56 protein-coding genes (2 of these 56 cut by a window edge) are annotated in these 55081 nt (G+C 63.1%); 31 read left to right on the forward strand and 25 right to left on the reverse strand.

Annotated features, from left to right (window positions below; all coding sequences use genetic code 11):
* Positions 1-910, forward strand: partial view of a histone deacetylase family protein gene (locus JQ575_RS19810; RefSeq protein ID WP_212034889.1) — the 3' portion only. It extends 125 nt beyond the left edge of the window; 910 of the gene's 1035 nt are visible here — the last part of the coding sequence; its start codon lies off the left edge, out of view; the stop codon is at positions 908-910.
* A gap of 131 nt (positions 911-1041) precedes the next feature.
* On the forward strand, positions 1042-2448 hold the full coding sequence (locus JQ575_RS19815; protein ID WP_212034890.1) for an aspartate aminotransferase family protein: 1407 nt from the start codon (positions 1042-1044) through the stop codon (positions 2446-2448).
* Positions 2449-2458: 10 nt separating this feature from the next.
* On the opposite strand, the gene JQ575_RS19820 is transcribed toward JQ575_RS19815, so the two are convergent.
* A complete protein-coding gene (locus JQ575_RS19820; protein WP_212034891.1) occupies positions 2459-3736 on the reverse strand; it encodes a polysaccharide deacetylase family protein in 1278 nt (425 codons plus the stop codon).
* A gap of 130 nt (positions 3737-3866) precedes the next feature.
* Positions 3867-4712 carry a polysaccharide deacetylase family protein gene (locus JQ575_RS19825; RefSeq protein ID WP_212034892.1) on the reverse strand — a complete coding sequence of 282 codons (846 nt, stop codon included), beginning with the start codon at positions 4710-4712 and terminating at the stop codon, positions 3867-3869.
* Between the two features lie 101 nt (positions 4713-4813).
* Between JQ575_RS19825 and mgtE the strand changes: the two genes are divergently transcribed.
* Both mgtE and JQ575_RS19835 read left to right on the forward strand, forming a co-directional pair.
* Positions 4814-6247, forward strand: a complete 1434-nt coding sequence (gene mgtE / locus JQ575_RS19830) for a magnesium transporter (protein ID WP_212034893.1) — start codon at positions 4814-4816, stop codon at positions 6245-6247.
* Positions 6248-6375: 128 nt separating this feature from the next.
* Positions 6376-6717 carry a DNA-binding transcriptional regulator gene (locus tag JQ575_RS19835; RefSeq protein ID WP_212034894.1) on the forward strand — a complete coding sequence of 114 codons (342 nt, stop codon included), beginning with the start codon at positions 6376-6378 and terminating at the stop codon, positions 6715-6717.
* A gap of 117 nt (positions 6718-6834) precedes the next feature.
* Here JQ575_RS19835 and JQ575_RS19840 read toward each other — a convergent pair whose 3' ends face one another.
* Positions 6835-7128, reverse strand: coding sequence for a DUF1127 domain-containing protein (locus tag JQ575_RS19840; RefSeq protein WP_212034895.1), 294 nt, complete (start codon positions 7126-7128; stop codon positions 6835-6837).
* 318 nt (positions 7129-7446) lie between these two features.
* Here JQ575_RS19840 and JQ575_RS19845 point away from each other — a divergent pair, with 318 nt between their 5' ends.
* From JQ575_RS19845 to JQ575_RS19860, 4 genes are all read left to right on the forward strand, one after another.
* Complete coding sequence (locus tag JQ575_RS19845) at positions 7447-8265, forward strand: aldo/keto reductase (RefSeq protein ID WP_212034896.1); 819 nt, start codon at positions 7447-7449, stop codon at positions 8263-8265.
* Between the two features lie 56 nt (positions 8266-8321).
* Positions 8322-9164 (forward strand): hypothetical protein, encoded by an 843-nt coding sequence (locus JQ575_RS19850; protein WP_212034897.1) that lies wholly within the window; start codon positions 8322-8324, stop codon positions 9162-9164.
* Positions 9165-9262: 98 nt separating this feature from the next.
* Entirely contained in the window at positions 9263-10084 is an 822-nt protein-coding gene (locus tag JQ575_RS19855; protein WP_212034898.1) for a universal stress protein, read from the forward strand.
* A 187-nt stretch (positions 10085-10271) separates the two neighbouring features.
* Positions 10272-10949, forward strand: a complete 678-nt coding sequence (locus tag JQ575_RS19860) for a nitroreductase (RefSeq protein ID WP_212034985.1) — start codon at positions 10272-10274, stop codon at positions 10947-10949.
* Between the two features lie 72 nt (positions 10950-11021).
* On the opposite strand, the gene JQ575_RS19865 is transcribed toward JQ575_RS19860, so the two are convergent.
* From JQ575_RS19865 to JQ575_RS19875, 3 genes are all read right to left on the reverse strand, one after another.
* Entirely contained in the window at positions 11022-11165 is a 144-nt protein-coding gene (locus JQ575_RS19865; RefSeq protein WP_212034899.1) for a hypothetical protein, read from the reverse strand.
* 403 nt (positions 11166-11568) lie between these two features.
* Positions 11569-12237: a hypothetical protein gene (locus JQ575_RS19870; RefSeq protein ID WP_212034900.1), complete on the reverse strand. Its 669-nt coding sequence runs from the start codon at positions 12235-12237 to the stop codon at positions 11569-11571.
* A gap of 901 nt (positions 12238-13138) precedes the next feature.
* Positions 13139-13816 carry a DUF599 domain-containing protein gene (locus JQ575_RS19875; protein WP_192733744.1) on the reverse strand — a complete coding sequence of 226 codons (678 nt, stop codon included), beginning with the start codon at positions 13814-13816 and terminating at the stop codon, positions 13139-13141.
* Between the two features lie 101 nt (positions 13817-13917).
* On the opposite strand from JQ575_RS19875, the gene JQ575_RS19880 reads away from it, so the two are divergent.
* The 4 genes from JQ575_RS19880 to JQ575_RS19895 all read left to right on the forward strand — a co-directional run bounded on the left by JQ575_RS19880 (position 13918) and on the right by JQ575_RS19895 (position 16718).
* The gene (locus tag JQ575_RS19880) at positions 13918-14574 is read left to right on the forward strand and encodes a glutathione S-transferase family protein (protein ID WP_212034901.1); all 657 of its coding nucleotides are present in this window, start codon (positions 13918-13920) and stop codon (positions 14572-14574) included.
* 277 nt (positions 14575-14851) lie between these two features.
* Positions 14852-15055 carry a hypothetical protein gene (locus JQ575_RS19885; protein ID WP_192733742.1) on the forward strand — a complete coding sequence of 68 codons (204 nt, stop codon included), beginning with the start codon at positions 14852-14854 and terminating at the stop codon, positions 15053-15055.
* A gap of 163 nt (positions 15056-15218) precedes the next feature.
* Positions 15219-16241 carry a hypothetical protein gene (locus tag JQ575_RS19890; protein WP_212034902.1) on the forward strand — a complete coding sequence of 341 codons (1023 nt, stop codon included), beginning with the start codon at positions 15219-15221 and terminating at the stop codon, positions 16239-16241.
* A gap of 39 nt (positions 16242-16280) precedes the next feature.
* Positions 16281-16718 carry a DUF1489 family protein gene (locus tag JQ575_RS19895; protein WP_212034903.1) on the forward strand — a complete coding sequence of 146 codons (438 nt, stop codon included), beginning with the start codon at positions 16281-16283 and terminating at the stop codon, positions 16716-16718.
* Between the two features lie 39 nt (positions 16719-16757).
* Here JQ575_RS19895 and JQ575_RS19900 read toward each other — a convergent pair whose 3' ends face one another.
* Together JQ575_RS19900 and panC are read right to left on the reverse strand one after the other, a co-directional pair.
* Positions 16758-17531, reverse strand: a complete 774-nt coding sequence (locus tag JQ575_RS19900; protein ID WP_212034904.1) for a hypothetical protein — start codon at positions 17529-17531, stop codon at positions 16758-16760.
* A 79-nt stretch (positions 17532-17610) separates the two neighbouring features.
* Complete coding sequence (gene panC, locus JQ575_RS19905) at positions 17611-18462, reverse strand: pantoate--beta-alanine ligase (RefSeq protein ID WP_212034905.1); 852 nt, start codon at positions 18460-18462, stop codon at positions 17611-17613.
* A gap of 333 nt (positions 18463-18795) precedes the next feature.
* Between panC and JQ575_RS19910 the strand changes: the two genes are divergently transcribed.
* The gene (locus JQ575_RS19910; protein WP_212034906.1) at positions 18796-19719 is read left to right on the forward strand and encodes a division plane positioning ATPase MipZ; all 924 of its coding nucleotides are present in this window, start codon (positions 18796-18798) and stop codon (positions 19717-19719) included.
* Between the two features lie 38 nt (positions 19720-19757).
* Here the strand turns inward: JQ575_RS19910 and JQ575_RS19915 are convergent, their stop codons facing one another.
* Complete coding sequence (locus JQ575_RS19915) at positions 19758-20849, reverse strand: zinc-binding alcohol dehydrogenase family protein (protein ID WP_212034907.1); 1092 nt, start codon at positions 20847-20849, stop codon at positions 19758-19760.
* A 112-nt stretch (positions 20850-20961) separates the two neighbouring features.
* On the opposite strand from JQ575_RS19915, the gene JQ575_RS19920 reads away from it, so the two are divergent.
* From JQ575_RS19920 to JQ575_RS19935, 4 genes are all read left to right on the forward strand, one after another.
* Positions 20962-21732: a helix-turn-helix transcriptional regulator gene (locus tag JQ575_RS19920; protein WP_312015974.1), complete on the forward strand. Its 771-nt coding sequence runs from the start codon at positions 20962-20964 to the stop codon at positions 21730-21732.
* Positions 21733-22049: 317 nt separating this feature from the next.
* Positions 22050-22934: an alpha/beta fold hydrolase gene (locus tag JQ575_RS19925; protein ID WP_212034908.1), complete on the forward strand. Its 885-nt coding sequence runs from the start codon at positions 22050-22052 to the stop codon at positions 22932-22934.
* 109 nt (positions 22935-23043) lie between these two features.
* Positions 23044-23808 (forward strand): VWA domain-containing protein, encoded by a 765-nt coding sequence (locus tag JQ575_RS19930; RefSeq protein WP_212034909.1) that lies wholly within the window; start codon positions 23044-23046, stop codon positions 23806-23808.
* A 67-nt stretch (positions 23809-23875) separates the two neighbouring features.
* On the forward strand, positions 23876-24604 hold the full coding sequence (locus JQ575_RS19935) for a DnaJ domain-containing protein (RefSeq protein WP_212034910.1): 729 nt from the start codon (positions 23876-23878) through the stop codon (positions 24602-24604).
* A gap of 251 nt (positions 24605-24855) precedes the next feature.
* On the opposite strand, the gene JQ575_RS19940 is transcribed toward JQ575_RS19935, so the two are convergent.
* On the reverse strand, positions 24856-26703 hold the full coding sequence (locus tag JQ575_RS19940; protein WP_212034911.1) for a D-alanyl-D-alanine carboxypeptidase: 1848 nt from the start codon (positions 26701-26703) through the stop codon (positions 24856-24858).
* Positions 26704-27103: 400 nt separating this feature from the next.
* Here JQ575_RS19940 and JQ575_RS19945 point away from each other — a divergent pair, with 400 nt between their 5' ends.
* The gene (locus JQ575_RS19945) at positions 27104-27442 is read left to right on the forward strand and encodes a phasin family protein (protein WP_212034912.1); all 339 of its coding nucleotides are present in this window, start codon (positions 27104-27106) and stop codon (positions 27440-27442) included.
* 191 nt (positions 27443-27633) lie between these two features.
* Here the strand turns inward: JQ575_RS19945 and JQ575_RS19950 are convergent, their stop codons facing one another.
* Entirely contained in the window at positions 27634-28992 is a 1359-nt protein-coding gene (locus JQ575_RS19950) for a pilus assembly protein (protein ID WP_212034913.1), read from the reverse strand.
* 498 nt (positions 28993-29490) lie between these two features.
* On the opposite strand from JQ575_RS19950, the gene clpS reads away from it, so the two are divergent.
* Together clpS and clpA are read left to right on the forward strand one after the other, a co-directional pair.
* A complete protein-coding gene (clpS, locus tag JQ575_RS19955; RefSeq protein ID WP_192733729.1) occupies positions 29491-29823 on the forward strand; it encodes an ATP-dependent Clp protease adapter ClpS in 333 nt (110 codons plus the stop codon).
* Positions 29824-30094: 271 nt separating this feature from the next.
* Positions 30095-32509, forward strand: coding sequence for an ATP-dependent Clp protease ATP-binding subunit ClpA (clpA, locus tag JQ575_RS19960; RefSeq protein ID WP_212034914.1), 2415 nt, complete (start codon positions 30095-30097; stop codon positions 32507-32509).
* 78 nt (positions 32510-32587) lie between these two features.
* Here the strand turns inward: clpA and JQ575_RS19965 are convergent, their stop codons facing one another.
* Complete coding sequence (locus JQ575_RS19965) at positions 32588-32962, reverse strand: PilZ domain-containing protein (RefSeq protein ID WP_212034915.1); 375 nt, start codon at positions 32960-32962, stop codon at positions 32588-32590.
* Between the two features lie 207 nt (positions 32963-33169).
* On the opposite strand from JQ575_RS19965, the gene JQ575_RS19970 reads away from it, so the two are divergent.
* The 7 genes from JQ575_RS19970 to tsaA all read left to right on the forward strand — a co-directional run bounded on the left by JQ575_RS19970 (position 33170) and on the right by tsaA (position 38446).
* A complete protein-coding gene (locus JQ575_RS19970; protein ID WP_212034916.1) occupies positions 33170-34183 on the forward strand; it encodes a lytic transglycosylase domain-containing protein in 1014 nt (337 codons plus the stop codon).
* Positions 34180-35187 carry a phosphotransferase gene (locus JQ575_RS19975; protein ID WP_212034917.1) on the forward strand — a complete coding sequence of 336 codons (1008 nt, stop codon included), beginning with the start codon at positions 34180-34182 and terminating at the stop codon, positions 35185-35187. Before JQ575_RS19970 ends, JQ575_RS19975 begins: the two co-directional genes overlap by 4 nt.
* A 103-nt stretch (positions 35188-35290) precedes the next feature.
* Positions 35291-35722, forward strand: coding sequence for a nuclear transport factor 2 family protein (locus JQ575_RS19980; protein ID WP_212034918.1), 432 nt, complete (start codon positions 35291-35293; stop codon positions 35720-35722).
* A 106-nt stretch (positions 35723-35828) separates the two neighbouring features.
* Positions 35829-36566, forward strand: a complete 738-nt coding sequence (locus JQ575_RS19985; protein WP_212034919.1) for an AzlC family ABC transporter permease — start codon at positions 35829-35831, stop codon at positions 36564-36566.
* A complete protein-coding gene (locus JQ575_RS19990) occupies positions 36563-36919 on the forward strand; it encodes an AzlD domain-containing protein (RefSeq protein WP_212034920.1) in 357 nt (118 codons plus the stop codon). The genes JQ575_RS19985 and JQ575_RS19990 overlap by 4 nt, the downstream gene beginning before the upstream one ends.
* A 60-nt stretch (positions 36920-36979) precedes the next feature.
* Positions 36980-37951, forward strand: a complete 972-nt coding sequence (locus tag JQ575_RS19995; protein ID WP_212034921.1) for a tripartite tricarboxylate transporter substrate binding protein — start codon at positions 36980-36982, stop codon at positions 37949-37951.
* A gap of 3 nt (positions 37952-37954) precedes the next feature.
* Entirely contained in the window at positions 37955-38446 is a 492-nt protein-coding gene (tsaA, locus tag JQ575_RS20000) for a tRNA (N6-threonylcarbamoyladenosine(37)-N6)-methyltransferase TrmO (protein ID WP_212034922.1), read from the forward strand.
* A gap of 141 nt (positions 38447-38587) precedes the next feature.
* Here tsaA and JQ575_RS20005 read toward each other — a convergent pair whose 3' ends face one another.
* From JQ575_RS20005 to JQ575_RS20020, 4 genes are all read right to left on the reverse strand, one after another.
* Positions 38588-39016, reverse strand: coding sequence for an HIT family protein (locus tag JQ575_RS20005; protein WP_212034923.1), 429 nt, complete (start codon positions 39014-39016; stop codon positions 38588-38590).
* 47 nt (positions 39017-39063) lie between these two features.
* The gene (locus JQ575_RS20010; protein WP_212034924.1) at positions 39064-40311 is read right to left on the reverse strand and encodes a GNAT family N-acetyltransferase; all 1248 of its coding nucleotides are present in this window, start codon (positions 40309-40311) and stop codon (positions 39064-39066) included.
* Positions 40312-40451: 140 nt separating this feature from the next.
* On the reverse strand, positions 40452-41198 hold the full coding sequence (locus tag JQ575_RS20015) for a glycerophosphodiester phosphodiesterase (RefSeq protein WP_212034925.1): 747 nt from the start codon (positions 41196-41198) through the stop codon (positions 40452-40454).
* Between the two features lie 13 nt (positions 41199-41211).
* A complete protein-coding gene (locus JQ575_RS20020; RefSeq protein WP_209844031.1) occupies positions 41212-41679 on the reverse strand; it encodes a RidA family protein in 468 nt (155 codons plus the stop codon).
* A gap of 249 nt (positions 41680-41928) precedes the next feature.
* Here JQ575_RS20020 and JQ575_RS20025 point away from each other — a divergent pair, with 249 nt between their 5' ends.
* On the forward strand, positions 41929-42798 hold the full coding sequence (locus JQ575_RS20025; RefSeq protein WP_212034926.1) for a cell envelope integrity EipB family protein: 870 nt from the start codon (positions 41929-41931) through the stop codon (positions 42796-42798).
* A gap of 105 nt (positions 42799-42903) precedes the next feature.
* On the opposite strand, the gene JQ575_RS20030 is transcribed toward JQ575_RS20025, so the two are convergent.
* The gene (locus JQ575_RS20030; RefSeq protein ID WP_249166768.1) at positions 42904-44229 is read right to left on the reverse strand and encodes a DNA polymerase IV; all 1326 of its coding nucleotides are present in this window, start codon (positions 44227-44229) and stop codon (positions 42904-42906) included.
* Positions 44208-44507, reverse strand: coding sequence for a DUF3572 domain-containing protein (locus tag JQ575_RS20035; protein WP_192734246.1), 300 nt, complete (start codon positions 44505-44507; stop codon positions 44208-44210). The genes JQ575_RS20030 and JQ575_RS20035 overlap by 22 nt, the downstream gene beginning before the upstream one ends.
* A 266-nt stretch (positions 44508-44773) precedes the next feature.
* Between JQ575_RS20035 and JQ575_RS20040 the strand changes: the two genes are divergently transcribed.
* On the forward strand, positions 44774-45139 hold the full coding sequence (locus JQ575_RS20040) for a response regulator (protein ID WP_027538546.1): 366 nt from the start codon (positions 44774-44776) through the stop codon (positions 45137-45139).
* Positions 45140-45154: 15 nt separating this feature from the next.
* Complete coding sequence (locus tag JQ575_RS20045; protein ID WP_212034928.1) at positions 45155-46531, forward strand: PleD family two-component system response regulator; 1377 nt, start codon at positions 45155-45157, stop codon at positions 46529-46531.
* Positions 46532-46675: 144 nt separating this feature from the next.
* On the opposite strand, the gene JQ575_RS20050 is transcribed toward JQ575_RS20045, so the two are convergent.
* Entirely contained in the window at positions 46676-47881 is a 1206-nt protein-coding gene (locus JQ575_RS20050; protein WP_249166769.1) for a serine hydrolase, read from the reverse strand.
* Positions 47882-48069: 188 nt separating this feature from the next.
* Positions 48070-48672 carry a TetR/AcrR family transcriptional regulator gene (locus JQ575_RS20055; protein ID WP_212034929.1) on the reverse strand — a complete coding sequence of 201 codons (603 nt, stop codon included), beginning with the start codon at positions 48670-48672 and terminating at the stop codon, positions 48070-48072.
* A 134-nt stretch (positions 48673-48806) separates the two neighbouring features.
* On the opposite strand from JQ575_RS20055, the gene JQ575_RS20060 reads away from it, so the two are divergent.
* The gene (locus JQ575_RS20060) at positions 48807-50042 is read left to right on the forward strand and encodes an MFS transporter (protein ID WP_212034930.1); all 1236 of its coding nucleotides are present in this window, start codon (positions 48807-48809) and stop codon (positions 50040-50042) included.
* 69 nt (positions 50043-50111) lie between these two features.
* On the opposite strand, the gene rpmG is transcribed toward JQ575_RS20060, so the two are convergent.
* From rpmG to rnr, 5 genes are all read right to left on the reverse strand, one after another.
* On the reverse strand, positions 50112-50279 hold the full coding sequence (gene rpmG / locus JQ575_RS20065; RefSeq protein ID WP_027537094.1) for a 50S ribosomal protein L33: 168 nt from the start codon (positions 50277-50279) through the stop codon (positions 50112-50114).
* A 126-nt stretch (positions 50280-50405) separates the two neighbouring features.
* Complete coding sequence (locus JQ575_RS20070; RefSeq protein WP_212034931.1) at positions 50406-51731, reverse strand: LLM class flavin-dependent oxidoreductase; 1326 nt, start codon at positions 51729-51731, stop codon at positions 50406-50408.
* 217 nt (positions 51732-51948) lie between these two features.
* Positions 51949-52686, reverse strand: a complete 738-nt coding sequence (locus JQ575_RS20075; RefSeq protein WP_212034932.1) for an NUDIX hydrolase — start codon at positions 52684-52686, stop codon at positions 51949-51951.
* A gap of 100 nt (positions 52687-52786) precedes the next feature.
* A complete protein-coding gene (locus JQ575_RS20080) occupies positions 52787-53227 on the reverse strand; it encodes a DUF983 domain-containing protein (protein WP_212034933.1) in 441 nt (146 codons plus the stop codon).
* Positions 53215-55081 carry the 3' portion of a ribonuclease R gene (rnr, locus tag JQ575_RS20085; RefSeq protein ID WP_212034934.1) on the reverse strand. Its footprint extends 470 nt past the window's final position, so 1867 of the gene's 2337 nt are visible here — the last part of the coding sequence; its start codon lies beyond the right edge, outside the window — the gene reads right to left on this strand; its stop codon occupies positions 53215-53217. The genes JQ575_RS20080 and rnr overlap by 13 nt, the downstream gene beginning before the upstream one ends.

Genomic DNA, 55081 nt, shown 5'->3' on the forward strand with positions numbered 1-55081 from the left:
CGGCGCGCACGAGATCCGCACGCCGCGCGATTTTGGCCGCGACGCGCTGCTCAGCGTGCATGACCCGCGCTATATCCACTTCCTCGCCAATGCCTACGACAATTGGCAGACCTTGCCCGAGCCGCGCGGCCCGTTCGTGCTGGCCAACAGCTACGCCATGCGGCAGATGAAGACACTGCCGACAAGCTTCGAAGGCCAGCTCGGCTTCTTCCTCTCGGGCAATTCGGTGCCGATCGGCCCGCACAGCTGGCGGGCGATCGCCTCTTCGGCGAATTGCGCGCTGGAAGCGGCGGACGCCGTGCGCAGCGGCGCGTCCGAAAGCTACGCGCTGTGCCGTCCGCCCGGCCACCACGCCTATGCCGATCTCGCCGGTGGCTACTGCTACCTGAACAATTCGGCGCTGGCGGCCCAGCATCTGCGCGGCCGGTTCGCCCGCGTCGCGGTGCTCGACGTCGACGTGCACCACGGCAACGGCACGCAGGGCATCTTCTGGGAACGCGGCGACGTCCTGACCGTCTCGATCCATGGCGATCCCAACACCGGCTATCCCTGGCAGGTTGGCTATGCCGGCGAACGCGGCGAGGGTGAAGGGTTCGGCAAGAACCTCAATCTGCCGCTGCCGCTTAGCACATCGGACGAGCCCTATCTGGCGGCGCTGGACCACGCGCTTGCGGCGGTCAGGGCGTTTGAGCCGGAAGCTTGCGTGGTGGCACTCGGCCTCGATGCATTCGAGGAAGATTCGTCGGAAATGATGCGGGTCACCACCGCGGGCTTCGGCGCCATCGGGGCGCGGATCGGGGCGCAAAAGCTGCCCAGCGTCATCATCCAGGAAGGCGGCTATGCCGTCGACGCCCTGCGCCGCAATCTCGGCAGCTTCCTTGGCGGATTTCTGTCGGCCCGCGCAGGCTGAGGCGTCAAAAAAAGAATCTAGAGCCCGTTTCGATTCAATCGAAACGGAAAAGGCTCTAGAATGCGAAATGGCGGGAACATGCTTTTCGTGGTCTGCTCCCACCCATCAACAAGAATCGGAGCATCAATCCAATGACGGGCAGACCCAACTCCCTGGCGGCTCGCGATGTCGCCTCGCTCATCCATCCCTATACCAATCTCGACAAGCACAAGACCGACGGGCCGCTCGTCATCGCGCGCGGCGAGGGCGTTTATGTCTACGACGAAACCGGCAAACGCTATCTCGAGGGTATGGCCGGGCTGTGGAGCACCTCGCTCGGCTTCAGCGAAAAGCGCCTGGTCGAGGCCGCGCGCCGCCAGATGGAGCAATTGCCGACCTACCACATCTTCAACAGCCGCTCGACCGAGCCCAGCATCGAGGCTGCCGAGGAACTGCTGAAGATCGTGCCCAAGGGGCTCGGCAAGGTGCTGTTCGCCAATTCCGGCTCGGAGGCCAACGACCAGGCGGCGAAGATCGTCTGGTTCTACAACAACGCGCTGGGCCGGCCGCGCAAGAAGCGCATCATCGGCCGCGTCCGCGGTTACCACGGCATCACGGTGTTTTCCGGCAGCATGACCGGGCTGCCCGCCAACCACACCGAATGGGATCTGCCGGTCGGCGGCATCCTGCGGACCGACTGCCCGAGCCATTATTTGTACGGGCGCCCGGGCGAGAGCGAGGCGCAGTTCGTCGATCGCCTCGTCGCCAATCTCGAGGACATGATCATTCGCGAGGGGCCGGATACGATCGGCGCCTTCATCGCTGAGCCCGTGAACGGGGCAGGCGGCGTCATCGTGCCGCCGGCGGATTATTTCCCGCGCATCCAGCAGGTGCTGCGCAAGTACGACGTCCTGATGATCGCCGACGAGGTGATCTGCGGCTTCGGCCGTACCGGGGAGATGTTCGGCTGCGACACGTTCGGCATCGAGCCCGACATCATGACCGTCGCCAAGGCGCTGTCATCGGCCTATTTGCCGATCTCGGCCACCATCATCAGCGACACCATCGCCGAAACCATCACCAAGCATGCCGGCAAGCTCGGCAATTTTGCCCATGGCTTCACCTATGCCGGTCACCCCGTCGCCGCCGCCGTCGCGCTGGAAACGCTGCGCATCTACAAGGAACGCGACATCGTCAGCCAAGTGAAAGCGCTGGCGCCGCATCTGCAATCGCGGCTGCGCGCGCTCGGCTCGCATCCGCTGGTGGGCGAGGCGCGCGGCGTCGGACTGATCGGCGCGCTGCAACTGGTCGCCGACAAGGCCACACGCCGGCCGCTGCCGCCGGCCGAAGGCATCGGCGCATTGATCCAGCAGGGCGCGATGGCGCGCGGCGTCATCGTCCGCGCCGGTCCCGACGCGGTGTTCGTCTGCCCGCCGCTGATCATCACGGCGGAGCAGATCGACGAGATGATGGACGCGGTGGCGGCGGCGCTCGACGAAGCACACGCGGTGGCCGAGCAACGCGGGTTGCTGGGCCGTGCGCAGTCGGCGGCGGGGTAAAGCGGAAGTTCTAACGCTTCTTCAAGCCGGCCATGCGCACCTTCTTGGCCGGCTTGACCTGCGCAGCATGTTTGGCGGCGCCCTTGCCGCCATGCTTTGCATGCTTGGCGGGGCGTGCCGCCTGCTTGGCCGACACTTCGTGCGCGGCAGGCGCGGTCGGCTCGACCTTGCGTGCGGATGGCGGCGAATAGAGCATCGTCACGCGGATCGATTCCGGAAGCTTGAACACGCCCGGCGCCGGGACCGGCAGCGCGGGCGGATCAAGCACCAGCGTCACCTGCCGCGACCACAAGGCGTCGCGCAAGGCGCGCCGCTGCGCGCGGTCCGCAGGCGCCGTATTGCGCCAATCGGAATCCGCCAGCGCGGGCGCGGGCAGGGCCGCGGTCGCGGCATAGGCAAAATTCGGAATTTTGGGCCAGCGTGACGTCGCCACTTGCTCCGAAACCGGATGCAATTGCCATTGCGACGGATCGGTCGATGTCGCCGGCCGGTCCGGCGTCGCCGGCACGACATGAACGAGGCGGTAACCGCGGGCTTTCAGGTCGCTCAGGATTCGCGGCAAGGCGGCGACGGTGCGGGCCTGGATGTCGTGCAGTAGCAGGATGCCCTTGCCCTTGGCCTCGAGCCGCTGCATCGCGAGGTCATAGACGCGCTGCGAGGAGACCGGGCGCCAGTCGTCGGCGGGAAAATCCGCGCTCCAGATTTGCAGGCCTTTTGCTTCGGCATATGCCTCGATGACGTCGGAACGGCCGAGACCCGGAATGCGGAAGAACGGCGACGGCGCGGTGCCGTCGGCGAGCGCTGATGTGATCGACGCGATGCCGTCCTCGATCTCTTTCTTGGCGCCATCGATCGAAAGCCGGTTCATGTTTCCGGGATGGTTCTGGGTATGGGTGGCGATGGTATGGCCGGCATCGCGCATCTTGCGCACGCCTTCGGGGTTGGCGTTGGCCTGCCGTCCGACCAGGAAGAAGGTCGCCTTGGCGCAATGGGCGGCGAGGATGTCGAGGATCTGGTTGCTGTATTTCGGCAGCGGACCGTCGTCGAAGGTCAGCACCACCTCATGATCTTCCAGCGGCAGCGTCTTGGCATATTGCATCGTGCCGATCAGCGGATACTGCCGCGGGTCGACCACCAGCGTGCGCGACGTGCCCAGCGCATCGGGATGCCCGGGACAGACGGCCGGCGCGGCCTGCGCCGTGGCGCCGGTCAGCATTCCCAGGAGAAATACGACTGAAAAAGTATTCGATGCCCGCTGACGGAGCCCCATACCTGCGCTAGCGATCATTGAACCCCGGCTTCATTCCCAATCGAACTTTGGTCCGCGCGGACCGGTATTCGGTTCACTCGAAAAATGCCTTGTTTGCAATCCTTAACGGCGGGCCATGAATGCCGCCTTAATGGCCGAAATACCACACTTATTTCGGGTTTTGGACCGTTGCGGCCGTGGCCGCCGCGGCTGCCGGGACGATATGGACCACGCGGTAATGGTTGTCTCTGAGATAGCGCAGAAACGCCGGCAGCATGGCCGCGGTTTGCGCCTTGGGATCGTGCAGAAGGATGATCCCCTTGCGGGCGGCCTGCAGCCGCTCGGTGAGCAGCTTCAGCTGCTGGGCCGGTTTCATCGGCTCCCAGTCGCTGGCCCAGAGGTCGGCGCCGAACACCGATATGCCGCGGTTTTGCAGCAGGTCCAGCGTCGCCGGCGTCATCTCGAAATAGGGATAGCGAAAGAACGGCGTCGTCGGGGTCGCGCTTGCGATCCCTGGAGTCGCGCTTGCGATCCCCGGGGTCGCGCTTGCGGTGCCGTGAAGCGCCTTTTCAACCGCCGCAAAGCCCTTGTCGATGTCGGCCACGGCCGCATCCGGCTTCATGGTTTTGATGTTGGGATGCGACCAGGTGTGGTGCCCGACCGTGTGGCCAAGGGCTGCAATCCTGCGCACCAGTTCGGGGTGCGCCGAAGCCGACCTGCCGATCAGGAAGAAGCTGGCGAGCACGCATTCGCGCGCGAGCGCGGCCAGCACCTGGGGCGTCGTGCCCGGCCACGGCCCGTCATCGAAGGTCAGGACCACTTCACGGTCTTGCAGCGGCAGGGTCTGCGGAAAGCTCTTCAGGCCGACGCGCGGTGAGGTAGCGGCATCGACGCGCAGAACCCGTGAGGTGCCGAGCGCGTCCTTGCGCGGGCATTCGGCGGCCGTGGCCGCAGCCGTCCACACCGTCGCGGCCGCGACGGCTGTGCAGAGCGTCCTGGTGAATCCCGGGGTCATCAGCCGTTGTACATCTTTAGCATTGCGCTTTGCGTCGCCGATTGGGTAATGCGAGCAGCGATAACTCAAACGCAAGTTCTGTCAAACCGGTGAGGCACGGCATGGCCGAGGATATCGACGTTGCCACCGCCGCCACGCGGCCTGTTGACGGGTGGACGCTCGATCCCGCCCTGATGCGGGATGAAGAGGGCCACATCCGCCACGAGTTTGTCGAGGAAATCACCCGCGCCATCAAGGCCGCCGACCGCCCGTCGCTTTCCGAGTTTGTGGCCGAACTGCACGAGGCCGATCTCGGCGATTTGATCGGCGCGCTCGAACCCGACGACCGCGTGGCGCTGGTCGAATTGACGGGTACCGATTTCGACTTTTCCGCACTCAACGAGGTCGACGAAGCCGTCCGCGAGGAAATTCTCGAAGAGCTCGAACCGGAGACGGTTGCCGAAGGCGTTCGCGAACTGGAATCGGACGACGCCGTCGAACTGCTCGAAGGCCTCGACGAGGAGGACCAGGAAGAAATCCTCGAAAAGCTGCCGCCGTCCGAGCGCGACGCGCTGGAGCGCAGCCTGCTGTATCCGGAAAACTCCGCCGGCCGGCGGATGCAGTCCGAATTCATCGCGGTGCCGCCGGACTGGACCGTCGGGCAGGCGATCGACTACATGCGCGACACCCCGGACCTGCCGGAGCGGTTCTATGAAATCTACGCGGTCGACGCCAACCAGCACTGGCAGGGCGCGGTCTCGCTCGACACGCTGCTGCGGGCAAGGCGGCCGGTGCCGCTGGCCGACCTGATCGAGGAAGACCGCCGCCGCGTCTCCGTGCTCGACGACCAGGAAGAGGTCGCGCGGATGTTCGGCAAATACAATCTGGTCGCAGCCCCCGTGGTCGACACCACCAACCGGCTGGTCGGCGTCATCACCATCGACGATGTCGTCGACGTGATCGAGGAAGAGGCCGACGAAGACCTCAAGGCGCTCGGCGGCGTCACCAGCGACGAAGAATTGTCCGACAGCGTCTGGACCATCGCGCGCGCCCGCTTCAACTGGCTGCTGGTCAATCTGGCGACCGCGTTTCTGGCATCCTCGGTGCTCGGCCTGTTCGAAGGCCAGCTGGAAAAGATGGTGGCGCTGGCCGTGCTGGCGCCGATCGTGGCGAGCCAGGGCGGCAATGCCGCAACCCAGACCATGACGGTGGCGGTGCGGGCGCTGGCGACCCGCGAACTCCATTCCAACAACGCGCTCCGCGTGGTCCTGCGCGAGGCGATGGTCGGTCTCGTCAATGGCCTCGCCTTTGCCGTGATCACCGGCGTGGCCGCGGTGGCGTGGTTCAAGATCCCCGGCCTCGGCGTCGTGATCGGGCTTGCGATCGTCGTCAACCTGATCGCCGGCGCGCTCGGCGGCATCCTGATCCCGATGGTGCTGGAGCGGGTCCGCGCCGACCCGGCGGTGGCCTCCGGCACCTTCGTCACCACGATTACCGACGTGGTCGGCTTCTTCTCGTTCCTCGGCATCGCCACGCTGTGGTTCGGGCTGAAGTGAGGCGGGCTTTTTTTGTTTGACGCGTTTTCTTCACGCGAACCGGTGTCCACTTCGCTTGAAAACGCTCTGGCTATCGTTAATCGGGCCTTAACGCGCTTGGCCGATGATTCCCGGATCGGGAATCGAACATGAAGCGCTTGCGGCTAAAGGCAGACGGACGGATCGTGGAACTGCGCGACGGGCAGGAGTTCCCGCTCGCGCCTACGATGCCCGGGCCCGCGCTTGCGGTGCCTGCAGCCGCTGCGGCAGTCGAAAATGCGCCGCTTCCGGCCGTTCGTGACCTGCGACGCCGCTCACGCCTGACCCAGCTCGAATTCGCCGCTCGCCTCGGCGTGCCGGTCGAGACCATCCGGAACTGGGAGCAGGGCAAACGCGCGCCGCGCGGACCGGCGCGGGCGCTGCTCGCCGTCATCGCCCATTCGCCGGAGACCGTGTTCGCGGCGCTCGCCACGGAATCGCCTACCATCTAGCACGCGGACTCACCAAGGCGCAGCCATAGCCTGGTTGACACTAGCTGAACGAAGGCAAGCAGCCGCGCTGACCGCCGCTTGTTTGCAAAGCGCAGTCCGCATGTGACGGTTGATCGGTTACATCCCAACACGGTTCAATAGGTAGCTATCTCTGATCCTATCGATAGCGCGTTGAGGTGAGATGTAGTCGACCTCACCGCGCGTCAGGCCGATGTCCATCAGCGCTCTGTCGTTCATGTCGGCCAAGCTCTGGCGTTGGCGCCGCGCCTGAAACGCACGCCAATATCCCTTGAGCAAGCCGAGGACGTTCCGCGTCGATGCGGCCATTGGTAATGCGATGGGCAGGTCGAGGCCGAGCCCTGCGGCATCGCGCTCGGTCCCGGATGTGATGTTCGTCTGTTGGGGTGGCATCGGATGCTCCTGCTGTTGCGCGGGCAGGGAGCATGGCCAAACAAAAGGCCCCGTCCGATGCCGGCGGGGCCTGGTGAAAAGATCGCGTCGTCGAATTTCTAGCGCGCGACTCCTTCCACGGCCCAGCGAGAGCGGGTCATGTTTTTACGGTTCGCGGTGCATACGACGTTGATCATGAAGCGTAGCTACCACGGAAATCGTGCCAAATCAAGGGATGTGCCGGTGTGGCTCGCATCCTGGAGGCGAGCGAGCCGCAATCCACTTCGCACGAAAACGTAATGTGTTGGCACGGCCTTTCCCTCAGCCCATAATGGGGCGATGCTCTTCATCGAAGCCAATGGCGCAAAAATCCCCGCGATCGGGCTCGGCACCTGGGAACTGCGCGGCAAAACCTGCGCGCGTCTGGTCGAGCAGGCGCTGCGGCTCGGCTATCGCCACATCGACACCGCGCAGGCCTACGAGAACGAACGCGAAGTGGGCGAGGGGCTGCGCGGCTCCGGCGTCAAGCGCGGCGAGGTGTTCGTCACGACCAAAATCTGGACCACGCATTTCGCGCCCAATGATCTCGAGCGATCGGCGAAGGAAAGTCTCGTCAGGTTGCGCCTGACCGAGATCGATTTGTTGCTGCTGCACTGGCCCAATCCGCAGGTGCCGCTGTCGGAGACGCTGGGTGCGCTGGCGCGGGTCAAGCAGCTCGGGCTTGCCCGCCATATCGGCGTTTCCAATTTCACCGTGGCCCTGATCGAGGAGGCGGTGGCGGCGTGCCCGGAGCCGCTGGTCTGTGATCAGGTCGAATACCATCCCTATCTCGACCAGACCAAAGTAATCGAAGCCTGCGCGCGCCACGGCATGGCTGTCGTGGCCTATAGCCCGGTCGCCAAGGGCCGCGTCAAGAACGACCAGGCCCTGCTGCGGATCGGCGACCGCTATCGCAAGACATCGGCGCAAGTGTGCCTGCGCTGGCTGGTGCAGCAGAACGTGGCGGCGATCCCGCGGACCTCGAAGCTGGAGCGGCTGTCTGAAAATATCGAGATCTTCGATTTCGAACTGTCGGACGCCGACATGCGCGAGATTTCCGAGATGGGCAGCGCCAATCGCCGGCTCACCGATTTCGGCTTCGCACCGAAATGGGATTGAGCCGCGGTCGCGCCGGGCGGTATTCTCAAGGCCCGTCGCAAGGCCCTTCGGTTTTCATGAACCTGCGCCAGATCATACCTTCGGACATGACGGCTTCAGCGATTGCCCATCTGTCGCTGCTGGCGTTGCTGCTTGTGTTCTCCGACGTGCATCCGTTCGGCGCGGCCGCACCTGAATCGATCGCGGTCGATATCGTCGCGCCGCAAGACATTCCTGAAAAGCAGGACATCCCCCAGAAGGCCGAGATCGAGAAGACGCCCGAACCGGCTGCGACGCCGACGCCGCAGCCTGATTTCACCGCGCTCGACAAGCCCGCGGCGTCGGCGGCGCCTGCGGTTCAGCCACCTGCGGTTCAACAGCCGCCTCCGCCGCCGCCACAGAAGCAGGCGGCAGTGGCCGCACCGAGCCCGGCGCCGCCAGCCGCGCCACCGCAGGGAGTGACGCAGACGCCGGCCTACAAACCGCCCGAGCCTGATCTGTCGGTCAAATACAACGTCATGCTCGGTCTGCCGCCGCCGATGGAACCGAGCGCGCCGTCATCCGGCGACAAGGGCAAAGACAATTTCGACGCGCCCGCGACCACGTCCGCCGACATCAATTCAAGCGTCGTCGCGGCGTTCCGGCGGCACTTGCGGACCTGCTCGAAACTTCCGCCCGCGTTGAAAGGCTCCGACGACGTCAAGGTCAAGCTGCGCGTGTTCATGGGCCAGGACGGCAAGCTCGCGGCGGAACCGCAGCTGATCGAGGCCAGCGCTTCGGCCAAGGGCCCGCTGTTGATGCGCAGCGCCATCAGCGCGCTGCAAGCCTGCCAGCCCTATGCGATGCTGCCGGCCGACCGCTACGGCGAATGGAAGGTGCTCGACCTCAGTTTTACGGTGCAGGATTTCGCTGGTTCGTGATATTTTTCGATGCGTTTTCCCGGCGCGAACTAACGGGAATAGCCGCCCCGGGATAAATGAACTGGTAGATGCGCGATCACCTAACTGGAGGCAGAGCCATGATCAAAGACATTCTTGTCAACCTGTCTTACGGTACATCGCAAGATGGCGTTTCCAATTACGCCTTGTCGGTTGCGGAAACATTCGGCGCACACATCATGGGGACCGCCTTCTATCCGGCAGTGGTTGGTGACGTTGACCTGTCCGCTAACTTTATGCGAGTCCAGCAAGTTGAAGCTCACAAACGCGCAGAGTCCGTGGCGACCGCGTTTGACGAGGCGACGCGTCGCGCCGGCGTTTCAGCCGAAACACGCAGAATTGAAACTGACGTCCGCGACGGACCAACCCAGTTTGCGCATATCGCAAGACGATTCGATCTTTCCGTCATTGGCCAATTTGAAGGGGACCGGGATCATCGAACCACGAATATCGTCCTTGAGGCCGCGCTGTTCGAATCCGGAAGACCGGTGCTGATCGTACCTTTCATTCAGAAGGAGCGCCTCAAACTCGATCATGTCATGGTGTGCTGGGATGGCAGCCGGGCAGCCGCCCGAGCGGTCGCCGATGCCCTGCCGTTTCTTATCCGCTCCGGCACGACGAGTATTGTTGTTGCGGACACTCAGAGCGCCAAAAGCGCAGACCTTCCGGGTGCTGACATCGCGACCCACCTGGCTCGTCACGGAGTAAACGCCACGATTGAGCGCATCCCCGTCAGCAAGATCCATGTTTACAATGCAATCCTGTCATATGCAGCCGATACAGGTGCCGACCTCATTGTCATGGGCGGGTACGGGCATTCCCGGCTGCGGGAATTTATTCTGGGTGGGACGACGCGTGGTATGCTTGCCTCGATGACCAAGCCGACATTGATGTCGCATTGATCGGCTCTTGTTGCGGTGACAGCTGGTAGGAGGTCCTACGGGCTTGCTTGACGCAAGCCGGATGCCACTGCCTGATCAGACTGCCCGAGGTGACGGTACGTCCGAACCTCACGTCTTCCTTGCGCGAAGGCGAAGAAACCGCGAAAATCCGGGTCAGTTCAGCAATCATCTGGGGAATCTTAGACACATGAAGTTTGATGACGTTATTCTCGGTCGCCGAAGTATCCGCGGTTACAAGCCCGATCCGGTACCCAGGGAGCTGATTGCGGAAATCATCGCTCTGGCGATGCGCGCTCCGTCGTCGATGAACACCCAGCCCTGGAATTTCTATGTCATCACCGGCGAACCGCTGGACCGGATCCGCGCCGGCAACACCGAGCGGATGGTGGCGGGCATACCGCAGTCGCGCGAATTCCGCACCGGTCAGGGTTTTGCAGGTCCGCACCGCGACAGGCAGGTCGGGGTCGCCAAGCAGCTATTCTCCGCAATGGGGATCGCACGCGATGACAAGGAAGGGCGCCAGGACTGGGTATTGCGCGGCTTCCGTCAATTCGACGCCCCTGTATGCGTGATCGTGACCTATGACCGCGTGCTTGACGGTAGCGACGATACGCCCTTCGATTGCGGCGCGGTGGCGACCGCCCTGGTCAATGCCGCCTGGTCTCGCGGGCTGGGCGCCGTGATCAACAGCCAGGGCATCATGCAATCACCCGTGGTACGCGAGCACGCCGGAATAGCCGACGATCAGGTCATCATGAAAAGTATCGCACTGGGCTGGCCGGATGAAAGTTTCCCGGCAAATGCGGTCGTGTCCGAACGCAAGTCTGTCGAGGAAGCGACGGTGTTCGTCGGTTTCGAGAACTAGGCGCGCAGACGGGCCGGCATGCATGAGGCCAATACCGGCCAAAATGCCAGCAAGTTCACTGCCTTTATCCTGTCAGCTCGCGGTCGGCGATTTGAGAATGGGAGCAAACCGCTCGGAGAACGTTGCCGCTTTCGTATCGCGGGCTGCCGAGATGAAATTGTAAACAGGCACTGAGACGACTGCCAACAAGATGGCTCCGAGAATGAATTTACTCATTCCATCCTCCTTTTCCGGGTGCTGATGGGCAGAGATTGCGACGGTCTTGTTTCAGGAGCGTTTCGTGGTGTTGAAGAACGGTTTCGTTCAACGGAACGTGTAGTGGCGCCCTCGAGCGTTAGCCATCACCGACGTCTCGTCGGAATCGTAGATCGCGGCATCGCGACGCGGCAGGCCATCATCTGCAGGTCCGTAGGCGGATTGGAGCCGAAGGTGTAATCCGCCGCTTTTGTTTTCGACGAACGGCGGATTACGCTGTTGCTAACTCGCCGTGCATGCTTTCGCAGATTGCCGTCATTGCGAGGAGCGAAAGCGACGAAGCAATCCATTGGTGGGTCGAGGCGATATGGATTGCTTCGCTTCGCTCGCAATGACGGGCAGAGGGGCTCGGTAATTCCACAGCTCAATCCGCCCTGCGGGCGCAGACCGGCTTGATCTCGGAAAGAACCGTGCTGAGGCCATCCACAATGGGCTCTGCATCGGTCGCCGTGGCGGATATCTGCAGTTCGGGAAAGTAGAGTTGAAAGGTACGGCGGGTGCGGCCGGCATCGTTGGTGTTTTCGCTCTCGCCACGGATCACCCGGAGAACGCAGGATCCAACCGCGGTTGTTCCTTCTGACCTGAATCTGTAGGAGGTCGTGCTGGTTTTCTCCTCGGTGGTATGCTCGCCGTCCGTTGTCAGCACGCGCATCGTGTAGGTCACGTCCGATCGACGATCAAAATTCCTGGGCAGTCCATCGGCCGCATATTTCGCGGTACGATGCGAATATTTGCCGACATACGTCGTCCACCACTCCGACGATGCGAGGGCTCCATCGACATAAATTGCCTTCGACACGAAAACGGGTGGGTTTGGGCGGGTCGACGGCGGTATCTCCCGAATCCAGACGACGTTACCGCCCGATGAGTCTCGATAGGCCTGAACGAGCTTCCTCGTCCCGTCCTGACCATGATAGGCCAACTCGACGGGAACCGTGGAGTTCTTGATCGCGTTGCAGTCGACGGCAGGCGCGGGTTGCGCAGACGCAGAGCTGGCAAACAGCAAAAGCGATAGGGAAAGAAGAATGCGCATGGATTGTCCGGTATGCGGTCGGCCATCCCAACCCGCTATTATCCGTGTCGTCTGTCGCTCATGCCAGCTTGAAAGTTCAATCGCGGCTCCAGAGAGGGTAGGGCGGATGGTCTCCCGTCATTCCGGGACGCGCGTAGCGCGGGCCCGGAATCCATCAGGCCGCGTACATTGTCGCTCAATGGATTCCGGGCTCGATGCTGCGCATCGCCCTCAGATGCGCGATTGCGCATCGGGGAATGACGCCGGATGGGATTGCTTTGGCTGCGACAAATCAACCCGACGGGCAAATCAATTCCGATTTACGGAAATCATGTCAAGCTCCAAATTTCGGAAAAGCAAAAATATTTCCCTTTCCTTTGACCCAAATCACCGGCACATTCTCATCCATCCCGTCCCACTCAGAGGGGCGTTGGCCATCGTCACAACGAGGGGCGGGTCGCGGTGGACGCCGATGTTGCGATTGACGGTCGCGGCTGAAGCGTACGGCGAAAGCGTGTGGTCCTGGCGCCCGTAACGGCGTCAAGTCTTTCGGAAGCCAACGCTTCCGAGGGGCGACGGTGGCAATAGAGGCCGTCTCACCGGGGAGAGCGCGTCATAAGCCGTAAAGCCATTGCGCAGGGAATGTCGGATGTTCTCCGCTGCCCTGTATGCTCGTGTGCAGCCTACTTAGCACAATTCGCACACGAGATCGCGGGTGCAGCGCGCATCCGGCATTCCCTGCGCCCTCTGTCATCAGAGGGAGCGAAAGTTACCTTCGAACCTCGGGCGCACAGTGCCGCGAGAAGGCGAAACTGTATCTTCCGTCATTGCGAGCGCAGCGAAGCAATCCATCGCGCCGGGTAACGATAGAATGGATTGCTTCGCTACGCTCGCAATGACGCGGAGAGAGTTCGCGTCTCCCTCAGCTTCCCATCGCCTTCCACGCATTCGACGCGAACTGCCGGCGCCAGGTCACGATCACGACCATGGCTGTCGTGACGAACAATACCCAGGGACTGACGAACCAGCCGAGATAGCCGAGCGCAAAGAAGAACGAGCGCTGGCCGCGATTGAAATGCTGGCCCGCGGATTCGAACAATCGCGTGGTGCGGATGACATGGGCTTCCGCCTCAGGGGTGCCTTTTTCCGAGGCCGGCGGCATCGCGCCGAGCAGGATGGCGACATAGTTGAACAGGCGATAGGCCCAGGAGAATTTGAAGAAGGCGTAGGTAAAGATCAGGATCAACCCGACGCATTTGATTTCCCACAGAGCGGGCGAGGGGCTGAGATCGATCGGCAGCGCAGCAAGCACCGCCAATGCGTCGTTGGTGGCGCGCAGCAGCGCCAGCCCGCCGCCGATCGCGATCAGGCTGCTGGAGGCAAAGAACGCGGTGCCGTTCTGCAGCGAAGCCATGATCTGCATGTCGACCATGCGGGTTTCGCGATCGAGCAGGTTTCGTATCCAGACCTCGCGATAGATATGCATGCGGGCGGACAGGCTGTCCCGGCCGTAGGCGGTACGTTCGAGGGTGAAGGCATAAACCGTCCACTCCACGACGAAGAACGTGATGGCCGCGATATCGACCCAGTATCCGGTCATGCTGCATTCCCCGTCGTCGTCGCGTGCTCGGGTCAGATGTACAGGTTGAACGATTGCGGTGCACTATGCCATGATGGCGATCCCAACAGGATTTCCTTGAAATGTTGAAACTGATCATCGGCAACAAGAACTATTCGTCATGGTCGATGCGGCCGTGGCTGGCGCTGCGCGCCAACAATATTCCGTTCGAGGAGGTCGTGATTCCCTTGTACACGGACAACTCGGCCGACAAGCAGCGCATCCTGAGCTTCAGCGATGCGGGAAAAGTGCCGGCGCTGGTCGATGGCGATGTCACGGTGTGGGATTCGCTGTCGATCATCGAGTATCTCGCCGAAAAATTCCCGCAAGCGAAACTGTGGCCGGAAGATCGCGCGGCTCGGGCCCATGCGCGTTCGATCTCGGCGGAGATGCATTCGGGCTTCATGGCGCTGCGCAACGAATGCGGCATGAACCTGCATCGCCCGGTCCGTGCGGTTGCGCTGTCGGATGATGCAAAGGCCAATGTGGCGCGGGTCCAGGCGATCTGGGCCGAGTGCCATCAGCGCTATGGCAAAGCGGGGCCGTTCCTGTTCGGCGCCTTCTCCGGCGCGGACGCGATGTTCGCACCGGTCGTGCATCGCTTCCGCACCTACGCGATTCCGGTCACTGGCGATGCGCAGCGCTACGTCGATGCGATGGACGCCCTGCCGGCGTTCCAGGAGTGGACCCGCGACGGGCTGGCCGAAACCATGCTGATCGAACGGCTGGAGGCGATCTGAGGCAGGCGGCGCTTGGCCCGTCCGGTTCCAATGGTCCTGACCGTACCCGCCCTGGCTGCGGTTTGGGGCCGGGCGAGGGGAAATTGCGGCCGGAATAGCGGCTATGCAAATTCCCCCAAACGGGCATTTAACACACTGAAATATCTGTAAAATATCCGTTTTCGTAAGGCCCCGATGTTGCTGGCTTTTTGGGCCTTTGGTGTGCTAGGTTGACGCAGGGTTCTCAAGTCGGCCGATCGCTAGCGGGACAACTAAGCGCCGCCGACAATCTTGCGTGATGGAGAGGGCGTTGAAGCACAAGTTCACCGTTGGAGAGACTGTCTATTTCACTGCCAGCAACGTTGCCCGACCGGCCGCCAGCGGCACCTATGAGGTGATCCGGCTGCTTCCGACCGACGGTGACGACTGCCAGTATCGCATCAAAAGCTCGACGGAAGCCTTCGAACGGGTAGCCAAGGAAAGCCAGCTCGCGGTCTCCTGAGCCGCTCACGGTCTCCTGAGAGAGCTGTGTGCAAACCAGCGGTTGATGCGGTTCCATATCGCTCGCCGTCAAAAGGCCCCGTTCGCAGGACCATTCTGTCGGGAGTGAATGCGGGCAGACACGCATTCGCTGATCGCGTTATGCTGCGTGAGGGACACCGCGCATGAGCTGGGACTGGGCTTCTTCGCTGGATCAGATCTGGCGCACACCGACTTTTCCGATGTGGCTGACGCTGGCCTCGGCGGGATTTTTGGGAATCATCGTTCTGATCACGCTGCTGCGCGCGGAGAAATCCGTGGCCAATGGCGTGCTGACGGTCATGACGCTGCTCGCGATCGTCGTCGCTGTCGCCGCGACCATCCGCAGCTTCGGGCCGGATGGCGCCGTCTCGTCCGCTGGGACCCGGGTGGCTTCGGTCAGCGCAGCGTTGCCGCAGCTCTCTTGTATCGACGATCTCGCCGGCGATGCCGTCCTCAACGCCTGCGAGAAGACGCTGTTCGGGTCCGCCGACTCGGTCGCTGCCGCAGTCACCTATGCGGCGTCCCAGATCACCCGCCTGACCGGGTTCGGCGATGCTGCCATGGCCGACAAGGCGACGAGTTCCGAGTTGCAGGCCCTGCGCCGCGCCGTTGAGCGCGACCGCTACGGGCTGATGGCCTATGTGCTGATGGCGCGCGACCATTGCACGCCGGCTGCATGCGCGGCGTTCGCCGCGCTGGCTGACAAGCGCCAGGTCGTCGCCAATATGGATGAGCGCCTCTACGAGAACCTGATCACGCGCTATGCGCCGTCATGGAACGCGCCGCCCCTGGCTGCGACATCCCCGGGGCTGCTCGCGGGGCTGCCGCCGTCGATGCCCACTGGCAAACCCACCAATGCCGAATTTCCGAGCGCGGCCAATACCCCGCCCATCAGCATCATGAACCCGGAGCCGCCCGCCGCACGCGCCGCGCCGGCTGCTGCCAATCCACCGGCTTCACCGCGTCCGGCCCCGGCCGCAGCAACACCAACTACCGCCGCGCCGGCCACACCGACCGCAACAGCGTCGCCAGCGCTGGCGGCAGCCAAAAAACAGCCGCCGGCGCCGAAACGCACGCCGGCCGCGCCGGTCCAGCTGTCGCCGGCACCGGGGGCGCCGGGAGCACCGACGGCGTCATCCACAGCTGCTGCGCCCGCCAACGAATGATCGTTTTCAAACGGCGCGCGGCCCGCTAAACCCGGATCCATGCCGCTTCATCTCATCAAGCTCGCCGTTGGCTGCGAGTCGGTCAAAGAACTCAAGGGCTGGGTTGCCGAACGGATGGCAACCGCCAAGAAAAAGGGTTTGCCGCTCCGCCATATCCACGTCACCCGGATGACGCCGAAGCGTGACGAGGAACTGCTTGCCGGCGGCTCGCTCTACTGGGTGATCAAGGGAGAGATCGCGGCGCGCGAAAAGCTGATCGCGATCGAGCCGTTCCGCGACAAGGACGGTATCGGACGGTGCCGCCTGGTGATGCAGCCCAAGGTCATTGCCGTTTCGCCGCGGCCGATGCGCCCGTTCCAGGGCTGGCGCTATCTGACCGAGGACGGCGCGCCGGCCGACCTCGGCAAGTCCGCCGCGGTCGTGGCGTCGATGCCGGAGCCGATGCGGCGGGAACTGCGCGACCTCGGGCTGCTTTGAACCTCGAATGAGTTGGTGTTCTTCCCCGTGCGCCGCTGATCACAGGGATGTCGCGGTGACGAGGTGCAGCCGCGTCCAGTCGGACGGCGGCAATTCGATCCGGCGGCGGACGTCAGAGGTCTTCTCGACGATATCGAGCAACTCGGTCTCAACGCCCATGTCGCGCAGGTAGATGCGGAACAATTCGTCAAATCGCGCCGTCGCGCCTACGCGTTCCTCCCTGGAAATGTTGGGCGCCAACCGGTTGCGAATGGCCATGCCGGTCAACATCACCTTGGCGCCGGCCGGCAGCGTGCGATGGACTCCGCCGGCCAGGATCAGCACGCAAGCCAGATCGCACGGCTCGTCCGGCACCTTCACCTTCGCGTCGAGCGGCCCGCCGGGACGTTTGAGGGCAAAGCAATCCGCTTCCGCTACTCCCCGGCAAGCTTCGACGTCGGTTGGTCCGATCGTGGCATCGATGCCGCGGCCGCGCAGAATCCGGCCAAGGCTGGTGGCGACGTTGAGATTTGACTCGCCCCAGCTGTGAATAACGACGGGAAGCTTGCGCCCGGCGGTCCTGTCGAGAATGTTGATCAGGCGCTTGTGGGTGTCCCATTGCACGGTGCCTTCGGCGGCGATCCATTCCGAGCAGCCCGGCCCACAAGCGCCGACCGTGCCGCGCGCGACGTAGAAGATCATGGCATCGGGCAGTTGGCCGATGCCGCCGACCGGCGGTCGATCTGGTGTCGGCGCCTGTGCCTGGGCGAAACCGGCTGCGATCATCGTCAGCAGTCCGCCGAATATCACCGTAGCTATCGATCGCGCACCCATGCTGGCAGTTCCCCCGCTATCCCTGCGGACATATTTCACGCAGAGGTTGCTTCGCGCAAGTGGGGCGGGGTTCGGCGGCCTAAACCGCGATGTTGTCGATCAACCGCGTGGTTCCGATCTTGGCGGCGAGCAGCATCCGCATCGGACCGTCCTCGAGCAAGGCGATCGGCGCCAGCGTCTCGGCGTGGCGCACCTCGAAATAATCCAGCGTGAAACCTGCCTTCGTGATCGCTTCGGCGCCGGCCACCATGACGGCGTCGACAGGCTCGCCGGCGCGCAGGCGGGCCGCGCTCAGCTTCATCGCGCGATAAAGTTCGGGCGCCGCCTGGCGCTGTTCGGGCGCGAGGTAGACGTTGCGCGAGGACATCGCCAGCCCGTCGCGTTCCCGAACCGTGCGCGAGCCGATCACCTTGACGCCGAGATCGAGATCGCGCGCCATCTGCGTCACCACCCGCAATTGCTGAAAGTCCTTTTCGCCGAAGATCGCGACATCCGGCCGGCACTGGGTGAACAGCTTGCCGACCACGGTGGCGACGCCGCCGAAGAAGTGCGGGCGGAAGCGATCTTCCAGCCCGGCGATGGCGGGACCTTCGGGCACGATCCTTGTGGCGAAGCCTTCCGGATACATCGCCTTGACGTCGGGATTCCAGATCAGATCGACCTTCTCGGCCGCGAGCCTGGCGACGTCGGACTTCCAGGTGCGCGGGTAGGAGCCGAAATCCTCCGTTGGCGCGAACTGGGTCGGATTAACGAAGATCGAGACCACGACTTTCTGTGCGCGGCGTTTGGCGAGCCGAACCAGCGACACATGGCCGTCATGGAGCGCTCCCATGGTTGGCACCAGCGCGATATCAGCCTTTCTGGCGCGAAGGCCATCAAGGGCGCGGCGCAATGCGGGGACGGTACGGACGACCATGGGGCTTCGCGGCATCTGGGCTCGATCTCTTGCACGATGTTGGGGGGTGAGGGGGCCATTGGCCGCGGCCTCTTGGCGGGCGATGCGACCTTATAAGGCCGAGGCATTGCCGCCAAGGTAATCACCCTGTGCAACTCATCACGGCAGTCCGACGTAGCTGCATGGGTCATGTATCGCCAGTCGGGGTCGGCGCGTGGAAACGTGCGCTCGATCACAGATGAACGCGACGTCGCCAAGCGGATTCATGATTAAGGCAGGCAGATAGTGATTTAAAATCGTTATCACGCATTTCGCTTGACCACAGCCGCGCGTGATTTGAAGATATCAAACGGGGGTTGGGGTTGAGTCATGTTGGTTCAGGCTAGTCAGGGTCAGTCCGGTTCGGCGCACGTCGTCGTGCTCGGCAACGAGAAGGGCGGTTCGGGTAAATCCACCACCGCGCCGCATATCGCTGTCGCTCTGATGAAAGCCGGTCAGCGTGTCGCTACCATCGACCTCGATTGCCGCCAGCAAAGCTTCACCCGGTACATCGGCAACCGCACTGCGTGGGCCCGCCGCACCGGCCTCGATCTCGAAGTTCCCGTCCACTTTTGCATCAAGCTCGGCGAGACGATGCAGATCGCCGACAATGAAAATTCCGAGTTCCAACAATTCATGGAAGCGGTAAGTACGGTCGAGCGCGCCTTCGACTTCATCGTCATCGATACGCCGGGGTCGGATTCCTATCTGATGCGCCTGGCCCATTCGATGGCCGATACGCTGGTGACGCCGATCAACGACAGCTTCCTCGATTTCGACGTGCTCGGCACCGTAGACCCCGCCACCTATTCGGTGACCGGCGAAAGCCACTATGCCGAGATGGTGCGCGACGTCAGGCGCAAGCGCCGCCAGCTCGACGGCGCTTCGACCGACTGGATCGTGGTGCGCAACCGGCTGTCGATGATCGGCTCGCGCAACAAGCAGCTCGTCGCCGACAGTCTGAAGGATCTGTCGTTGCGGCTGGGCTTCCGTTCGATCGACGGACTTGCCGAGCGGGTGGTCTACCGCGAATTCTTCCCGCGCGGGCTGACCGCGCTCGACGACATCGATGAGGCCACGCTCGGCACGCGGCCGAGCATGGGCCATGTGACGGCGCGCGAGGAGGTGACGAGCCTGCTCCGCCAGCTGAAGCTGCCGCTCGACGAGCGCGGCCGGCGGCGGGCCGCCAACCGCGCCGAATGGTTCAGCCAGGTCGACAAGCCGCTCGAAGTCCACGACATCCTCGGCGCCTGAACCAGGCGCTCGGCCCTCGGCGCCTGATCGCCGCGGCCTCAGCGTGATCTTGGTGGCTCGATCACCGTCATCCGGAACGGACCGCTGTTGCTGGCGGCATGCGCGACCGCGGCGTTGGCGTCGTCCAGCGCAAACGAAGTGACCTCGAATTGATCCAGGCTGACCAGGCCTGCGCGAACAAGCCCGACCATCAAAGGTGCCGCGTGCGGCGGGTACATCCATTGGCCGCGAAGCGTGATGCAGTTCCGCATCATCCAGGAATAAGGCAGGTCGAGGTCGCCGCCGCCGAGCATGCCGACTCCGCCCATCAGCACCACGCGTCCGTAAGGCCGCACCGCGAGGATGGCCGTCCGCACCTGCATCGCGTTGGCCGCAGGCGGCAGGATGTCCAGCACGAAGTCGATGCCGCCCGGGGCGGTTTGCAGGATCCGCTTGCGGTCGTCTTCCTCCTTGCCGCGCATCGGTACAATACGGACGCGTGGGCCGAACCGGCGCAGGAGATCGGCCAGCGCCTTTTCGTTGCGGCCGGTTGCGATGACACAAGCCGCGCCCATGCCCAGCGCGACGGCCACCGCCGCGCTGCCAAAGCTGCCGGTGGCGCCGTTGACCAATACGGTCTCTCCGGCCTGCAATTGGGCGGCGAGGAAGCCGCCATACGGCACCAGCAGCGTGCCCAGCGCGCACCACCGCGCGGCGTCCGCTTCGGCAATGCTGCCGATCCGTACGGCGTTTTCCGTCGGCACCCGCATTTGTCCGGCCCATGCCCCATCGTGAAAGTATCGCGCCAGCCGCAGACCGCCGTCGCTGCCGGCGGTCAGGCCCTGCAGCGCGATGTCGGGGGCAAGCGCATCATCGCGCGAACGCACGGTCGGATCGCAATAGACCCAGTCGCCCTTGGCCAGATGGGTCGCATCCGGGCCGGTGGCGCGGACGCGGCCGATCGCGCCGGGACCCGGCACCACAGGCAATTCCAGCAGGTATTTGCGTTCGCCGCTCAGGACTTCATTTGCATAGGCGAGAACCCGGCTCGCCATCACGTCGACGATCACCTCGCCGGTGCCGAGGACGGGATCGGGCAGAGCTTCGATCGCGAGCGGCGATCCGAATTGTTTCAAGACAGCAGCTTTCATGATGGGGCATCCTTTCGCAACGAGGAGCCCATTTTCGCAACCCTTCATTTCGCCAACAAGACCTGGTATTATCCTAGGATTGAGCGATCCCCCGCTGACGAGGTGCAGGCTTGTGAATCCCAGGCAAAGCGAACTCGGCGATTTCCTGCGCTCGCGGCGGGAAAAGCTGACGCCGAAGGCGGTCGGCCTGCCGATCGGGCGGCGGCGGCGAACGCCCGGCCTGCGGCGCGAGGAAGTCGCCGAACTCGCGGGCATCGGCGTCGACTGGTACATCCGGCTCGAGCAGGGGCGCACCGTCAGTCCGTCGGTGGCGACGATCGACGCGCTGGCCCGCGCACTGCGGCTCGGCAAGGCCGAGCACAAGCATCTGCGGGCGTTGACGCAGAATGCCGACCGCCGCGCCTTCGTCCCCGAAACCGTACCTCCCGCGGTCCGGCGCACCGTCGAGCGGCTCAATTTGCCGGCCTATGTCACCGGCCGCCGCTGGGACATTCTGGCCTGGAACGCGGCCGCGGATGAGATCTTTGCGTTCAGCCGGCTGCCGGAAGGCGACCGCAACATTCTCCTCACCGTGCTGACCAACCGCGCGACGCGAAAATTATTCGGCGCTTCATGGGAAGAAGAGGCGCGGCGCATCGTGGCGCAATTCCGCGCCACGCATGATTTGTGGGCCGGCGATCCCGCATTCCAGGAACTGCTTGCACGGCTGCGGCAGGGCTGCCCCGAATTTTCGGGCTGGTGGGAGGCCCATGATATTGGCGGCGCCGCAGCCGGCCGGAAATCCCTGAGCCATCCGAGGAAGGGGCGGCTGAAGCTGGAATACGCCAGCTTCCAGGCCAATGACGATCCGGCGCTGAAGCTGATCATCTATACCGCGGGCTGAATCCAGTGGTTTTCCGGGATTTCCAGGGCAGACGCGGCGTGCGAAATAAGGGAACTAACTGCCTAGAACACCGTTTTCATTAGAGTTTTATCGATCGGTCGAACCGAAGCTTGGTTGGGGCCGTCATATATAGGCAAATAGGAGATGATCGCCGGGTAGTGAGCAGTTGCACAATGGATAGGTGCATCGCACAACGATCAGGCGATCAATTCACAACATTTGGACTTTATGTCACGCCGCTGTGACATATATCATCAAGAACGAGGCCGAAGAGTCTCGAGACTGACATCGCCCCTGCCGGGGCCCCGAGGACGCCGATGAAACGTGGAATTGCCGTTCTGCTTTCACTTACCGTACTGGTTGCGGTCGCGTACTTTACCGCGAGCAAGTGGGCGATTCGTCACGAGACCATCGCATTCCATGATCCGGCGCGGGACAATCGTTTGGTCGCGGTCAATATCGCCATTCGGCGCGACAAGGAAATGCAGGCCAATGCCGGCATGATCACGCTGCCGGTTGCGATCATCAATCACGGCAACACCGTCAAGCATACCGAGTATTCGTTCCTCTCCAACGCGTTCGCCGCGCGGGGCTATCTTGCGGTCAGCCCCCAGCATGATCTGCCGACCGATCCGCCGATGGTGACCAAGGTCGGCGAACTCTATGTCGGCCGTCTGCCGCAAATTCAGCGCGGCGTCGCCAACATCCATTTTGCCATCGAGGAAATGAAGAAGGTGCTGCCCAACGCTGACTACGCCAAGGTGACGATGGTCGGGCATTCGATGGGCGGCGATATCTCGATGTATTTCGCCAAGCAATATCCCGACGAGATCAAGAAGGTGGTGACGCTGGACAATCTGCGCGTGCCGTTCCTGACCGACGGCAAGTTCAAGATCCTGTCGTTCCGTTCGAAGGACACGCAGTTCAAGCCGGATCCGGGCGTCGTGCCGGACGACGAGCAGTGCGAACAAGCGGGTATTACGGTCGTGAACACCGGCTACCAGCACAACGATATGCGTGATACCGGGCCTGATGCGGCAAAGTCATCGATCCAGACGATGCTCGACAAGTTCATCGCTGATAACACCGACAGCAGTACGCTGAAGCCGGTGCCGACCAAGGTGCCGGATCCGCTCGTGAGCAATCCCGGACCGGTGCCGCTGGCGAGCAACCCACCGACCAACAAGTCGGCGACCAACTAACGGCTCAGCTGTTAAGCTGCCGCTGCCTGATCCCGGCGGCTCACGACCGGGTGCATTGACGGCCCGTATGGACAGTCCCACATAGAGCTTGCTGTAATTGCGAGCGCTCATGGCCGGCGAACCCACCAAACCGAAATCTCCCGCCGACGTCTTCTCGGCGCAGAAACCTCAATCGCGCAGCTCTCCGTTGCCTGAAGCCCGGCCCTCGGCGGCCGAAGACATCGCTGCCTTTGTCGCCAAGGCTCGCGCCATGTCGCCGCACCGCACCGGCGCGAAGGGCAGGCTGGTGTTCGCTCTCGACGCCACCATGAGCCGGCAACCGACCTGGGACATGGCCTGTGCGCTGCAGGCCGATATGTTTCGCGAAGCGGCGTCGCTCGGCAGCCTCGACATTCGCCTGGTCTACTACCGCGGCCTCAATGAATGCCGCGCAACGGGATGGATCTCCGACTCGGCGCAACTCGCTAAATTGATGACCAAGATCGATTGCCAGGGCGGCAATACCCAGATCGGCAAGGTGCTCTCGGAAGCCCGCCGCGAGGCGGTCGCTTCCGCCGTTCGCGCCGTGGTGTTCGTCGGCGACGCCATGGAAGAGTCGGTCGACGACCTCTGCGCCAAGGCCGGTGAACTCGGCCTGCTCAAGGTGCCCGTGTTCATGTTCCAGGAAGGCCACGACGTTGCGGCCGAGCACGCCTTCCGTGAGATCGCGCGCCTCACCGGCGGGGCATGGTGCAGGTTCGATCCCGGCGCCGCGGCCCAGTTGCGCGAGCTGTTGCGAGCTGCCGCGGCCTATGCCGCCGGCGGACGCGAAGCGCTGCTGCGGCTGTCGAAGACCGGAAGCGGCGCTGCCAAGCTGATCGGCCAGATGAAATGATCGCCAGCTGGGTTCTTCAGGTGCGGATCGCCATGCTTTTTGCCGCCGGGGCGACTATATTGGGCCCATGCCAACCCTGATTGCCGGTGTCGTCGCCGTTGTCCTGCTTTATTTGCTGCTGCAGATGTTTCGTGCGGCCAATCCGGTCGTGCTTGCGCGGCTGCTCAAGATCGGCGGCGGCATCATCGCTCTGGCGGTCGCGGCCTTCACCGGGCTCAGGGGCGAACTGGCGGTGGCGATCCCGCTCGGCATCTTCGGGGCGGGACTGCTCGGCTGGTCGCCGTTCGGCCCGTCGGGCTTCAGCAACATCGGCGGGATATTCGGCGGCGGCACGCAGCGCTCGCCCGGACAGACCTCGCGCGTGCGATCGCAGTTTCTCGATATGAGCCTCGATCACGACAGCGGCGCCCTGTCGGGCCAGATCGTCGACGGGCCCTATGCCGGCCACTCGCTCGACGAGTTCGACCTGCCGCAGCTGACGACGATCATGTCCGGCTTCGACGCCGAGAGCGTCGCGTTACTTGAAAGCTATCTGGACCGCCGGTTTCCCGCCTGGCGTCAGAACGCGCAGGGCGACGCGGCAGGGGGGCAGCGCCGCGCGCCGCCGAGCGGAAAAATGACGGACGAGGAGGCCTATCAGATCCTTGGCCTGCAGCCGGGGGCGGGGCGTGACGACATCAGCCGGGCGCACCGCGCCCTGATGAAGAAACTGCATCCCGACCAAGGGGGCTCGACGTACCTCGCCGCCCGTGTAAACGAGGCCAAGGATACTCTGCTTCGCGCTCATCTCAGCTAACTCCGGCAAACGCTACCAAACGCTACAAACCGAGAGCTGCCGCTGCCCTATTCTCTGGTTGATGCCCCGTGTCGCCCGCCGTTTTCCGGCGTGGTCGATCCTTCATTCCGGAAAACTTAACCGTAAATTCTTGACGAGAAGTTTGCGCCGGTTCGATTTGCCGCCCGCGACCGAACGACGTCTGCAACTGTGCTCTGGAAACAACAAAGCCGGCGCTTGCGGCGCCGGCTTTGCGAACAAGAGAGAGAAGGTCAGTTACGAACGGTGATGCAGGAGATGTCGGCGCGCTTCAGCGTCTTGCAGATCGCCTCGGCCTGATCGCGCTCGAGGCCGGCGAAGCGGGCGCGGAACAGCTTGCGATTATCCTTGGCAACGACCGGCTCGGTGAAGGAATCGGCCTTGCCGAGCAGGCCACGGGCCTGATTGCGTGCCTGATCGAGGCGGGCGCGGGCTTCGCTTTCGCTTTCCAGCGCGCCGACCTGGATGATCCAGCCGGTGTGGGTCACGGTGGCCGCGGGCTTGATGGCGCCGTTCTGCTGGACGGTCTGTGGCTGGGCATAGGCGAGTGCCTGTGCGGGGGCAGACGGCACGCTGGAGGCGGGCAGCACGCCGAGGACGCCATGGCCGGTACCGTGATTGGCAGGCTGCGGCGGCAGTTCGGCACGGGCCACATCGGGCCTGATCACCTCGGCCTTGACGGCTTCAGATCTCGGCTCAGCCCGCGCCACGACGGCGCTGGAGGTCTCCGCCACTTCCGGGCGGGAGGGCGCAATCGCGCTGGTGATCGGCGGGGCAACAGGCTGGGACGGGCCAGCAGAAGCCAGCTTCATCGTGCCGGCCTTGACCTGAACCGTCTTGACCTTGACCGGCTTCATCGGCTCGGCCGAGCCGGGGATCGCCGATATCGCCTGGGTCTGAATCACACCGCTGGTCAGCGGAGCCGGTTCGGGCTTGGCCTGCGCCGCGAACTTGGACTGTTCGGGTTTCGGTTGCGGCGCCGGCAGGGCGGCCGCGGCTGCGGCCATCAGCGAGGGCCTGGCCGGGGCAACGCTGCGCGTCGCCTGCATTGCGGCCATGCTGGGCTCGGAGGCAGCGGCGGCGCTGTTGGCCTGGACCGCCTCGGTCGCGCGCGGCGTGCTGGCGACTTCGGCCACCTCGACGCTGGCCTCAGCGGAATTACGTTCGGTGATGGCAGCGGCGGTGCGGATGGTGGCGCCCTTGTCGAGGTTTTCCGCGAGCAGGGTACGCATGGTGGCGTCGCGCGATCCGCCGCTGCGACCGCCAAGCACCACGCCGATCAGATGGCGGTTGCCGCGCCGCATCGAACTCACGAGATTGAAGCCAGAAGCGCGGGTATAGCCGGTCTTGATGCCATCGACGCCTTCGACATTGCCGAGCAGGCGATTGTGATTGCGGATCGACTGGCCGCGATAGGTGAATGAGGTGGTCGCGAAATAGCGATAGTAGCGCGGGAAGCGCTCCTGGATCGCGCGGCCCAGCGTCGCCTGATCGCGCGCGGTCGTGAGTTGTTCATCGTTGGGCAGGCCGTTGGCGTTGCGATAGACGGTCTTGCTCATGCCGAGCGAACGCGCCTTGCGCGTCATCAGCTTGGCGAACTCGTCTTCGTCGCCGGCAATGGCTTCCGCGATCACGACCGAGGCGTCGTTGGCGGAGCGCGTCACCAGTCCCTTGATGGCGTCTTCGACCTTGATGGTCTGGCCGGGCTTCAGGCCGAGCTTGGTCGGCGCCTGCTGGGAAGCATACGCGGACACTTCCATTTCGGTGTCGAGTTTCATCTTGCCGCGCTCGAGCTGCTCGAACAGCAGATAGAGCGTCATGATCTTGGTCAGCGAGGCCGGACGACGGAGGGCGTCGGGGTTGTTGGAAGAGAGCGTGGCGCCGGAATTGCCGTCGACGATGATGGAGGCGAATTGCGGACTATAGCTCGCGCGCGCCACGTGGTGGGCGGTTTGGTGCTTTTTGCGGTAGCGGCGGGCTTCTGCGCTGTCGCTGGTATAGATGACTGCAGTGGTGAGAGTGACCAGCCCGAGAACGCAAACTCGCAAGGTGCGCGAGGAAGCTAAGGTTGTACGAAGCATTTACTTCCCCGTCCCAATTTCTATCTTGATCACCGGTTCGTGAGGCGAAATTGTGCCCATCGGCCCGGTGACGCTGCCTGTTCGAAGCGGTTAGCCTGGTGGCAATGTGGCCCCGGCTGGCCGATCAGGTCGCTGTTCTAGCTAAGGTGTTGTTCACAAACAGCTTTCGATCTGTCTGTCGGAAGGCGAACACGTCCGGGAATCAGGTTAGGCGGCGCGAGTTTCCAAAAGGTTAAGTAACCGTTGCGTAACACTCCGGTGTTTGGCGTTAATCGTCGATATTTGTGCGGTGCACAAAATTCCTTGACAGGCATTGTGCGTTGCACTATAAGGGAGGGGTGGTCAGGGAGCCGGGACCTCCCGGCGATTAATTACATTCAGTCTGGGAAAGGACTCCAAGATGGTCAAGGTTGAAGACATTCAGAGCTACGGAAAAGAGCATCTCGAAACGGTCGCCGCTTCCGCGAGCAACCTGCAGAGCGGTGTTCAGGCGATTGCGACCGCTTATGGCGACTACGCCAAGAAGTCGTTCGAAGACACCAAGTCGTTTGTTGAAAAGCTGTCCGGCGTGAAGTCGGTGGACAAGGCGATCGAAGCCCAGACCGAATTCGCCCGCTCGTCCTACGAGACCTTTGTCGCCGAGACGCAGAAGATTGCCGGCCTCTATACCGATCTGGCCAAGCAGACCTTCAAGCCCTACGAAGGCCTGGTCGCGAAGTTCGCTCCCGCCACGCACTAAACTCTTTGTTTGACGCGTTTTCTACCGCAGATAAGTCTACGCAATCTGCGTAAACTTGATTACTACGCGAACCGGTATCCACTTCGTTCGAAAACGCTTTAAGCGCTGCGCGATACCTTCCAAAACAAAAAGCCCGGCCATTACGGCCGGGCTTTTTTCGTTTTGCGTTGTTGTCCTGCCGGCGGCGGCGATTATTTCGCGACGCGCAGCTTGGAGAGCGACGTGCCGATCGCACTAAAGGCCGTCGCGATCTCGCTCGAGGACGTCACGGTAGAGAACTTGTCCAAGCCGCTGGCGCAATACTGCAGGACGGAGGAGGTCGGATCGCCGCGGGTGTTGACATGCATCGTGTAGATAATGACGCCGTTAGCCTTGGCGTTGTCGCACTGGATGCGCTGGCGGGCGTCGATGGCGCCGTTGTATTGGACTTGGCCGTTGCCGTATGACGGCCAGCGATCCTGGGTGTTCAGGCCGTCGGACATCACGATCAGCACCCTCTTGTATTCGTAATTGGGATCCTCAGCTGGAGCATTGAGCGGCGCGCCCTGGCTCAAGGACTGCCAACCCCAGGCGATGCCGATCGGCTGGTTGGTGCCGCCGTTCGGGGTCAGCGCGTCAACCTTGGATTTGGCGGAGGCGAAGTCGGTCGTCAGAGGCAGCAACTGTTCGGGGCAGGCATCGTACTGCTCGGCGTAGAACATGGTTGCGGGATCGGAAGTCGGCGTCGTGTTCCTGGTGTCGTAGTCCTGATCGCGGTCGGTCACACAGCCGTTCCACTTATCGTGGTTCTTCGCCGTCCAGGTCCTGCCGGCCGATTCACAGGAGCTTTTTGTAGGGTAGTTCCCGGAGTTCTTGCCGCTGCACTTGCCGTTCGCAGCCTCCCACTCGCTCCACTCGATCCACGACTGTTCGGAGTTGCTGGTGCCGACGTTGACGTCCTTGGCGAACGGAACGACCGAGATGTAGACGTCGCCCGTGTTCTTGGCGAGGGCGCCGATCTGGTCGATCAGGGCCTTTGCGGCCGGCTTCATCGCCGTCATTTTGCCGTCCTGGTCCATCGACCCCGTGACGTCGAGCGCAAGCGCCACCCGCATGCGGACGTTGCCCCAGAGCGAGGTTGAACTGGTGTCGAAGCCGATTTTCGGGAAGCCGGCGACCTTCATGAACTCCGTCGGCACGTTGCCGGTGCCATTGATCTTGATGGTCGAGCCCTTGCCAGTGTTGGCGGTATATTCCGCCGCGACCTTTATCTCCCTGGCATCGGTGTTGGTGTAGAGCGCCTTGAAATAGTCCTGTGCCTTGGTGTTGATGTCCGAGGCCTTGATGGTTCCGTCCGCCAGGTCTTTCGCCAGCATCAGGGCGGTGGAATCGAGGGCAGCCTGCATCGACGACCGGGCGCTGTTGGCACGGGTATAGTCGATCGCGGCGCCGACGAAGCTGATGATCGGCACGGCGGCGATGGCAAACAGAACCGCGATGTTGCCCTGATCGGCCCTGGCAAAACGCCCGGCGGCCTTACGAACCCGACTGAAAATGGCTGTATTGAGCATGGCTCTCACCGAAATAGTGGTTTCTAGCGGTATTTCGGCCTGGTCGGCTAAACAGGTGGTAAATTGGTTCCCGCAAAAACGGGTCAAAGCCCATCTATCGGGAAACCGGCGGCCAGAACTGCCGCCTATGCTCAAGGACCGCTAAACGGGCAGGGGCCTTCCTTTGTCAAATCCGACAGAAACGATTAACCTTGCCTGGATTGCCGGCACCCGGGATTCGGGCCGGTTGCGGGCGCGGCAGGGCAGCGTTGATGCGCTTGCGGTGGTCTGCAACTGGACCCATATTCCAATAGCCGATCCGCCGCTGGATCGGACCGGGAGCGGCGATCTGGAAAGCGTTGCTGGGTACCTTGTGGTGGTCGTTTTGGGGCCTTCGCGAGCGTGCGACGATGCGCTGTCCGGTTTCCCATGGGAATATCGAACACCTGAGCCATGTTGCAGTTGAACTCCAAAGCCTATTCGTCCGCGCCGGCCGCGACCGCCGTCTCTGCTCCCCGGATGAGCAATGACGAAAACCGCAATGCGGGGACGAACGGTCCGTCGACCTCGGTCATCACCAAGGTCAAGCCGAAGACCAAGCGTCCGAATCTCTATCGTGTCCTGATCCTGAACGACGATTACACGCCGATGGAGTTCGTGGTTCATGTGCTGGAGAAATTCTTCCAGAAGGACGCGGAAGCCGCCACCAAGATCATGCTTCATGTTCATCACCACGGTATCGGTGAGTGCGGCGTGTTCACTTACGAAATCGCCGAGACCAAAGTGACGCAGGTGATGGATTTTGCACGCAAGCATCAGCATCCCCTGCAATGCGTGATGGAAAAAAAATAGCCGCTGCACCAGTCTCGACCGGCTAAAAGGCGACCGGCTAAAAGGAACGGGTCTTGCATTGTTCCGCCCTGGGGGAAGCAGGCGGCAACCCAGTAGTTTTTCGGGTTGGTTCTCGTATCGCGGTGGTGCGATAGTTTAGAGAAAAACCACTGTTCACGGAACCTGTCTTTCGCCACGATCGTGCGTAACTATATGACACGGGACGACGAAGGTTGTTGTTGCCTGACCGGGTAATGGCGATCATGATGACCGGGGGCCACAGAGGACGCGAATGCCAACTTTTTCCCAAAGTCTTGAACAATCCCTGCATCGTGCGCTGGCGATTGCAAACGAGCGGCATCATCAATACGCGACGCTCGAACACCTGCTGTTGTCGCTGATCGATGACTCGGATGCTGCCGCGGTCATGCGTGCCTGCAGCGTCGATCTCGACAAGCTGCGCACCAGCCTCGTCAACTATCTCGAGACCGAATTCGAAAATCTGGTGACGGACGGTGCCGACGACGCCAAGCCGACCGCCGGCTTCCAGCGCGTGATCCAGCGCGCGGTGATTCACGTCCAGTCGTCCGGTCGCGAAGAAGTGACCGGCGCCAACGTGCTGATCGCGATCTTCGCGGAGCGCGAAAGCCACGCCGCCTATTTCCTGCAGGAGCAGGACATGACGCGGTACGACGCGGTCAATTACATCAGCCATGGCATTGCCAAGCGTCCCGGCGTTTCCGAAGCGCGGCCGGTTCGCGGCGTCGACGAGGAGACCGAGACCAAGGGCAACGAGGACGCCAAGAAAAAGGGCGAGGCGCTCGATACCTACTGCGTCAACCTCAACAAGAAGGCGCGCGACGGCAAGATCGATCCCGTCATCGGACGCAATTCCGAAATCAACCGGGCGATCCAGGTGCTGTGCCGCCGGCAGAAGAACAATCCGCTGTTCGTCGGCGAAGCCGGCGTCGGCAAGACCGCGATCGCCGAAGGCCTTGCCAAGCGCATCGTCGACTCGGAGGTGCCGGAAGTGCTGGCCGCGGCGACCGTGTTCTCGCTCGACATGGGTACGTTGCTCGCGGGCACGCGCTATCGCGGTGATTTTGAAGAGCGGCTCAAACAGGTTTTGAAGGAACTGGAGGCGCATCCGAACGCGATCCTGTTCATCGACGAGATCCACACCGTGATCGGCGCCGGCGCCACCTCCGGTGGCGCGATGGATGCATCCAATCTGCTCAAGCCGGCCCTGGCATCGGGCACGATCCGCTGCATGGGCTCGACCACCTACAAGGAATACCGCCAGCATTTCGAAAAGGATCGCGCGCTGGTGCGCCGGTTCCAGAAGATCGACGTCAACGAGCCGACGGTGGAAGACGCCATCGCGATCCTCAAGGGCCTGAAACCCTATTTCGAGGATTACCACCGGCTGAAATACACCAACGAGGCGATCGAGGCCGCGGTGCAATTGTCGTCGCGCTACATCCACGACCGCAAGCTGCCGGACAAGGCGATCGACGTGATCGACGAGTCGGGCGCGGCGCAGATGCTGGTGGCCGAGAACAAGCGCAAGAAGACCATCGGCATCAAGGAGATCGAGACCACGATCGCGACCATGGCGCGGATTCCGCCCAAGAGCGTATCGAAGGACGATGCCGAGGTGCTCAAGCATCTCGAGCAGACCCTGAAGCGCGTGGTGTTCGGCCAGGACAAGGCGATCGACGCGCTGTCGGCGTCGATCAAGCTGGCGCGTGCCGGCCTGCGCGAGCCGGAAAAGCCGATCGGCTCTTACCTGTTCTCCGGTCCGACCGGCGTCGGCAAGACCGAAGTGGCAAAACAGCTGGCGGCGTCGCTCGGCGTCGAACTGATCCGCTTCGACATGTCCGAATATATGGAGCGGCACACGGTGTCGCGCCTGATCGGCGCGCCTCCCGGCTATGTCGGCTTCGACCAGGGCGGCCTGCTCACCGACGGCGTGGACCAGCATCCGCATTGCGTGGTGCTGCTCGACGAAATCGAGAAGGCGCATCCGGATCTCTACAACGTGCTGCTGCAGATCATGGATCATGGCCGGCTCACCGATCACAACGGCAAGCAGGTCAATTTCCGCAACGTGATCCTGATCATGACCACCAACGCGGGTGCGGCCGATCTCGCGCGCCAGGCCTTCGGCTTCACGCGCAGCAAGCGGGAAGGCGACGACCACGAAGCGATCAACCGGCAGTTCGCGCCGGAATTCCGCAACCGCCTCGATGCCATCGTCTCGTTCGCCCATCTCAATGCCGACGTCATCGGCATGGTGGTCGAGAAGTTCGTGCTCCAGCTCGAGGCGCAGCTGGCCGATCGCGACGTCACCATCGAATTGTCGGAGCCCGCCAAGGCCTGGCTGATCGAACATGGTTACGACGAGCAGATGGGCGCGCGTCCGATGGCGCGCGTCATCCAGGAGCACATCAAGAAGCCGCTGGCCGATGAAGTGCTGTTCGGCCGGTTGAAGGGCGGCGGCCATGTCCGCGTCGTGCTGATCAAGGACGAGGCTGATAGCAAGGACAAGATCGGCTTCGAATTCGTCGAAGGGCCGGTGACGCCGAAGCCGGAGAAGCTGCCCGGGGCGCGCAAGCGCGCCACGCCGCGGAAGCCGAAATCGGGTCCCAATGGCGGGGGCGGCTCCAATGGGCCGGCTTCGCGGGGGCCGCTCGTCAAGGTCTGAGCGGGTCTAACCGTTATGAATGGAAGAAGCCGGCGGGTGACCGCCGGCTTTTTGCTGGGCTGCATCTAACCGGAGGGGTCAGCGCTCGCCGAGCAACTCGTTGATGCGCCGCTGAAGCTGCCGCTTCTTGATTTCGCTCTTGCGCAGCCGCTCCTCCAGGTCGGAGACGGGCGCGGCAGGCGTTTCGCCGCTGAAGGCAAGGCCGACGAAATTATCGCGCCACCACACCACCTTGGCGAGGAAGGAGCGGCCTTTCCGTGCGATGCGAAGCGAGATCTGTTCTCTTGGCGAGATCTGTTCCCTTGGAAGGTCGGCGGTGTTGCTGAATTCGACGCTGGCGCCCTTGTCGGAGATGTTGCGAACGATGCATTCACGGCTCGCGCCGTTCTCGCCGATTTCCGCGACGCCGCCGTAAATCACCTTGTCGCGCGCGTTCTCGCGTCGGTCCTGCATCGATATCTCCCAATCAAAGGAAGACTTTTACGCCGCTTTATCGGCCGCGAAAGGCTTTGGCCGGCAAAATGCGGCGTTAACGTAAATCAACATCGGCCGCGACGGCGGCGATTCAGGGCTTCGGAGGCCCAAACATGGTTAAGCCGCGCTCTGGAACCGATAGCGCCGGGCCGCTATTAAGTTACCTTCGATGGAAATCAGACGGCAATGCGAACAGGTCAGGGTCTCCGCGCCGGGTTGAGCTTGCTGGCGATGCTGGTGTCGCTTGCGCAGGCGATCGCCCAAGACTCGCCATCCGCGCCGGCCGATGCCGCGCCGCCCGGCGTCGAGGAGCCCGCGAAACAGCCAGACGCGGCACCTTCAGAGAAACCCGTGGCATCTCCAGAGCGGCCCAAGGAGACCGCGCGCGAGAGCGATACGCGCGAGGCGCTGTGCCTGATGGTGGAATCGGCGGCGAGGGCGGCAAACCTGCCGCTGGAGTTCTTCGCGCGCGTGATCTGGCAGGAGAGCCGCTTTCAATCCGATGCGGTGGGGCCAGTGACCAGGAGCGGCCAGCGCGCGCAGGGCATTGCGCAGTTCATGCCGGGAACCGCGAACGAGCGGCGGCTGCTCGATCCCTTCGATCCCGTGCAGGCATTGCCGAAATCCGCCGAGTTCCTCAGCGAGTTGCGCGACCAGTTCGGCAATCTCGGCCTCGCGGCGGCGGCCTATAATGCCGGCCCGCGGCGGGTGCAGGAATGGCTCGCCGGCACCGGATACATGCCGCAGGAAACCCGCAACTATGTCGTCGCCATCACCGGCTCGACGGTCGAGGAGTGGGCAGCCGCGGGACGGAATGGCAAGATGCCGGAAGCCGCACCAGCCTCGAGTTGCCGCGAACTGATGGCCTTGCTCAAGCGCGCGCCCAATCCCTTCGTGACGGGCCTCGAACAGCGCATCACGCTCTCCGCCGCGAAATTGTGGGGTGTGCAGCTCGCTGCCGGCTTCAACCGCGACAAGGCGCTGGCCATGTATGCGCGCGCGATCAAGCGGCTGAGTGCCGTGATCGGCGACCAGGACCCGAGCCTGCTCAGTTCCGTGATGCGCAGCCGCGGTACCCGGGCCTTCTACCAGGTGCGGATTGGCGCGGACACGCGGCCGGCCGCGGATGAACTCTGCAACCGCATCCGCCGCGCCGGCGGGGCGTGCTTTGTGCTGCGAAACAGGGGCGTGCCGGGGTGAATCATGAGCAAGACGGTTTCGACGTGTTCTCGATCGCCCATCGCGAGACCGCGCGCGCAGCGCTCGCTGCCGCTTTTGGCTCCACTCCGGTCGGCGCGATCACGGCGATGACAGGTGGGGCGACGACGGCATCGGTCTATCGTGTCGAAGTAGGCCAACGGCGCTATTTGCTGCGGATCGAGGGCGAGCCAAGCCCGCTGCGCAATCCGCACCAATATGTCTCGATGCGCATCGCGACGGAGGCGGGGATTGCCCCTGCCATCCGCTATCTCGACGAGGCGGCCCGTATCGTGGTGATCGACTTCATCGAGCACCAGCCGCTGAAAACCTATCCGGGCGGGCCGCCCGCACTGGCGCAGGCGCTGGGAGAACTGTTCTCGCGGCTGCAGGCCACCTCGATCTTTCCCTATTACGTCAACTATGGCGACATCGTCGCGCGCCTGTTTGCGCATGTACGGCGGACCGGTCTGTTTGCCGCCGGTGTGCTTGATGCGCATGTGGAACGTCTCGAACTGCTCCGGGAAGCCTACGACGCAGGCGCGTCCACCCTGGTCTCCAGCCACAACGATCCCACCCCGAACAACATCCTGTTCGACGGCGAACGGCTTTGGCTGATCGACTGGGAATCAGCCTGCCGCAACGATCCGCTCGTCGATGCGGCGATCGTGCTCAATCAGTTCGCGCGTTCCCGGGAGTTGGAAGATGCGCTGCTCACGGCCTGGTTCGGCCGCGCGCCTGACGAGGCGCTTCTTTCCCGGCTGGCGTCGGTCCGCGCGCTCACCTGCCTTTTTTATGCGGGCGTCATGTTTAGCGCGTCGGCCGCGGCGTCATGGGCGAAGGACGACACCGATCTTTCCGCCCCAACTCCCGAGCAGTTCCGCCTTGCGATCGACGAAGGACGGCTCATACGCGGTGCGGCCGGGACCCGGCATATCCTCGGCAAGATGTACCTGGCGTCATTCCTGTCCGGCGTTGCTGCGCCGAAACTCGAAGGCGCCGTCTAGCCTGCTGAAATTCACCGGGCGAATGGCGACTATATGATCGATCGATTGGACGAATAGATCCCGTCTCGGGCATGTCAGTTGCACCCCGCAACGGAGAATTCAAATGGGAACCATCGAGAACAAGGACACCATCCGGCGCATCTATCAGGCGCTGCAGACCGGCGATCGCAGCGTGTTCGGCGCGTCCGTGCACCCCGACTATGTCTGGCGCTTTCCGGGCCACAGCAGCTGGTCGAAACGCTTCTCTGGTCAGGAAGAGGTCCGCACCAGGCTGCTGAAACCGCTGTTTGCGCTGTTCGCGACCGAGTATCGGGCGCACGCCATCAATCTGGTCGCAGAGGGCGATTACGTGGTGGCCGAGGTGCGTGGCGACGTGCAGACAAAGCGCGGCCAGCGCTACAACAACGAATACTGCTTCGTGTTCAAATTTCGCGGCGACAAGATCGCCGAGGTGGTCGAATATTGCGATACCGATCTGGAGGAGCGTGTGCTGGGCAATTACGATGACGCCGTCAGGCTGCTGGCGGCGTCGTAGGGCCGCGGACGGGCGGATGCATGCCAGCCCTGAGGCTGGTCTCGCTTGACGCCGCCTTGTTTCACCGCCGTTATGCCTTCCAGGATTCACCCCCGGCCGGCTATACGTGGCGCTCCCTCCGCTCGACTCTGTGACATGGCAAAGCCCGTTGCGCGCCTTCGCGTTGGGTATGCGTTCGGTTGCGACGACGGTTTTGACGCTGGTGCTGTTTGCGACCTACCTCGGCATCGGCGCGCTGGCGCATGACAGCCATTTCAGCCTGGGATGGGTGCTTGGCAGCACGGTTCTGGTCTGGGCGGGCCCGGCGCAGATCATCCTGATCACGACGCTGGGCTCCGGGGCAACGGTGGTGCAGGCCGCGATCGCCGTCGCCGTCAGCGCCATCAGGCTGTTTCCGATGGTGGTGTCGGTGCTGCCGACCATGCGGACATCAGGCACCAAGCGTCGTCATCTCGTGCTCGCGGCGCATTTCATTGCCGTCACGCTCTGGGTCGAGTGCCACCGGCTGTTGCCGCTGGTGCCACGCGAGCGGCGCATCGCGTTCACGCATGGGCTCGGCTGCGGGCTTCTCTCGGTCTGTCTGGTCGCGACTACGGTCGGCTATGGCCTGGCCGCTAATCTGCCGGTGCTGTTCGCGGCCGCGATCCTGATGCTGACGCCGCTGGCGTTCCTGCTTTCTACCGCGCGCAACTGTCGACAGATTTCGGACGTGCTGGCGCTGGTGCTCGGGCTCGCACTGTATCCGCTCGTCGCAGCGCTGCAGACCGGCGTCGACATCCTGATCAGCGGCATTACCGCCGGCACCATCGCTTACGGCGCGCATTGGTGGCGGGTGCGCGCATGAGCGACTGGCTCGCAAACTTTTGGGGTGATCCGCAGGCGCTGCTGGTACTTGTCATCGCGGGCTTCCTGCCCAACGAGGTCTGGCGCATGCTCGGGCTCTGGCTCGGCGGCGGCGTCGACGAGGGATCGGAAGTACTGGTCTGGGTGAGGGCGGTGGCGACCGCGATCCTCGCCGGCGTCATCGCGCAGATCCTGGTGCAGCCGCCGGGTGCGCTGGCGAGCGTGCCGGACTGGCTGCGCTACGGCGCGGTCGCCGCGGGCTTTGCGGTGTTCATGCTGACGCGGCGCTCGATCTTTGCCGGCGTCGTTTCGGGCGAGGTCGCGATGGTGGCGGGAAAATGGTGGCTCGGTTGATTGCAGCCGCCGCATAATCCGGTAGTGTCCCTTCAACTCAGAAACGGCAAGGGGAACGGCATGAATTGGCGCGCAGTTGCGGCTCTGGCCTTTGGATTGGTTCTGGCCGCGCCGCAAGGGCAGGCGGCCGAATATCCCACACGACCGATCAAGCTGATCGTGCCCTATGCGGCGGGCGGTCCGACCGACGTGCTCGGCCGCATGGTCGGCGAATATCTCAGCCGCGACCTGAAGCAGCCGGTGGTGATCGAGAACAAGGCCGGCGCGCAGGGCGCGATCGGCGCCGAGGCCGCGGCGCGGGCCGAGCCCGACGGCTACACGCTGTTCTTTACGGCGGCATCGATCTTCGTGCTCAACCCGATGCTGTACAAGAAGCTGCCCTATGATCCGCAGCGGGATTTTCGGATGCTGGCGCTGATCACCGATCTGCCCGTGGTCATGGAGGTTCATCCTTCCGTGCCCGCCAAGACGGTCGCGGAGTTCGTGGCTTACGCGAAACAAAACCCCGGCAAGCTCAATTTTGGATCGGCCGGCACCGGCGGCACCATTCATCTCGCCGGCGAGATGTTCAAGCAGATGGCCGGCGTCGACATGGTTCATGTCGCCTACAAGGGCGCGGGCCCTGCGCTGACCGATCTGATTTCGGGCAATATCCAGTTGATGTTCGACACGCTCGGCACCGCGCTGCCGCCGGTGAAGGGCGGGTTGCTGCGGGCGCTCGCGGTCAGTTCCGCGCAACGCATCGCAGATTTGCCCGACGTGCCGACCATGGCCGAGAGCGGCTATCCCGACTACGGCGTCAGCGTCTGGTACGGCGTTTCCGCGTCGTCAAAACTGCCCGACGATATCGCGCGAAAAATCACCGCAAGCCTCGACAAGGCGCTCGCCGATGATACGTTCCGCGCCTCGCTCGAGAAGGTCGGCTTTCCGCCGCTGCGGCCGCGCAGCCAGGCCGAGATCGACCAGTTCATCGCAACCGACCGCGCGCGCTGGGCGGGCGTGATCAAGGCGCTCAACATCTCACTGGATTAGGATATGGTTCGGGAAAGCGAAATCCGCGAAGGTGAACTCGCCGTCGATATGCCACCGGCCAAAGACGCCGGCCTTGTCTTCATCGGGCGCATCCGCACGCCCTGGAAATCGCGGCTGGAAACCCCACGGCAGGGCCGTCACGATGGCCCGGTCTGCCGGCTGGAGATTTTCGAGCCCTGGGTGCCCGCGATCAAGGGCGTCGACTTCTATTCCAATCTCGAAGTGATCTACTGGCTGCACCAGTCGCGCCGCGACCTCGTGCTGCAAAGCCCGAAGAACAACGGCAATACGCGCGGCGCATTCTCGCTGCGCACGCCGGTGCGGCCCAATCCGATCGGCACGTCCATCGTCAAGCTGGTCGGCGTCGAGGGCAACGTCGTGCTGGTGCGCGGCCTCGACTGCCTTGACGAGACGCCGCTGATCGACCTGAAACCCGACCGCTGCGAGTTCACACCGCTGGCGCCGCCGCAGCCGGGCGATTTCGAGACGGAGTAGCTGGTTTCACCGTCATTGCGAGCGCAGCCAAGCAATCCATTGTCACCTCGCATGCCGAAGGATGGATTGCTTCGCGGAGCCTGTCATCGGGCGCGCATTCGCGCGACCCGGTGGTTCGCAATGACGAAGCGAAGACGTGCGCTACCCCTTCAGCGCCGCGATCAATTTGGTCGCATTATCCTCCAGCACCTTGACGTCTTCCTTGCGGCTCGCGGGCGGCAGCATGGCGACGCCCTCGTGGCGTGGCAGCACGTGCATGTGCAAATGGAAGACGACCTGTCCGCCGGCAGATTCGTTGAATTGCTGGATGGTAATGCCGTCGGCCTTGAAGGCCTTCATCGCGGCGGCGGCGATCTTGTGGGCGCCGCGGGCGACATGGGCGTAGTCGTCGGGCGTGATGTCGAGGATGTTGCGGGCAGGGGCCTTCGGGACCACCAGCGTGTGGCCGGGTGAACGCGGCATGATGTCGAGGAAGGCGAACACATGCTCGTCCTCATAGACCTTGTGGCAGGGAAACTCGCCGCGCAGGATCTTTGCGAAGATGTTGTTGGTGTCATAGGTGGCGGACATGGCGGCTCCCTCAGTTTGGTCCAATTCTCTGGTCTGCGCTGTAAAGGTCAAGCCTCGTCGGCAGCCTTGCGGAACGGCCCCGCCTCGGTGAGTTCCCGCCCGACCTCGGCCACGTAGGCGCGCTCGCGCTTCAAATAGTCGGCGATTGCCCGTCGCAGATCGGGATCGGCGATGTAATGCGCCGAATAGGTGGTCTGCGGCAGATATCCGCGCGCCAGCTTGTGCTCGCCCTGCGCGCCGGCTTCCACGGTTTTCAGGCCGCGCTCGATTGCAAAGTCGATGGCCTGATAATAGCAGACCTCGAAATGCAGGAACGGATGATGTTCGACCGCGCCCCAATTGCGGCCGAACAGCGTATCGGAGCCGATGAAATTGATGGCGCCGGCGATCCAGCGGCCGCCCCGCCGCGCCATCACCAGCATCACGTCCCGGCTCATGCTCTCGCCGATCAGCGAGAAGAATTTTCGTGTGAGATAAGGCCGGCCCCATTTGCGCGAGCCGGTCTCCATGTAGAACGCAAAGAAGGCGTCCCAGGCCTCCTCGGTGATGTCACTGCCGGTCAGGCGGTGGATGGTGATGCCGGCGGACACGGCCTCGCGCCGCTCGCGCTTGATCGCCTTGCGGTGGCGGGAGTTCAGCGATCCCAGGAAATCGTCAAAGGTCTTGTAGCCGTCATTGTGCCAGTGGAACTGCTGGTCGGTGCGCTGCAGGAATCCCTGGGCGCCCAAAAACTTCGCTTCCGCCTCGCGGGCAAACGTCACGTGCACGGAAGAGGCGTTGGTGGCGTTGCACAGCGCCATCAGACCTTGCGAGAGCGCCGTGCCGATCCGCTCCTGGTCGACGTCGCCGCGGATCAGCAGGCGTGGACCGGTGGCTGGTGTAAACGGCACCGAGGCCTGCAGCTTTGGATAATAGCGGCCACCGGCGCGCTCATAGGCGTCGGCCCAGCCGCGGTCGAAGACGTACTCGCCCTGCGAATGCGATTTCAGATAGCAGGGCACGATTCCGGCGATGCCGCCATCGAGCCGGGCGAGCAGATGCCGTGGACCCCATCCGGTGCGGGCGCAGGCCGAGCCGGAGGCTTCGGCGGCGGCAAAAAAGGCGTGAGAGACGAAGGGGTTATAGCCAACTCTTGTATCGAGGCACGAATCACCTGACGCGCCAGGTGAAGCCAGCGTGTCGAGGTTCTCGAGGCTGTTGGGATCGGGTTTGGGATTGGCGCAGGCGTCCCATTCCGCAGCCGGGATATCGCTGGCGGAGGGGACGGCTTCGAGGGTGATTTCGGATGACGCCATCGAGAATTCGGACCGGTCCCACACTGCGATCAGCCATCGCGATGGTGACCAAGTCAGGCAAAGATGTTGCATTGCGCCCGTGACTTCAAGGCCATGCAGCGCGGATCAGGTTCCCGGCGGGAAACCTCGAGCCCAAGACGTCAGGGCACAAATCCCTCAAAGATCATCTGGTCGGCGTAGCGGGTGGCGCTGGCGCGCTGGTCCGGCGTGCGCACGGTCCAAGTCAGCAGCGGCAGGCCGAAAATGTTGCGGGCGATCCAGGGCGCGGCCGCCGGCAGTTCGTTGACCCAATAGGCGACGAAATGCGGCCGGGTGCGGAAGGCGTGGCGCAGATGCGTCATTCCCCGGCGCTGCGCCGCCGACGCTTCCGGCCATTCGTCCTCGGTATATTCGCGCTCGGCAACAATGCCGCGGGGGCGTGAAGGGATAAGCTCGCGCAGCGCCAGCACCTGGTCCGGATCGAACGACATGCCGACCGCGGGTCCGGAATAGGTGGCGAGGACCTCGGCCATCCGCGCCACCAGTTTGCGGTCGCCGTCAAAATGGCTTTTGACCTCGATCACCAGCGGCACCCGGCCGGCGACCAGCGCGCAGAGGTCGCCGAGCGTCATCATCCGCTCCGGCGTGTTCTTGAATTTGACCGCTTTCAGTTCGGCGGCGGTCTTGCCGAGCAATGCGCCCGAGCCTTCGGTGAGGCGGCCGAGCGCATTGTCGTGATGCACCATCGCCTCGCCATCCGCGCTGAGCTGGATATCGACCTCAATCGAGAAATTACCCGCGATAGCCGCCTGCACCGCGCCCGGCATGTTCTCGAGGATACCGCGCGCGGCATCATGCAGACCGCGGTGGGCGACCGGCCGTGCCGTCAACCAATCAGGCGCTCGCATCGCGCGTCTGCTTTCAGGAGACCTCGAACACGCCGTCGACTTCGACCGCCGCATCGGAGGGAAGGGAAGAGACGCCGACTGTGGTGCGGGCATGGCGGCCTTTGTCGCCGAAGGCCGTGACCATCAGGTCGGACGCGCCGTTGAGCACCTTCGGGCCGTCGAAATAATCCGGCGCCGAGTTGACGAAGCCGCCGAGCCGGACCACGCGCACCACCTTGTCGAGATCGCCGAGCGCGGCTTTGATCTGCGCCAGCAGATTGACGGCGCAGCCCTGTGCGGCGGCATAGCCCTGTTCGGTGGTGACGCCTGCGCCGAGCTTGCCCTTGGCGATCAGCTTGCCTTCGGCATTGGCGCAAACCTGGCCGGAGACGAACAGCAGGTTTCCGGTGCGGACGAAGCCGACATAGTTCGCCATGGCGGCGCGGGGCTCAGGCAAGGTGATACCTTGTGCCGCCAGCTTCTGTTCGACCGTGCCCGCCATGTTTCGTCCCCGTTTGAATTGACCACACCTGAACCTTTTCAGGTCCGCATTGTTTCGCGCATCGCGTTCGAGGTTGCAAGCGAGGGTGGATTGGAGGCAGGCACCCGCAAGCGGCGGCAATTCCGAGAAACAGGCCGGAAAACGTGGCATTCCGGCGTCAAATTCCTGCGATTTCGTGACACCGCCCTAGTTGCGACGCAATAGGGCGGACAGTAATGTATCGAATCTTCCGCTTCACAAGGAGAACACATGGCTCGACCGTTCCGGATTCCGCCTCGTGCTTGGGTGCTGACAATCGCAGCCGTTGCAACAGGATCGGTTTTCCAGGTTGGGCCAGCGCTGTCAGCCGCAAGCGGGCCATTCCTTGCCCATCAGGCACTCTACGAACTCAACCTGGTCAAGTCGCGCGGCTCCAACGCCATCAGCGGCGCGCGCGGGCGCATCCTCTACAATTTCTCCGGCAGCGCCTGCGAGGGCTACACGTCCGAATTCAGGCAGGTGTCGGAGCTCGACAGCGGCGAGGGCAAGCTGACGCTCAGCGATTTGCGCTCGACCTCCTGGGAGGATGCGGCGGGCAAGAGCTACCGCTTCAAGATCGACACGCGGATGAACGATACGGAATCCGCCCCGGTCGACGGCGTTGCCGAGCGGACCGGCGATCACATCACGGTCAAGCTGAAGCAGCCGGTGGCGAAGACGTTCAACCTCGAAGGCAAGATCGTGTTCCCGACCGAGCAGATCCAGCTCATCATTGCGGCTGCCCGCGAAGGCAAGTCGGTGCTGGAACTGATGGTCTATGACGGCTCGGATAATGGCGAGAAGGTCTACAACACGCTGTCGGTGATCGGGCAGCCAATTCCCGGAACCAAGACCATCGCTTCCCCCGATCCCTCTACCGCGAACGACCAGATGAAATCGCTGACGCGCTGGCCGGTCACCGTGAGCTATTACGACCGCGACGCCAAGGCCAAGGACGGCGAGCAGACGCCGGTTTATGCGATGTCGTTCGAACTGTTCGAGAACGGCGTCTCCCGCGCGCTGATGCTGGATTACAATGACTTTGTCATTTCCGGCGCGATGGGGAAGTTTGACGTCAGGGATTCCAAGCCTTGTAAGTGACGGGCGAAAGCCCGTCATTCCGGGGCGCGCATTGGCGCGAACCCGGAATCTCGAGATTCCGGGTTCGATGCTGCGCATCGCCCCGGAATGACGGCGGTGGAGTTACTACTCCTCCTCTTCCTCCTCATCCTTTTCCGGCCCCCGATACGCAATCCCCCTGATCACGGCCGCATTGCCGAACTTCTTCCTCAGATCATCCATGGCGCGTTCGGCGTGGGCCGAGCGGCGATCCAGCATGTCGGTGTCGTCGGCCTGCGAGCCTGCGCGCAGCGCGCTGACGCCGGTGCCCATCAGGCGAAAGGCGGTGCCGTCGATCTCCTTCGCCAGCAATTCACGGGACACCGCAAAGATCTTTGCCGCCAGTTGCGTCGGCGCCTGGATCGATTGCGAGCGGGTGCGCTGCCTGAAATCGGCGGTCTTCAATTTCAGCGTGATGGTCAATCCGGAAAGGTTGCTGCTTTTGAGGCGCGACGACACCTTCTCCGACAGCCGCCACAGCGTTCGCTCCAGCGTCGCGAAATCGCGGATGTCATTATCGAAGGTGGTCTCGTTCGAAATGGTCTTGGCGCCGCGATCGGGCACCACCAGGCGGTCGTCGATGCCGCGCGCCAGCCGCCACAGCCTGCGGCCTTCGCCGGCGAACTGCTTCATCAGATCGACCTCGTCGGCGCGCTGCAGATCCGCGATGGTGCGAAAACCGCGCTGCAGCAGCTTTTCCTGGGTCGCGGGGCCGACGCCGTAGATGAAGCCGACCGGCCTGTCGGCGAGCATCTCGCGGGCTTCGGCCTGGTCGAGGGCGGCAAAGCCGCGCGGCTTGTCGAGATCGGAGGCGATCTTGGCGAGGAACTTGTTGCAGGACAGGCCGACGGAGACCGTGATGCCGATGTCGCGCTCGACGTCACGGGCGAAGCGCGCCAGCACTTTTGCGGGAATCATGCCGTGGACGCGCTGGGTGCCGGACAGGTCGAGAAACGCCTCGTCGATCGACAGCGGCTCGACCAGCGGCGTCAGCGTCTGCATGGCGTGGCGCACCTCGCGGCCGACCCGGACATATTTGGCCATGTCCGGCCGAATCACGATCGCCGCGGGACAGAGCGCCAGCGCCTTGAACATCGGCATCGCCGAGCGGACGCCGAACGTCCGCGAAATGTAGCAGGCAGCCGACACCACGCCGCGCTTGCCGCCGCCGATGATGACCGGCTTGTCGGCGATCTCTGGATTGTCGCGCTTCTCTACGGTGGCATAGAAGGCGTCGCAATCAATGTGCGCCATCGCGAGCGACGGCAACGCATGGTGGCGAATCAGGCGGGGGGAGCCGCACTCGCCGCACCGCCTGGCCTTGATGTCGAGGTCGCCGAGGCAATCCCGGCAAAAACAGCGCGGACCGTCGCCTGCCTGCGCGAGCGCGCTCACGGCACGTCGCGCTCCCAATGCGGGTCGCCGAGCACCTGACGGGCGGCGGCGATGTTGGTCGGATGGAGCTCGGAGGCAGCCGCAAACGCCTTCACGGTTGCGTCATCGCGCATCACGAAATCCAGCACGCTGGCCAGAAATTGGGGGTCGGCGGCAGCCGTCCGGAGCGTCTCCGGGCCCAAACCGCTCTCGGCCAGAAACAGGCCCAGCCGCTCCGGATCGGACGCAATGAAGGACAGCGCCTGAACCGCAACGATTTCAGCTACTTCCCGGGGGTTGTGAACAGGCTTTTTCAACAGACGGGTTTGCCTTTCCGTTAACTTATGGTGTCTAGTTTGACGGCCATCATGCCCGAGTCTGCGGAATGTGTTCAAGCAAGTGGAAACCGCTACGCGAAAAGATGGCACTTGTTAGTAGAAAAACAGGACTCGGATTTAACGGGTTAGAGCGAATCTGGCGCTAGTTTGATTTCACTTTTCTACAAGCCCGGAAAGGCGGTGCGGAAGCACCCCAAGGCCGGGCCTGTTCTGGAAACCAGTTCTTGGGACGAGGGAGGGACGGGATGGCCAAAACCGTCCTGATCGTGGAGGACAACGAGCTCAACATGAAGCTCTTTCGCGACCTGTTGGAAGCGCATGGCTATCAGACCTCCGGCACCAGCAATGGCTTCGAGGCGCTCGATCTCGTTCGCAAGCTGCGCCCCGATCTGATCCTGATGGATATTCAGCTGCCGCAGGTGTCGGGTCTCGAGGTGACGCGCTGGATCAAGGACGATCCGGAACTGCGCGCGATTCCGGTCGTTGCGGTGACGGCATTCGCCATGAAGGGCGACGAGGAACGCATCCGCGAAGGCGGCTGCGAAGCGTATCTGTCCAAACCAATTTCGGTCGGCAAGTTTATTGAGACAGTACGGCGTTTTATTGGGTAGTGGGAGTGAGTTTCGATGTCTGCGCGTATCCTGGTCGTCGATGATGTTCCCGCCAACGTCAAGCTGTTGGAAGCCCGTCTGTCGGCCGAGTATTTCGATGTGCTGACCGCCACCAACGGTGCCGAGGCGCTGGATGTCTGTTCGCGCGCAGAATGCGACATCATCCTGCTCGACGTCATGATGCCTGACATGGACGGTTTTGAGGTCTGCCGCCGGCTGAAGTCCAACCCGGCCACGCATTTCATTCCAGTCGTGATCGTCACCGCGCTCGACAGCCCGGCCGACCGCGTGCGCGGCCTGGAGGCCGGCGCCGACGATTTCCTGACCAAGCCGGTGTCCGACGTGGTGCTGATCGCGCGCGTGCGCTCGCTGACGCGGCTGAAGATGATGACCGATGAGCTGCGCATGCGCGCCATCACCTCGCTGGAAATCGGCATGGAAGCGCCCGAGCGCACCGCCGTGGCCGACAAGGGCGTCGGCGGGCGCATCCTGTTGGTCGACGACCGCCCGTCATCCTACGAGCGGCTGGCACCGCTGCTTTCCGCCGAGCACACCGTCGATGTCGAGGCCAATCCGGCCGAAGCGCTGTTTCATGCCGCCGAAGGCAATTACGATCTGCTGATCGTATCCCTCAGTCTCGAAAACTACGACGGCTTGCGGCTGTGCAGCCAGGCGCGCTCGCTGGAGCGGACCCGGCAGGTGCCGATACTGGCGATCTCCGATGCCGACAACAATGCGCGGCTGCTCCGCGGGCTCGAGATCGGCGTCAACGACTATCTGCTGCGCCCGGTCGACAAGAACGAACTTTTGGCGCGCGCGCGCACCCAGATCCGCCGGCGCCGCTATACCGATCATCTGCGCGACAACGTGCAGAACTCGATCGAAATGGCGATCACCGACGCGCTTACTGGCCTCCATAACCGCCGCTACATGGAAAGCCATCTGGCGACGCTCGCCGAGCAGGCCTCGAGCCGCGGCAAGCCGCTGGCGCTGATGATCCTCGACATCGATTTCTTCAAGGCCATCAACGACAATTACGGCCACGACGGCGGCGACGACGTACTGCGCGAATTCGCGGTGCGCATCCGCAAGTCGATCCGCGGCATCGATCTCGCCTGCCGCTATGGCGGCGAGGAGTTCGTCATCGTGATGCCGGAGACCGACCTGCATGTCGCGGGCATGGTGGCGGAGCGGCTGCGCCGTTCGATCGTGAACGAGACGTTCGCTATCGCCAAGGGCACCAAGCGCATCGAGGTCACGGTCTCGATCGGCCTGTCCACGCTGGAGCGCAAGGGCGAGCCGGTCGCCGACGTGCTCAAGCGCGCCGACACGGCGCTGTATCGCGCCAAGCACGATGGACGAAACAGAGTCGTGGTTTCGGCGGCGGCGTAAGTGTCGTCCCTGCGAACGCAGGGACCCATACCGCGTGATCTCTCGTTAGAGCAGGGTGGCGGACACCTTTCCCAAAAAATCCGCCGGTGGCTATGGGTCCCTGCGTTCGCAGGGACGACGATTGGTTGTCTTAGGCGATAGGCTCTACCGCCCGCGCTTCACCGCGTCATACGCCATTCGCTTGAACTCGAACGAGAACGGATGGACGAACGCCATCTGCCGCTGTGCCATCATCACGCCGGCCATGTTATGGCGCGGTGAAATCCACCATTGCGTGCCGGCGACGCCGCCCCAATAGAGCTCGCCCGAAGCATCGGGGTGGTCGAACGGCGTCGGATTGACGATCAGGCCGCCGGCCAGCGTATGTGCCTTGCCGACCTGTTCGCCCATCAGCGCAAAGCGGATCCATTGGCCGTCGGGCAGCTGGTTGGTCATCATCTGTGCAATCGTTTCCGGCTTGAGCAGCGTTCGGCCGCCAGGCAGCAGGCTTCGGATCAACGCGACCATGTCGGGCATCGTAGAGACCAGGCCGCCGCCGCCATTGAGCCTCGCAATGGGACGCAGGTAGGCGCCGGGGAAGGGCGCATTATCGGTTCGCGTCAGGCCCGGCTTCATCGGCTCCATCATGTCGGCGCCGGCGTAGTACGCGACCAGCCGCCCCTGATCCTTTTCCGGCACGACGAAACCGGTGTCGACCATGCCCAGTGGATCAAGAATCCGCGCCTGGATGAACTTGTCGAAGCTCTGGCCGCTGATGACTTCCACCAGCCGCGCCACCACGTCGATCGCAAGCGAGTATTCCCAGGACGTCCCCGGCTGATAGATCAGCGGCAGGTCCGCCAGCACATCGACCATCTGGGCCAGCGTCGTCATCGGGTTGTGGACGCCGCGCTCGTTGAGCGCCTTGAAGATCGTGGTGCCGGGATCGAAAAACCCGTAGCTCAGACCGGAGCTGTGGCTCAGGAGTTGCCGGATGGTGATCGAACTCTTCGCCGGCTCGGTGTCATCGAGCGAAGTTGCGCCAGAGCGTAACACCTTTCGATTTCCAAGCTGCGGAATATACTTCTCGATCGGGTCATCGAGCCGGAATTTGCCTTCCTCGAACAGCAGCAATGCAGCGCAGGAAGTGATCAGCTTGGTGTTGGAAAAAATCCGAAAGATATGGTCTGGGCGTAGCGGCGTCTGCGCTTCCTTGTCGGCCCAGCCGACGCAATTGACATCAACCAGATCGCGGCCGACCATGACAGCCCAGGAGATGCCGGACAGCAGATTGTTGTCGATATAGCGCTGCATGGCAGCGTGGGCCGGTTTGAAGTCGTAACCCTTCGCGGTCACCGTCAAGTCTTCCATGGTGTTTCCTTGCTTGCGCCGTTTGGTCTGCTGTCGTCCCTGCGAACGCAGGGGCCCATAACCACCGGCTTTGATTGTAGCGAAGGTAGCTACCACATCGCCCCATCGAAAGGCCACGGCGTATGGGTCCCCCGATGCGCAGTTGCGCATCTGAGCGTTCGCGGGGACGACGATGGAGAGTGGGCATCTCACCGCGTTTTGGCTTGTGGCTTTTGCGCGGCCCCGCCGTCACCGACCTGCACCCCGGCATTCGCCAGCAGCACCGTTGCAGCCGCTTTTGCCGCGCGCGCCATCGCCGGATCGTTGCGCACCAGATCCTGCGCGATCGAGCCGTCGACCAGCAACGCGAGCTGCGTGGCTAGGCCTTCCGCGTCGGGCACGCCGAGCTGCACCAGCAGATCGCGAAACCAGAGACGACGGCTTTCCTTGAACGCGATTGCGATCTTGCGGACGGATTTATCCTCGCTGCCGAGTTCGGCGACCGCGTTGACGAACGGGCAGCCGCGAAAATCCTTGGCTGCAAAGCGCCGCTCCAGCGCATCGAAGGTGCCGAGAATCTGTTCGACCGGCGGCTTCTCGGACGGGCGCGGCTGCACGAAGCGGCGTGCCAGATAGGCCGAGATCAACGCATCCTTGGATGGGAAGTGGTTGTACAGCGTGCGCTTGCTGATGCCGATTTCGGCCGCGATCGTATCGACGCCGACAGCGCGAATCCCCTGCAGATAGAACAGCCTATCCGCGGTTTCGAGAATCCGGTCTTTCATGTCCGGTTTGGCGGGCAGGGGTGCCATGCGCGTGCGCGATATCCTTCAGCCTTGACAGCAGACGGCCCTTATAGCCTTGTTACACAGGTCTGTGTACCTAAATCAGACCGCAAACGCAGGACGCGGCTTTTGCATCGCGGCCGATAGGGAGAATAAAAACAATGACCCTGCTGCAAATCCTGCGTCCAACCCTCCCGATCCTGATCGGCGCCTCTGTCATGCTGACCCTGAGCATGGGCCTGCGGCAGAGTTTTGGTATTTTTATGCAGCCGCTGACGAAGGACATCGGCATTTCGGTGTCGGATTTCACGTTGGCGCTGGCCGTGCAAAACCTCGCCTGGGGCTTCCTGCAGCCGATCGCCGGCGCCATGACGGTGCGCTACGGCTTCCGCCCGATCATGATCGTGGGCACGCTGATGTACATCGTCGGCCTGGCCCTGATGGCGACTGCGCACGGGATGATCCCGATCCTGATCGGCGCGGGCGTGCTGATCGGCGCCTCGCTCGCCTGCACCGCTAATGCGATCGCGATGTCGGTGGCGGCGCGCGCGGTACCGGCCACCGTGCGCAGCACCGTGATGGGCATGGTCTCGGCGGCGGGATCACTCGGCGCATTGGTGTCGGCGCCGATCGGGCAGCTGTTGAATGAAGGTTTCGGCTGGCGCGTCGGCGTCGCCGGCTTTGTGATCCTGTCGCTGTTCATGCTGCCGGCGGCCTGGTACGCAGGCAGGGCCGACAAGATCCCGCTGCCGCCCAAGGCCACCGACGACATCGGCGACGCTTCGGCCGCAACCGCCGCAAAGATCGCGTTCGGCAACGCATCATTCGCAGTGATGACCTGCGCCTATTTCGTCTGCGGCATGCAGCTCGTGTTTCTCACCACGCATCTGCCGTCCTATCTTTTGATCTGCGGCCTCGATCCGATGTTGAGCGCGCAGACGCTCGGCATGATCGGCGGCTTCAACGTGCTGGGCAGCCTGTTCTTCGGCTGGGCCGGCCAGCGCTGGAACAAGCTGGCGCTGCTCGGCGGCATCTACATTTTCCGCTCGATCGCGCTCGCCTGGTACTTCATGCTGCCGGCAACGCCGGCGACCACGCTGTTGTTCGGCGCGATCATGGGCTTCCTCTGGATGGGCGTCGGCCCGCTGGTGGCGGGCGCCGTCGCTGAAATGTTCGGCCTGAAATGGCAGGCGATGATTCAGGGCCTCGCCTTCATGAGCCACCAGATCGGCTCGTTCCTCGGCGCTTACGGCGGAGGGCTGATCTACGACCAGCTCGGCTCCTACACCATGGCGTGGCGGATCGGTGTCGCGCTGGGCCTTGCGGGCGGAATCATACAGGTGGCGTTCGCGCTGATCAGGCCAAGCGAGCCGCCACGACAGATGCAGGCGGCTTAGAGCACTCACAGAATCAAAAACGGGGCCGCGAGGCCCCGTTCGAGTCATAAAGCAGCGCTCTTCGAACGCTTACTTGATCTTCGATTCCTTGAACTCAACGTGCTTGCGCGCGACCGGATCGTACTTCTTCTTGACCAGCTTGTCGGTCATGGTGCGCGAGTTCTTCTTGGCGACGTAGTAGAAGCCGGTGTCCGCCGTGGAAACGAGCTTGACCTTGATGGTGACCGCTTTGGCCATTGTTCAGAACCCTTGATGTGTGAAAATCGGGTGCCGGCCAAATCGGCCCGCATTTGTGCGGCAACCTAGCTTCTGATCGCCCAAAGTCAAGGTTTTCAGGCCGGAAACCTGCATGAATCAGGGTAATTAACCCTCAAAGAAGCGGTTTTTCGGCCTCGGCAGCCCCAAATTCTCCCGCAGGGTCCGGCCTTCATATTCCTTACGGAAAATCCCGCGTTTCTGCAGTTCCGGCACCACCTTGTCGACGAAATCGTCGAGCCCGGCGGGCAGGAACGGGAACATGATGTTGAAACCGTCGCTGCCGCGGCTCACCAGCCATTCCTCCATCTGGTCGGCGATGGTCACGGCCGTGCCGACGAAGGAGAGCCCGCCATAGCCGCCGACGCGCTGGGCGAGCTGACGCACGGTAAGCTTGTCGCGCGCCGCGACGTCGACCAGGCGCTGGCGGCCGCTCTTGCTGGCGTTGGTCTCGGGGATGTCAGGCAATTGGCCGTCGGGATCGAAACCGGAGGCGTCGGTGCCGAGCTGGACCGACAGCGAGGCGATGGCGCTGTCGTAATGCACCATGCTGTCGAGCTTTGCGCGCTTCTCTTTTGCCTCATCGACGCTGTCGCCGACCACGACGAATGCACCCGGCAGGATGACGAGATGCTCGGGGTTACGGCCAAATTTTTCCATCCGGCCCTTGATGTCGGCGTAGAGTTTTTGGGCATCGGCGAGAGAGCCGCCGCCGGTGAACACGGCCTCTGCGGTCTCGGCAGCGAGTTGCCGGCCGTCGTCGGAGGCGCCGGCCTGCACGATCAGCGGCCAGCCCTGCACGGGGCGGGCGATGTTGAGCGGCCCGCGCACGCTCAGATATTTTCCCTTGTGGTTGAGCACGTGCATTTTGGCGGGATCGAAATAGAGTCCGGATTCGACGTCGCGCACAAAAGCGTCGTCGGCAAAGGAATCCCACAGGCCGGTAACGACGTCATAGAATTCGCGCGCCCGCTTGTAGCGCTCGGCGTGCTCCATGTGATCGTCGAGCCCGAAATTTAGCGCGGCGTCCGGATTGGACGTGGTGACGATATTCCACCCCGCGCGCCCATTGCTGATGTGGTCGAGCGAAGCGAAGCGCCGCGCGACGTGATAGGGCTCGTCGAACGTGGTCGATCCGGTCGCGATCAGGCCGATATGTTCGGTGGCGCCGGCCAGCGCCGACAACAGCGTGAACGGTTCGAACGAGGTCACGGTGTGGCTGCGCTTGAGCGCATTGACCGGCATGTTCAGCACGGCCAGATGGTCGGCCATGAAGAAGGCGTCGAATTTGCCGGCTTCCAGTTTCTGGATCAGTTTCTTGATATGCGGGAAATTGAAATTGGCATCGGGCCATGCGCCGGGATAGCGCCACGCGCCGGTGTGGATAGAGACCGGCCGCATGAACGCGCCGAGCTTGAGTTGCCGCTGTGCCATCGCCCCGTTTCCGTGTTCGTTGGTGTTGCCGGAAGAGATAGGCATGGGCGAAGGCCGCGCCATCGGCGGCCGGCAGAAGATTTTTTTGTTTTTATGCGGGTGCTCAACATGATCGTCATTCCGGGATGCGCGAAGCGCAGACCCGGAATCTCGAGATTCCGGGTTCATCGCTGCGCGATGCCCCGGAATGACGGTGAGTGAAACGAGCCGGGAGGCCCTACGCCCCCAGCACGTCCTTTTGCATCTTGCCGCCGTAGAAATGGAAGAACGGCACCGGTGCGTCGTGGCGCAGCGGGCCGGTGGCAAGGCGGCGGTCGAGTTCGGCGAGCACGTTCTTGGTCATGGCATGCGCATCGGCGAGCGGTTTGGAGCCGATCTCGACCCAGACCAGCTCTACGAGTTCGGCATCGGCGTGGATCACGCCCTCGACCTTGTGGGCGATGGCGGATGCGTCGGCAGTGAAGAAGCGGGTGTCGAAACGGCGGACGCGGCCGGGCGGCGTGATCGCGCGTGCAATCAGGAACAGGCTGGACGGATCGGGCAGCAGGCCGGCATCCGAGAACGGCTGCCAGGCGCCTTCGAGTTTCACGGGCTTTTCGACTTTGCGGCCGAGGCAGAGACCGGTTTCCTCGCAGGCTTCACGGATCGCCGCTACCGCCAGCGCACGTGCGCGCGACGGCGCGATCTTCGGGCTGCCCTTGAGCAGATTGGCTTCGAGCTCGCCGGTGATGGGTGCGGCAACGGGAATGCGGTTGTCAGCCTTGTCGACGCGGCCGCCGGGGAAAACGTACTTGCCAGGCATGAACACCACATTGTCGTGGCGTTTGCCGACCAGCACCTTCGGCTTGTCGCCGCTCCGATCGATCAGGATCAGCGTCGCGGCGTCCTTCGGTCGGAAGTAGGGATGGTGATCGGCTTCTTTTCCTTCGACGATTGCAGGCGCTGCTTCGGTCATTCCATCCCCGTTCAGTCTCTTGTTGTTTTTGGTTTAGGCATTGCGTTTTCGAGCGAAGTGGATACCGGTTCGCGTGAAGAAAACGCGTCAAAATAAGACGCTAGACGGGAGGAATGTCGCTAGGGGCATTTTCGTCAAAGCCATGCATGCGCAGCGCCCATTGGAAACCGACCACGGCGCCTTTGACCGGTTGCAGAAGCAACAGCGACGAGAGGAAGGTGAAGGGCAAATAGATCGCCATCTGCAGCCAGATCGCCGGTGAATAATTGGTTTCCACCCACAGTACGACCGGTACCACGATGTGGCCGACAATGACGATCACGAGGTAGGCCGGCAAATCATCGGCGCGGTGCGGCGTGTAATCGAGCCCGCAGGTCTTGCAGTGGTCGTCGACCTTCAGAAACGCCCGAAACAGCTTGCCTTCGCCGCAACGCGGGCAGCGGCACATGAAGCCGCGCTTCATCGCGGTCCAGAGATCACGCTTTTCGCCCTTCACGGATTCCCTGGTCCAGACTGTCGTCGCGGGGCTCACCGTTTCCATGACTTGCCTCTCTTCGATTTGCCGGGCGTGGCTTTGCCCTTGCGATCCTTCGGATGCGGGCTACGGCCCGGACGCGTCTTCGATGGCGTGACCGGGGCTTTTGAACCTTCGCGGCGGCCGCCCTGTTTTCTGCCGCGCGGAATGACCTTGCCTTCAGATAGTAACTCGAACCGCAGCGCGCCAGCTACTGGTGCTGCTTCTACCAGACGTACGTCGACAACGTCCCCCAGCCGGTGCATGGCACCGCTGCGTGAGCCGACGAGCGCGTGCCGCGTCTCGTCATAGTTGAAATATTCTGTTCCGAGCGTGCGGATCGGGATCAGCCCGTCGGCGCCGGTATCAGACAACTTCACGAACAGCCCGGCGCGGGTAACGCCGGAAATGCGGCCCTGGAACGTCGCGCCGATGCGATCGGCGAGGAAATGCGCGATCAGTCGGTCGGCGGTCTCGCGTTCGGCCTTCATGGCGCGGCGTTCGGTGACCGATATCTGTGCGGCGACTTCGCTCAGCGTTTCCAGCGTTTCGGTGTCCGGCAGCGCGCCTTCGCCGAGGCCGAGCGCGCGGATCAGCGCGCGATGCACGATCAGATCGGCATATCGCCTGATCGGCGAGGTGAAATGCGCATAGCGCCGCAGGTTGAGGCCGAAATGGCCGTAATTCTCGGCGGAATATTCCGCCTGCGCCTGCGAGCGCAGCACCACTTCATTGACCAGCGGCTCATAATCCTCGCCGCGGACCTGGCCCAGCACGCGATTGAACAAAGCAGGGCGCAATGCGCCGGCTTTCGCAAATGGCAGGTCGAGCGTTTTCAAAAATTCCTGGAGGTTATGGACCTTCTCCTGGCTTGGCTCGTCATGCACGCGGTAGATCAGCGGCAGCGCCTTCTTCTCCAGCATTTCGGCGGCGGCGACATTGGCGAGGATCATGAACTCCTCGATCAGCCGGTGCGCATCCAGCCGCTCCGGCACGATGACGCGATCGACGGTGCCGTCAGGCTTGAGCAGGATTTTTCGTTCCGGCAAATCCAGGTCCAGCGGATCGCGTTCGTCGCGCGCCAGTTTTACCAATGCATACGCCGCATAGAGCGGTTTGAGGATCGGTTCGAACAGGGGACTAGTCGTATCGTCGGGGCGGCCGTCGATCGCGGCCTGCGCCTGCGCATAGTTCAGCTTGGCGGCCGAGCGCATCAGCAGGCGATGAAAGCTGTGCGAGCGCTTGCGGCCGTCAGGGCCGATCACCATCCGCACCGCGAGCGCGCCGCGCGGCTCGCCCGGCACCAGCGAGCACAGATCGTTGGAGATGCGCTCGGGCAGCATCGGCACCACGCGGTCCGGGAAATACACCGAGTTGCCACGCGTCAGCGCGTCGCGATCGAGCGCCGAGCCTGGCCGCACATAGAACGCGACATCGGCGATGGCGACATGGACGATGTAGCCGCCCTTGTTGTTCGGATCGTCATCGGGCGCGGCATGGACCGCGTCGTCATGGTCCTTGGCGTCGGGGGGATCGATGGTCACGAGCGGCAGCTCGCGCCAGTCCTCGCGGCCCTTCAAAATTGCCGGCTTTGCGTCCTCGGCTTCGCGCAATGCTGATGGGGTGAAGGCCTGCGGAATATCGTGGGCGTGGATCGCGATCAGGCTGACCGCTTTCTCGGTTGCGAGCGAGCCGAGCCGCTCCTTTACCTTGCCCGACGCCAGCCCGTAGCCGCGCGTGCGCACCAGATCGACGCTGATGAGGTCGCCATCCTCGGCGCCGCCGGTATCTGAGCTTGCGATGTTCAACTCGCGCCCGGCCTGCTTCTTGTCGACAGGGATCATCCTTCCGCCGCCATTGGGCAGCTTCCGAAAAATGCCG

It is taken from the genome of Bradyrhizobium sp. JYMT SZCCT0428 (assembly GCF_018131075.1).
In the GTDB taxonomy this organism is placed as follows: Bacteria; Pseudomonadota; Alphaproteobacteria; order Rhizobiales; family Xanthobacteraceae; genus Bradyrhizobium.

What these genes read in the sequence shown, in the direction of transcription:
- JQ575_RS19815 (WP_212034890.1), top strand. Translation starts at nt 1,042, where the DNA reads ATGACGGGCAGACCCAACTCCCTGGCGGCTCGCGATGTCGCCTCGCTC.
- JQ575_RS19820 (WP_212034891.1), bottom strand. Translation starts at nt 3,736, where the DNA reads ATGATCGCTAGCGCAGGTATGGGGCTCCGTCAGCGGGCATCGAATACT.
- JQ575_RS19825 (WP_212034892.1), bottom strand. Translation starts at nt 4,712, where the DNA reads ATGACCCCGGGATTCACCAGGACGCTCTGCACAGCCGTCGCGGCCGCG.
- mgtE (WP_212034893.1), top strand. Translation starts at nt 4,814, where the DNA reads ATGGCCGAGGATATCGACGTTGCCACCGCCGCCACGCGGCCTGTTGAC.
- JQ575_RS19835 (WP_212034894.1), top strand. Translation starts at nt 6,376, where the DNA reads ATGAAGCGCTTGCGGCTAAAGGCAGACGGACGGATCGTGGAACTGCGC.
- JQ575_RS19840 (WP_212034895.1), bottom strand. Translation starts at nt 7,128, where the DNA reads ATGCCACCCCAACAGACGAACATCACATCCGGGACCGAGCGCGATGCC.
- JQ575_RS19845 (WP_212034896.1), top strand. Translation starts at nt 7,447, where the DNA reads ATGCTCTTCATCGAAGCCAATGGCGCAAAAATCCCCGCGATCGGGCTC.
- JQ575_RS19850 (WP_212034897.1), top strand. Translation starts at nt 8,322, where the DNA reads ATGAACCTGCGCCAGATCATACCTTCGGACATGACGGCTTCAGCGATT.
- JQ575_RS19855 (WP_212034898.1), top strand. Translation starts at nt 9,263, where the DNA reads ATGATCAAAGACATTCTTGTCAACCTGTCTTACGGTACATCGCAAGAT.
- JQ575_RS19860 (WP_212034985.1), top strand. Translation starts at nt 10,272, where the DNA reads ATGAAGTTTGATGACGTTATTCTCGGTCGCCGAAGTATCCGCGGTTAC.
- JQ575_RS19865 (WP_212034899.1), bottom strand. Translation starts at nt 11,165, where the DNA reads ATGAGTAAATTCATTCTCGGAGCCATCTTGTTGGCAGTCGTCTCAGTG.
- JQ575_RS19870 (WP_212034900.1), bottom strand. Translation starts at nt 12,237, where the DNA reads ATGCGCATTCTTCTTTCCCTATCGCTTTTGCTGTTTGCCAGCTCTGCG.
- JQ575_RS19875 (WP_192733744.1), bottom strand. Translation starts at nt 13,816, where the DNA reads ATGACCGGATACTGGGTCGATATCGCGGCCATCACGTTCTTCGTCGTG.
- JQ575_RS19880 (WP_212034901.1), top strand. Translation starts at nt 13,918, where the DNA reads ATGTTGAAACTGATCATCGGCAACAAGAACTATTCGTCATGGTCGATG.
- JQ575_RS19885 (WP_192733742.1), top strand. Translation starts at nt 14,852, where the DNA reads ATGGAGAGGGCGTTGAAGCACAAGTTCACCGTTGGAGAGACTGTCTAT.
- JQ575_RS19890 (WP_212034902.1), top strand. Translation starts at nt 15,219, where the DNA reads ATGAGCTGGGACTGGGCTTCTTCGCTGGATCAGATCTGGCGCACACCG.
- JQ575_RS19895 (WP_212034903.1), top strand. Translation starts at nt 16,281, where the DNA reads ATGCCGCTTCATCTCATCAAGCTCGCCGTTGGCTGCGAGTCGGTCAAA.
- JQ575_RS19900 (WP_212034904.1), bottom strand. Translation starts at nt 17,531, where the DNA reads ATGGGTGCGCGATCGATAGCTACGGTGATATTCGGCGGACTGCTGACG.
- panC (WP_212034905.1), bottom strand. Translation starts at nt 18,462, where the DNA reads ATGCCGCGAAGCCCCATGGTCGTCCGTACCGTCCCCGCATTGCGCCGC.
- JQ575_RS19910 (WP_212034906.1), top strand. Translation starts at nt 18,796, where the DNA reads ATGTTGGTTCAGGCTAGTCAGGGTCAGTCCGGTTCGGCGCACGTCGTC.
- JQ575_RS19915 (WP_212034907.1), bottom strand. Translation starts at nt 20,849, where the DNA reads ATGAAAGCTGCTGTCTTGAAACAATTCGGATCGCCGCTCGCGATCGAA.
- JQ575_RS19925 (WP_212034908.1), top strand. Translation starts at nt 22,050, where the DNA reads ATGAAACGTGGAATTGCCGTTCTGCTTTCACTTACCGTACTGGTTGCG.
- JQ575_RS19930 (WP_212034909.1), top strand. Translation starts at nt 23,044, where the DNA reads ATGGCCGGCGAACCCACCAAACCGAAATCTCCCGCCGACGTCTTCTCG.
- JQ575_RS19935 (WP_212034910.1), top strand. Translation starts at nt 23,876, where the DNA reads ATGCCAACCCTGATTGCCGGTGTCGTCGCCGTTGTCCTGCTTTATTTG.
- JQ575_RS19940 (WP_212034911.1), bottom strand. Translation starts at nt 26,703, where the DNA reads ATGCTTCGTACAACCTTAGCTTCCTCGCGCACCTTGCGAGTTTGCGTT.
- JQ575_RS19945 (WP_212034912.1), top strand. Translation starts at nt 27,104, where the DNA reads ATGGTCAAGGTTGAAGACATTCAGAGCTACGGAAAAGAGCATCTCGAA.
- JQ575_RS19950 (WP_212034913.1), bottom strand. Translation starts at nt 28,992, where the DNA reads ATGCTCAATACAGCCATTTTCAGTCGGGTTCGTAAGGCCGCCGGGCGT.
- clpS (WP_192733729.1), top strand. Translation starts at nt 29,491, where the DNA reads ATGAGCAATGACGAAAACCGCAATGCGGGGACGAACGGTCCGTCGACC.
- clpA (WP_212034914.1), top strand. Translation starts at nt 30,095, where the DNA reads ATGCCAACTTTTTCCCAAAGTCTTGAACAATCCCTGCATCGTGCGCTG.
- JQ575_RS19965 (WP_212034915.1), bottom strand. Translation starts at nt 32,962, where the DNA reads ATGCAGGACCGACGCGAGAACGCGCGCGACAAGGTGATTTACGGCGGC.
- JQ575_RS19970 (WP_212034916.1), top strand. Translation starts at nt 33,170, where the DNA reads ATGCGAACAGGTCAGGGTCTCCGCGCCGGGTTGAGCTTGCTGGCGATG.
- JQ575_RS19980 (WP_212034918.1), top strand. Translation starts at nt 35,291, where the DNA reads ATGGGAACCATCGAGAACAAGGACACCATCCGGCGCATCTATCAGGCG.
- JQ575_RS19990 (WP_212034920.1), top strand. Translation starts at nt 36,563, where the DNA reads ATGAGCGACTGGCTCGCAAACTTTTGGGGTGATCCGCAGGCGCTGCTG.
- JQ575_RS19995 (WP_212034921.1), top strand. Translation starts at nt 36,980, where the DNA reads ATGAATTGGCGCGCAGTTGCGGCTCTGGCCTTTGGATTGGTTCTGGCC.
- tsaA (WP_212034922.1), top strand. Translation starts at nt 37,955, where the DNA reads ATGGTTCGGGAAAGCGAAATCCGCGAAGGTGAACTCGCCGTCGATATG.
- JQ575_RS20005 (WP_212034923.1), bottom strand. Translation starts at nt 39,016, where the DNA reads ATGTCCGCCACCTATGACACCAACAACATCTTCGCAAAGATCCTGCGC.
- JQ575_RS20010 (WP_212034924.1), bottom strand. Translation starts at nt 40,311, where the DNA reads ATGGCGTCATCCGAAATCACCCTCGAAGCCGTCCCCTCCGCCAGCGAT.
- JQ575_RS20015 (WP_212034925.1), bottom strand. Translation starts at nt 41,198, where the DNA reads ATGCGAGCGCCTGATTGGTTGACGGCACGGCCGGTCGCCCACCGCGGT.
- JQ575_RS20020 (WP_209844031.1), bottom strand. Translation starts at nt 41,679, where the DNA reads ATGGCGGGCACGGTCGAACAGAAGCTGGCGGCACAAGGTATCACCTTG.
- JQ575_RS20025 (WP_212034926.1), top strand. Translation starts at nt 41,929, where the DNA reads ATGGCTCGACCGTTCCGGATTCCGCCTCGTGCTTGGGTGCTGACAATC.
- JQ575_RS20040 (WP_027538546.1), top strand. Translation starts at nt 44,774, where the DNA reads ATGGCCAAAACCGTCCTGATCGTGGAGGACAACGAGCTCAACATGAAG.
- JQ575_RS20045 (WP_212034928.1), top strand. Translation starts at nt 45,155, where the DNA reads ATGTCTGCGCGTATCCTGGTCGTCGATGATGTTCCCGCCAACGTCAAG.
- JQ575_RS20050 (WP_249166769.1), bottom strand. Translation starts at nt 47,881, where the DNA reads ATGGAAGACTTGACGGTGACCGCGAAGGGTTACGACTTCAAACCGGCC.
- JQ575_RS20055 (WP_212034929.1), bottom strand. Translation starts at nt 48,672, where the DNA reads ATGGCACCCCTGCCCGCCAAACCGGACATGAAAGACCGGATTCTCGAA.
- JQ575_RS20060 (WP_212034930.1), top strand. Translation starts at nt 48,807, where the DNA reads ATGACCCTGCTGCAAATCCTGCGTCCAACCCTCCCGATCCTGATCGGC.
- rpmG (WP_027537094.1), bottom strand. Translation starts at nt 50,279, where the DNA reads ATGGCCAAAGCGGTCACCATCAAGGTCAAGCTCGTTTCCACGGCGGAC.
- JQ575_RS20070 (WP_212034931.1), bottom strand. Translation starts at nt 51,731, where the DNA reads ATGGCACAGCGGCAACTCAAGCTCGGCGCGTTCATGCGGCCGGTCTCT.
- JQ575_RS20075 (WP_212034932.1), bottom strand. Translation starts at nt 52,686, where the DNA reads ATGACCGAAGCAGCGCCTGCAATCGTCGAAGGAAAAGAAGCCGATCAC.
- JQ575_RS20080 (WP_212034933.1), bottom strand. Translation starts at nt 53,227, where the DNA reads ATGGAAACGGTGAGCCCCGCGACGACAGTCTGGACCAGGGAATCCGTG.